This window comes from Candidatus Deferrimicrobiaceae bacterium (assembly GCA_035256765.1).
In the GTDB taxonomy this organism is placed as follows: domain Bacteria; phylum Desulfobacterota; class Deferrimicrobia; order Deferrimicrobiales; family Deferrimicrobiaceae; genus CSP1-8.
Window position 1 is genome coordinate 1 of the sequence record DATEXR010000271.1, and the last position, 46,147, is coordinate 46,147.

A 46,147-nucleotide genomic window follows, 5' to 3' on the forward strand; every position below is an offset into this window, starting at 1 on the left:
CCGGGATTCCTACCGGAGATTGCTGGGGAGGCTGCCGCGAGGGCAGATGGTGTCCCTGCTGATCGACAGGGACGGGGGACAGGTGTATCTGGCGTTTCGCCACCGATAGGGGAGAAGAGGAAAAAACCCGCCAAGGAGGGAGCCATGGGGGTTGTGAAGGATCCTGATGTGGCCCGGCGCATCGCCCGGGCGGTCGTGTCGGACATCGTGCTGTACAACGCAAAGAAAGTGGAAGAGGGGATTTCGAAGGACAACCTGTTCGATCTGCTGAAGAACGAGATCGAGGAGGGGCGCAGCTACTACCATAGCCGCATCGACCCCGAGATCGCGAAGAGGACCAATTTCTTCAACCAGGCCCTGGTCGATCTCATGGTGAAGCCGTGGGGCCGCGTGCCCTCCAAGGCCTGGTAGCGTAAGCATTTGAGGGTCACCTGCCGGCTCACGGTTCCTCCGGAGAAAGCGGGGGAGCGGTTGGACCGTTATCTTTCGGACGCCCTGCCCGGATTGTCCCGTTCCCGCGTCCAGCAGTTGATCGGCGAAGGCCTCGTGTCTCTGGGGGGCGCGAAGGCCCGGCCATCGTCCAGGCTGAAAGAAAGCGAGGAGATCACGGTTTCGATTCCTCCGCCCCGTCCCTTGGATCTCGTTCCGGAGGAACGGGCGATCGCCGTGCTGTTCGAGGACGATCACCTGATGGTCGTGGAGAAGCCGGCGGGCATGGTGGTGCATCCTGCTCCCGGCCACAGCGTTGGGACGCTCGTCCATGCCCTTCTATCCCGCGCCGGCCGCCTCTCGGGGATCGGCGGCGTCGAACGGCCGGGGATCGTCCACCGGCTCGACAGGGACACCTCGGGGATCATCGTGGTGGCGAAGGACGACGCTTCCCACGCGGGGCTCTCGGCTCAGCTTGCCGCCCACCGGATGGATCGGCGCTATCGCGGGATCGTGTGGGGAAAGCCTCCGGGGGCGGAAGGGGTGGTCAGGACGAGGGTCGGCAGGCATCCCGTGCACCGGAAGAAGATGGCGGTCTTTCCCGAGGTTCCCCCGCGTTCCCCGCGCGCAGGAGGGGCGGGGAAGCGCGAAGGCGTCGGCCAGGCCGGCGAAAGGGGCAGGCGGGTCGCGGTCACCCGGTACCGGTGCCTTGAGTCGTTCGGACGATTCTCCCTCCTCGAGTTCCGGCTGGAGACGGGCCGAACGCACCAGGTCCGGCTGCACTGCGCCCACCTCTCCTGTCCGATCGTCGGGGATGACGTGTACGGAAGGCCGCGGAAAATCGCTCTGGGCGGAGGAAAAGAGGCGGAGACCGTGACGGTTTCCCGCTTTCTGCTCCACGCGTTCCATCTCGGGTTTCTCCACCCCCTCACGGGGCAACCGCTGGAGTTCACGGTGCCGGACCCCCCGGAGTTCGGCGAGTTCCGGGAGGCGGTCCTGGCCGCGGAGGGATGATGCCACATCGGGACAAGCCCCCGTTCGGGATGCGGAGAACGGCTCCGCTCCCTCGCGGGGGGGCCGCTCGCTTCGTCGCTCGCCTTGCGATTCACCCGCAAGGCTGCGCTCAACACCTCCCGGAAAGCTCCGCTCGGACCCCCCCGCTGCGTCGGCTCCGCCGCATTGACCCCCCGTACGCGGGGAAAGGACCATCCAGGGGAGGGCGGTACGTGTGATCCTCCCCACTTTCGTCCAGTCCCCCCTGCTCCGTTCCGTGCCCGGGATCTACCACGCCTTCCCGGGTGTCGACCCCAAGTCCGGGAGGAAAGACGCGGAGAGATTGCGGACCGTGTTCTCCATTCCGCCATCCGTGATCGGCACTCTGAAACAGGTCCACTCCGCGAACGTTCTGGAGTGGGAAGAGGCGGACGCGGTCCGGGGGAGGGGAGGACAGAGGGAGGGGGACGCCTTGTGGACCGCAATCCCGGGGACGGGAGTCGGGGTCCGGACGGCCGACTGCGTCCCGGTCCTGATCGCCGATCCCGGGGTGCCTGTGTGCGCCGCCGTCCATGTCGGATGGCGGGGGTTTGCCGCCGGGATCATCGAAAAGACCGTTCGCCGGCTCGCCCTGCGGTTCGGCCCCGCTTCGACGCGGAGACTCGTCGCGGTTGCCGGGCCTTCGGCCCGAGGGTGCTGCTACGAGATCGGGGAGGAGGTGGCCGACCTTCTTCGGCCGCTTCCCGGGGGAGGGCGCTTTCTCTTCCCGGGGAGGACCGCCGGGAAGTGGACGGCGGACCTCTCGTCCCTCGCCCTGGAGGGGCTGGCCGCCGCAGGGGTGCCAAGGACGAACCTTGCCGCCACCGGACCCTGCACGGTCTGCTCGCCCTCCTTCCATTCGTACCGCCGTGAAAAGTCCTGGACCGGCCGACAGCTAAGTTTTATCTATATCATTGATTCCTTTCCTCCGGAGATTTTCCCGAAACGACAGGAGACCGAATGAGAGGCGACAACACCCGGCTTCGCATCGAAAACGAGATGTTCGGTCGGAGGGAGAAGAAATATTCGGAAGAGGAGCTGGCGAACTACCTGATGAGCCTTCTCATGGACAACGATCCCCTCCTTTCCGCCGTGACGATCGCGATGGATCCCGAGGGAGAGAGGTTTTCCGTCTTCGCTCACCGTGGCCTGTCGGGGAAATTCATCAAGGAGATGAACGCCTCCCCGGTCGGCGTGACCGAGTATCCGAAGGACGGGGAAACGGAGCGGGTGCTGATCCCCCACACCGAGGCGATGGTCCACGAGTCGCTGCGGAAAGGCGGGAATGCCGTCACCGTCTACCGGGATTAGGCGACGGGCACCGACCGGCGATTTTCCTTGACATTCGGAAACCCCGGGGCAGACAATAAATTATAATTGTTAGACGGGAAACCTGCCGGAGTCTTTTCACCCATCACTAGGACAAGACGAATCAGGAAATCCGACCAAACCCATGATTTCAGGGGGACGTGCATGAATCTGAAAGACCTGAAAGCGATGCGGATCGGGGATCTCACCGAGATCGCGAAGAACCTCCACGTCGATGGCGCGGCGGGGCTCAAGAAACAGGAGCTCATTTTCGCCATCCTGCAGGCGCAGACCGACCAGGAAGTCATCGTGTCCGGCGAGGGAGTGCTCGAGGTGCTCCCCGACGGGTATGGCTTCCTGCGGTCCCCCGATTCGAACTACCTGCCGGGGCCCGACGACATCTACGTCTCTCCCTCCCAGATCCGCAGGTTCGGTCTCCGCACCGGCGACACGGTGACGGGGCAGATCCGGGCGCCCAAGGGGGACGAACGGTATTTCGCCCTCCTCAAGGTGGAGAAGATCAACACCGAGGACCCGGAGATCGCCAAGGACAAGATCATCTTCGACAACCTGACGCCGCTCTATCCGCAGGAGAAGTTCCTGATGGAGTACGTCCACGACAACTACTCGACGCGCATCATCGACCTCATCGCCCCCATCGGGAAGGGGCAGAGGGCGCTGATCACCTCCCCTCCGCGGGCCGGGAAGACGATCATCCTCCAAAACATTGCGAACGGCCTCACGAAAAACCACCCGGAAGTCGTCCTCATCGTCCTGCTCATCGACGAGCGGCCCGAGGAGGTGACCGATATGCAGCGGAGCGTGAAGGGTGAGGTCATCTCCTCCACGTTCGACGAGCCGGCGCAGCGGCACGTGCAGGTGGCCGAGATGGTCCTGGAGAAGGCGAAGCGGCTCGTCGAGCACAAGAAGGACGTGGTCATCCTTCTCGACAGCATCACCCGCCTGGCGCGGGCCTATAACGCGGTGGTCCCGCCCTCGGGGAAGGTGCTCTCCGGCGGCGTGGACGCGAACGCGCTCCAGAAGCCGAAGCGGTTCTTCGGCGCCGCCCGGAACATCGAGGAGGGAGGGTCGCTCACCATCATCGCGACGGCGCTGATCGAGACGGGAAGCCGGATGGACGAGGTCATCTTCGAAGAGTTCAAGGGAACGGGGAATATGGAGCTCGTCCTCGACCGGAAGATCTCGGAGAAGAGGATCTTCCCGGCCATCGACATCAACAAGTCCGGGACGAGGAAGGAGGAGCTCCTTCTCGAGAAGCCCGTTCTCCAGCGGATCTGGGTCCTGCGGAAATTCCTCTCCCCGTTGTCCCCCGCGGAGAGCATGGAATTTCTCCTCGACAAGATTTCCAAGACGAAGACCAACCAGGAATTTCTCGACTCGATGAATTCGTGACCACGGAGGGAGCGACAACCCGATGAAACCGGACATCCACCCGAAATATCGGCCGTCGAAGGTCAAGTGCGCATGCGGGAACACCATCGAGACCATGTCCACGATCGAGGAGATCAAGGTGGCCATCTGCTCGAACTGCCATCCGTTCTTCACCGGCAGGCAGAAGCTGATCGACACGGCGGGCCGGATCGAGAAGTTCCAGAAGAAGTACGGAAAGTCCCAGTAAGGGGCGCAAAGACGTCCCTCCTTCCGTGAATGTCATCCTCCTCCAGTGCACCCCGGAGCCCGAGCGGCTCGTGGCTCTGGCAGCGCGCCTGTGTTACTCCCCCGTCTCGATCGGGGACCTGCGGGAGGACATCTCCCGGAAGGACGTGCGGACCCTCGTGAGGAAGATCCTCTCGATGGGACACGCCTCGGTGCTGGAGCATGTCACCTTCACCTACGGAGTCGAAGGAATCTCCCGGGCGACCTCGCACCAGCTGGTCCGGCACCGCATCGCCTCCTACTCCCAGCAGAGCCAGCGCTACGTCGCCGCGGACTTCGGCTATGTGACACCGATATCCCTTGGCCGGGGCCGGGGCGCGGAGCGGGGCGGAAAGAACCCTTCCCGGGCCGCGAAGGCCCATCCGCTGTATGATAAGTTCGGGAGTCACATGCGGAACTGTTCGGAGCTCTACGAAGAGATGCTGGCGGCCGGCATCCCGCCGGAGGATGCCCGGTTCGTGCTGCCCAACGCCACCGAGACGAAGATCATGATCAGCATGAACGCCCGGGAGCTCCATCACTTCTTCGCGTTGCGCCTGTGCCGGCGGGCCCAGTGGGAGATCCGGGAGATGGCCGGGGAGATGCTGAAGATCGCGCATGCGAAGGCTCCGCTCCTCTTCGAGAACGCGGGCCCGGGATGCCTGCGGGGACGATGCCCCGAGGGGAAGATGAGCTGCGGGGACGCCGCGGGGGTGAAAAAGGAGTTCGCGGCGATGCGCGGGGGTGCGCGATGAGTTCCCCGGGGCAGCAGGAGTTCGTCCTCGGCGGGCAGGCCGTTATCGAGGGCGTGATGATGAAAGGGAGGGGGACTTACGCCGTGGCGGTCCGGAAACAGAGCGGCGAGATCCGGATACGGGATTTCCCGATCGCGGAGAACCCGGCGAGAAAGCGTCTTTCCAAGATGCCCATTCTCCGGGGAGTGATGACCATGGTGGCGATGCTCGCGATCGGGTACCGGGCGCTCCAATACTCGGCGGACGAGGCGATCGACGACGCGGAAGGCGGGAAAGGGGAACGGGACGCCCCGGTCCGGAAAGAAAGCAAGGGGGGGGGAAGCGACCTCCCCATGGCCGCAAGCCTGGCCCTGGCTCTTCTGCTGGGCGTGGGGCTCTTCTTCTGGCTCCCCCTGGTGCTGACCCGCTGGACCGCCGATCTTTTTCCCGCCCTGTCGGGCCGGCTCCTCTTCAACGTCGTGGACGGCGTGATCCGGATTCTCATCTTCGTCCTGTACATCCTCGCGATCGGGCTGATGGGGGACATCCGCCGGATCTTCCAGTACCATGGCGCCGAGCACAAGGCGGTGCACGCGCACGAGAGGGGAGCGGACTTGGCCCCGGAGAGCGTCGCAGGCTTCCCGAGCCTGCACCCCCGGTGCGGGACGAGTTTTTTGCTCTTCGTGATGGTGATCAGCGTCGGCGTCTTCTCCCTCATCCCGCACGAGAGCTCGCTCCCGGCGAAGGTGCTCTTGCGGGTGTTGCTGCTGCCGGCGGTCGCCGGGATCTCCTACGAGGTCCTCCGCCTGTCGGCGAAGCACGGCCGGTCGGGGTTCTTCCGTGCCCTCGTGGCGCCCGGCCTTCTCCTTCAGCGGCTGACGACGCGGGAGCCCGATCTCGCCCAGATCGAGGTGGCCATCGCATCCCTGCGGCGCGTGGCGCACGGCGACGGACCGGAGGTTGTCCATGTGGGATAAGCTCGAAGGCGTCGCGAAGCGCGCCGAAGAGATCACCCGCCTTCTGGCGGATCCCGGCCTGGCGGGCAACTCCCGGGAGATCCAGAAGCTGAACCGGGAACTGGCCGAGCTTCGGCCCCTGGCCGAGGCCTATGCGCAGGTTCGAAGGATCGGGCAGGAACTGGAGGAGAACCGCAGCCTTGCCCAGTCGGAGAAAGACCCGGAGATGCGGGCGCTCGCCAGGGAGGAGATCGCCAAGCTTACGGCGGAGAATGAGCGTCTCGAGGGGGAGATGCGCCTCCTTCTCCTCCCGAAGGACCCGAATGACGAGAAGAACATCCTGATCGAGATCCGCGCAGGGGCCGGCGGGGAGGAAGCCGCGTTGTTCGCGACCGAGTTGTTCCGCTCCTACTCGATGTACGCCTCGATGAAGGGGTGGAAGGTGGAGATGCTCTCCCACAGCGAGACGGGCCTGGGCGGAACCAAGGAAGTCATCGCGATGATCGAGGGAAGGGGCGCCTACAGCCGGCTGAAGTACGAGAGCGGCGTCCATCGGGTTCAGAGGGTGCCTGCCACGGAGGCGGGGGGGCGGATCCACACCTCCACGGTCACGGTGGCGGTGATTCCGGAGGCCGAGGAGGTCGACGTCCAGATCGGTCCCGACGACCTCCGCATCGACGTGTTCCGTTCCTCGGGCCCCGGCGGCCAGAGCGTGAACACGACGGACTCGGCGGTCCGCATCACCCACATCCCCACGGGGCTGGTCGTATCCTGCCAGGACGAGAAGTCCCAGCTGAAGAACAAATCCAAGGCGTTGAAGATCCTCCGTTCGAGGCTGTACGACCTCGAGATGGAGAAGCAGCGCGCCGAGAGGGCGGACATGCGCCGCTCGCTGGTCGGGACAGGGGACCGCAGCGAACGCATTCGCACGTACAACTTCCCGCAGAGCCGGGTGACCGACCACCGCATCGGCCTGACCGTCCATCAGCTCGCCCAGGTGCTGAACGGGGAAATCGACGTGTTCGCGGACGCCCTGATCGGGCACGCCCGGGCCGAAGCGCTCAAGCACGCCGTCTGAAGCGACTCCCCTCGATGCGTCTCTTCGAACTCCTCGCGCTCTGCCGCCGGGAGATGGAGGGACTGGGTCTTCGCGCCTCGCCCGAGGCGGAAATTCTCGTATCCCACCTTTCGGGGATTCCGCGTTCCCGTCTTCCCCTGGAGGGGGAAAGGGAGGTCGGGGACCTGTCCGGCGCGCTCCGTTCCCTCCTGAGGCGCAGGGGTTCCGGCGAGCCCATCCCGTACCTCCTCGGCTCGTGGGAGTTTTACGGGCGGGAATTCCGTCTGACGCGCGAAACGCTCATCCCGAGGCCCGAGACGGAAGGGTTGGTCGAGGGAGTCGTGGATGCGTGGCGTCGGGAGAACCGGGGGGCGGGGAACATGCTCGATGTCGGAACGGGGTGCGGGGCGATCGCGGTGACGCTGGCGGCGGAGCTTCCCCTGGCGGATGTCCTTGCGGTGGACGTCTCCGCGGGCGCCCTGGCCGTCGCCCGGGAGAACGCGCACACCCTGGGGGTCGCGGATCGGGTGCGGTTCTTTCGCGCGGACGGATATTCCGCCTTGAAAAGAGGGTACCGTTTTGATGTAGTGGTGTCGAACCCCCCATACGTTTCCGAAAAGGAATGGGATTCGCTTCCCCGGGAAGTCCGGGGATTCGAGCCGGCTGGGGCGCTTGTGGCCGGTCCGGACGGATTGGCGATGATCCGTCCTCTCGTGGCGGATGCCGGGTTGTACCTGAAGCCGGGCGGGAGGCTCTGGCTGGAGATCGGGGAGTCCCAGGGAGAAGCCGTGCGCAGGCTCCCCTGCGGGCCCCTGCGGTTCCTCGGCGTCGAGAAGGACCTGGCCGGACGGGACCGCGTCGCCCGCTGGTTCATGACCGCGGGGGAAGACCGGCGCGGGGAGAAGGATCGGTAGGGAGGGGCTTCTGGACACGTTTCACATCAGGGGGGGCAAGCCGCTTTCGGGCACCGTTCGGGTGTCGGGGGCGAAGAACGCCGTCCTTCCGATCATGGCGTCGTCGCTGCTCGCGGAGGGGCCCGTGGAGATCGGGAACGCCCCCCGCCTTCGGGACATCGACACGTTCGGGGAGCTGCTGAGGCGGATGGGAGCGTCGGTGGAGCGGGGGGAGGACGGGAAGGGGATTCTCCGGATCGACACCCGTGGGGTACGGAAGCCGGAAGCCCCCTACGAAATGGTCAAGACGATGCGGGCGTCCGTGCTCGTGCTCGGACCTCTCCTCGCCCGGCACGGGAGAGCGAGGATTTCCCTCCCCGGCGGGTGCGCCATCGGGGCTCGTCCGATCGACCAGCACCTCAAGGGGCTTTCCCTCCTCGGGGCGGAGACGTCGCTCTCGGAGGGGTATATCGAGGCGAAGGCGAAGAAACTCACTGGGGCCACGGTCTACTTCGATATGAAAACGGTCACCGGGACCGAGAACCTGATGATGGCGGCCACGCTGGCCCGGGGGACGACCGTCCTGAAAAATGCCGCCCAGGAACCCGAGGTGGAGAGCTTCGCCCGGGCTCTCCGCGACATGGGAGCCGACATCGAGGGGGAGGGGACGGACGAGATCGTCGTTCGGGGAGTTCCCTCTCTCTCCGGATTCCGGCACGAGGTGATCCCCGACAGGATCGAGGCGGCGACGCTGCTCCTGGCGGGGGCGATCACCGGAGGCGACGTGACGGCGGAGGGGGCCGACGCCCGGGCGATGGACGCCGTCCTCGAGAAGCTTTCCGAGAGCGGCGCCGACGTAATCCCCTTGACGGGAGGGGTGCGGGTGCGAAGGAACGGACCGATCCGCTCGGTCAATATCAAGACCTCTCCCTACCCCGGCTTCCCGACCGACGTGCAGGCGCAGTTCATGGCCTACCTGTGTCTGGGCGACGGGTTCAGCATCATCCGGGAGACGATCTTCGAGAATCGGTTCATGCACGTGGCGGAGTTGCGCCGGATGGGGGCGGAGATCGATATCTCCGGGAACACCGCCGCCGTCAAGGGGGTTGCCCGACTCTCCGGCGCCCCGTGCATGGCGACCGACCTCCGGGCGTCCGCCTCCCTCGTGCTGGCCGGGCTGGCCGGGACCGGGATCACCGAGATCCTCCGCATCTATCACCTGGACCGGGGGTACGAGGAGCTCGAAAAAAAACTGTCCTCCCTGGGCGCGGACATCGCCCGGGTGCAGGAGTAGGGGGGGCAGTGCGCTGGGTGAAGTCGGGGACCGGGGCGTTTCGTAAGGCGCTGGCAGACGGGGAGCGACGCGGCGAGACCGATTCGGCGAAGGTTGGGGCCGTGGTGGCCGAGGTGCTGGCCCGGGTGCGGAAGGAGGGCGATGCCGCGCTGGCCGAGTATACCCGGCGGTTCGACCGGTTCGATCTGCGAAAGCGCGGCGCCGCGGTCTCCCGCCGGGAGATCGACGCGGCGTGGCGGCGCACCCCGAAAGCGGTCCGCGATTCCCTGACGCTTGCGGCGGCGCGCATCGAGTCGTTCCACCGCCATCAGACGGAGACCGGCTTCACCGAGGAGACGGCGGGCGCCCTCTGCGGGCAACGCGTGCTGCCGGTCGTCCGCGCCGGCGTCTACGTCCCCGGGGGGAAGGCGGCTTACCCGTCCACCCTGCTCATGAACGCGATTCCGGCGAAGGTGGCCGGCGTCCGGGAGGTGTACGCCGCCTGCTCGGCTCCGGGGGGAGGGGTGCCGGACGTGGTTCTGGCGGCCGCGAGGATCGCGGGCGTCACGGAGGTTTTCCGCATCGGGGGCGCGCAGGCGATCGCGGCGTTCGCCTACGGGACCGGGTCGGTCCCCCGGGTGGACGTGATCGCAGGCCCGGGAAACGCCTACGTCACGGAAGCGAAGCGACAGGTGTACGGCACGGTAGGGATCGACATGCTGGCCGGACCGAGCGAGCTGGTCGTATGGGCCGACGACACGGCGAGAGCCCGTTTCGTGGCTGCGGATCTCCTCTCCCAGGCCGAGCACGACGAGGACGCCTTCGTCGCCCTGGTGACCGACTCCCTTCGCCTGGCGGGGAAGGTGGACACCGAGCTCGCCCGGCAAAGGAAGAAGCTCCCCCGGAAAAAGATCCTGGCCGTATCTCTCTCCCGGGCCGTCGGGTTCCTCGTCAGGGGGCGAGACGAGGGGGTCGGCGTGATCAACCGGCTGGCGCCGGAGCATCTGTCGCTCATGGTCGAGGATCCGTGGGAGGCGCTCGGGCGGATCCGGAACGCGGGGACGGCGTTCGTGGGGCACCACAGCCCCGTCGCGGTGGGGGATTACCTCGCCGGGATCAATCATACGCTGCCCACGGGCGGGGCCGCGCGGTTTTCCTCCCCCCTGGGCGTCGCCACCTTTCTCAAGAGGATGAACGTGGTATCATATCAATTCCGGGCACTTGCGGGCGATGCGCCGCACGTCGTGCGGCTTGCCGGGAAGGAAGGGCTGTTCGCCCATGCCCAGGCCGTCCGGGTACGGACCGGGAAAGGGGGCCCATAGAAAAATGGGAAGGGAAGCGCAGGTCGTCCGCACGACGAAAGAGACCGACGTACGGGTGTCGCTCCGGCTGGAAGGAACCGGGGACGGGAAAATTTCCACCACCGTTCCGTTTTTCGACCACATGCTCACCCTGTTCAGCCGGCACGGGTTCTTCGACCTGACCATCACGGCGAAAGGGGATACCGACGTCGATTACCACCACGTCGTGGAGGACGTGGGAATCTGCCTCGGGGAGGCGTTCCGGAAAAGCCTCGGGACGATGGGGGGGATCGCGCGGTACGCCCACGCGAGCATTCCGATGATCGAGGCGCTGGCCCAGGTCACCGTCGACGTCTCCGCTCGCCCCCACCTGGTGTTCCACTGCCCGCTTCCGGGCGAGAAGGTCGGGTCGTTCGACCTCGAGCTCGTCTCGGAGTTTCTCCGCGCATTCTCCCAGTCCTCCGGGGCGTGCATCCACGTCAACGTCCCGTACGGGTCGAACGCCCACCATACCGTGGAGGCGATCTTCAAGGGGCTGGGGAGGGCCATGTCGGAGGCGGTGCGCATCGATCCGCGCGTGAAGGGAGTGCACTCGTCGAAAGGCGTGCTGGGATGACGGGAGCGGAGGCCATCGGGGTCGTCGACTACGGCATGGGAAACCTGCGCAGCGTGAGCAAGGCGCTCGAGTCGCTCGGGTTTCCGACGGTCGTGAGCGGGCGGCCCGGTGAGCTTTCCCGTTGCGCCGGGATCGTCCTGCCCGGGGTGGGCGCCTTCCGCGACTGCATGAAGAACCTTCGCCGGCAGGGGCTCCTTCCGTTCCTTTCCGACGTTCTCGGCGAGGATCGGCCGTTCCTGGGGATCTGCCTCGGCCTGCAGGTGCTCTTCACCGAGAGCGAGGAATTTGGACGGCACGAGGGGATCGGGTATTTCCGCGGCAAGGTGGTGCGGTTCCCCGCCGGCCTTCAGGGGCCGGGACCGAACGGAGGGACCGTTCCGCTCAAGGTGCCGCACATGGGGTGGAACCGGGTCGACCTCACCATGGATCACCCCGTGTTCCGCGGCATCCCGTCCGGGTCGTATTTCTACTTCGTCCACTCCTATTACGTGGAGCCGGAGGATCCGTCCATCGTCGCCTGCCGGACGCCGTACGGCGTCCTGTTCGCCGCCGCTGCGGGAAAAGGGAACCGGATGGCGGTCCAGTTCCACCCCGAAAAGAGCCAGGGGGCCGGACTCGCCGTCCTGTCCAACTTCGGCTCGCTCTGCCGCGGGGCGAAGGTTCCCTCCCGCGGCCCGGGCGGCTGAGCGGGGGGAGGAGATGGCGTTCCAGGTGATTCCCGCGATCGACATCCAGGGGGGGAAGGCGGTCCGCCTCCGCCAGGGGCGGCAGGACGACTCCACGGTCTTCTCCGACTCCCCGCTCGAGGTGGCGCGGCGGTTCGCGGCCGACGGGGCGACGAGGATCCACGTGGTGGACCTGGACGGCGCCTTCACCGGCAGGCCGGTGAATTTCGACATCATCCGCCGCATCGCGAACGCGGTGGAGGTGCCGGTCCAGGCGGGAGGAGGGGTGCGCAACTACGAGATCGCCGCCCGGTATCTCGGGGCGGGCGTCTCCCGGATCATCCTCGGGACCACGATTGTCCGGAATCCCGAGGAGGTGCTTCGGATCACGAAGGCGTACCCCGGGATGGTGGCCGCCGGAATCGACGCCAAGGAGGGGTTTGTTGCCATACGGGGCTGGGTGGAGGTCACGGGGGTCACGGCCGTCGATCTCGCTCGCCAGATGGAGAAGAGCGGGATCTCCTGCTTCATCTACACGGACATCTCCCGGGACGGCATGCTGACGGGGCCCAACTTCCGGAGCATCCGCGAGTTCGCCAAAGGGCTTGCGGCCCCCGTCATCGCCTCCGGCGGCGTCAGCGCGATGGGGGATCTTGCGGCGCTCAAGGATATGGAAGCCGACGGGGTATGCGGGGTGGTGATCGGTCGTGCGATCTACGACGGCTCCATCTCGCTTGCCGACGCCCTGAAGATGGAAAAGCAGTAACCCCTCGAAAATGCTTGCTAAGCGGATCATACCGTGCCTGGACGTGAAGGACGGCCGCGTGGTGAAGGGCGTCCGGTTCGTCTCCTTGCGGGACGCGGGCGACCCCGTGGAGATCGCCCGCAGGTACGACGAGGAGGAGGCCGACGAACTCACTTTTCTCGACATCACCGCATCCCACGAGAAACGCGACATCCTCATGGATGTGGTGCGCCGCACCGCCGAGCAGGTGTTCATGCCGCTTACGGTCGGCGGCGGCGTCCGGACGATCGACGACATCCGGAACCTGCTTTCCGCCGGGGCCGACAAGGTTTCGATCAACACGGCCGCGGTGGCCGACCCCGAGTTCGTGAAAGGGGCTGCGGAGCGGTTCGGAAGCCAGTGCACGGTGGTGGCGATCGACGCCCGGGCGGTCCCGGGCCGGCCGGGGGAGTGGGAGGTGTACACCCACGGAGGGCGCACCCCGACGGGGATCGACGCCGTGGAGTGGGCGGCCCGGATGGAGCGATACGGGGCGGGGGAGGTCCTGCTCACCAGCATGGACCGGGACGGAACGCGCGACGGGTACGACATCCGGTTGACCCGCACCATTGCGGACCGGGTGGGGATTCCGGTGATCGCCTCGGGAGGGGTCGGGACGCTCGACCACCTGTACGAGGGGCTCACGGCGGGAGGAGCGGACGCGGTGCTTGCGGCGTCCATCTTCCACTACCGGGAATTCACGGTGGCGGAAGCGAAGGAGTACCTGCGGCGGCGGGGCGTTCCGGTTCGCCCCGCGTTCCTGCCGGCCGGCCGGTCCTTCCTTCCCTCGACGGAGGAGGGCGAAGAGCGGGGAAACAACGATCCGGAACGGGCCGTCGGGAGAAAAAAGCGATGATGGCGGACGAGTTTGTCGCCCTGGTGAAGTTCGACGGGAGGGGCCTTGTGCCCGTGGTCACCCAGGACGTTTCCGACAACGCGGTGCTGATGGTGGCCTGGGCCAACGGGGATGCGCTTCGCAACACGTTTGCGACCGGGAGGGCTTCCTACTGGAGCCGCTCCCGGAAATCCCTGTGGGTCAAGGGGGAGACGTCGGGGAACGTCCAGGAAGTGGAGGAGGTGCTCTACGATTGCGACGCGGACACCGTCCTCTACCGGGTGCGGCAGAGCGGGGCGGCCTGCCACACGGGAGAAAGAACCTGTTTCTATCGGAGCGCCTACCGGCGCGAAGGGGGATGACGATGGCGAACGAATGTGTTTTCTGCAGGATCATCCGCAAGGAGGTGCCGTCGCAGCCGATCCATGAGGACCACGATCTGATCGCCTTCCCGGACATCCATCCCGTGGCCCCGGTTCACGTGCTGGTCGTCCCCAAGGAGCACATGGTCAATCTGAACGAGGCGGGAGTCAAGGACGTGACGGTCCTGGGCAAGATGCTCCGGCTTGCGGCCAAGATCGCCAACGAGATGGGGGTGGCGGAATCCGGATACCGGGTGATCATCAACAACGGGGACGACGGCGGGCAGGTCGTACCCCATCTCCACCTGCACCTGATCGGGGGGAAATCCCTCGGGCACAAACTGGGGTGAGCCGGCGGTCTTCCGGCGGCGGGCTGCGTGCGGCCCCCGCGGCGAGGGAGGGGAAAAGGGAGCCCGGCCGGTGAATCGGACGGGATGCCTTGGAGGGGTGGATTTCCTTGACTTACGGGGAAAAATCTGTAAAATACTAAAGTTTACGGCACCAAGTTGGCGGGGGAAGGGGTGATTGCACTATGCCGGGCGTCCGCGTGAAGGAAGAGGAGCCCTTCGAGAGCGTCCTGAAACGGTTCAAGAAGCAGTGCGAGAAAGCGGGAATCCTTTCCGAAATCCGCAAGCGGGAGCATTACGAGAAGCCGAGCGTGAAGCGGAAGAAAAAAGCCCTCGCGGCCAGGAAGCGGGCATTGAAGAAAATGAAGAAAATGAGCCAGTGACCGATGGGGCTCAAGGAACGGATACAGGCGGACATGCAGAAGGCGGCCAAGGAGAGAAACTCCTTGGCCCTTTCTGCTTTGCGGATGGCATTGGCCGCGATCAAGAACAAGGAGATCGAGGAGCGGGGGGAGATCGGGGAAGACTCGATCCTCAAGGTGCTCGCCACGATGGTGAAGCAACGGAAGGAGTCGATCGACCTCTTCCGGCGGGGGGGCAGGGAGGACCTCGCCGGGAAAGAGGCGGCGGAGATCGTCGTCCTGGAGGCGTATTTGCCGAAGGCGCTCTCGGACGCCGAGATCGAAACCCTCGCACGCGAGGCGGTCGGGGCAACCGGGGCGAAGTCCCCGGGGGACATGGGCCGCGTCATGAAGGAACTGATGCCGAAGGTGGCGGGACGCGCCGACGGAAAGACCGTCAACGAGATCGTTCGGCGCCTGCTTGCCGGGTAGCCGGCACGGGAAGAAGGTTGTTCCCTGGCGGTTGCCGCGCCGGGGATTTTTTTCCGACCAGGAAGAGCGAGGGCGGGCCGTACCTTGGGAGGTCGTATCTCGGAGAGCACGCTGCGCGAGATACGGGACAGAACGGACATCGTCGAGGTGGTTTCCGAGACCGTTCGTCTCGCGCGGAGCGGGGCAAGCTTCCGGGGCCTTTGCCCGTTCCACCGGGAGAAGACCCCCTCTTTCTTCGTCCATCCGGCCAAACAGATCTTTCATTGCTTCGGGTGCGGGGAGGGGGGATCGGCTTTCCATTTTCTCATGAAGGTCCGCAACCTGTCGTTTACCGAGGCGGTCGAGCATCTCGGCGAGCGATACGGGGTTCCGATCCGGTACGAGAAGGGGCCGGCTCCGGAGCGTCCGCAGGAGGACCTCTACCGCATCCTCCAGGCCGCCTCCGAAATCTTCCGCGAACTGCTGAGATCGTCCCCCGCCGGCGAGGGCGCCCGGGAATTCCTCCGGCGGAGGGGGCTCCTCCCGGAGGCCGAACAGGAGTTCTTCCTCGGATACGGGGGGAGGGGGAAGGACCTCCTCGAGGCGATCGCGCGCGAGGGGATCGATCCGGCCCGGGCGGAGGCGGCGGGCCTCCTGGTTTCCCGGGAGGGCGGCGGGTACCGGGAACGGTTCCGGGGCAGGGTGATCTTTCCCATTGCGGACGCGAGGGGGCGGATCTGCGGGTTCGGTGCCCGCGCGATCGACGATTCGGTCCCCAAGTACCTCAACTCCCCGGAGTCCCAGATGTACCGCAAGAGTTCCGTCCTGTACGGACTTCATCAGGCGCTTCCGTCGATCCGCAGGGACCGGAAGGTGGTGGTGGTCGAGGGGTATATGGACCTGATCGGGCTGTGGCAAAAAGGGGTGAAAAACGTCGTGGCGACGTGCGGAACCTCGCTCACCGAGAGCCATGCCCGCGCGCTGAAGCGTATGACGGAGGACGTCATCTTACTCTTTGACGGGGATCTGCCCGGGAAGCGTTCGGCGGTGCGGTCCGGAGGTCCCCTGTACGCGGCGGGGGTGAGCCCCCTCGTCCTCTTTCCTCCCAAGGGAATGGACCCGGACGACTGGGCAAAGGAATCCAGCGGGGAGGAGCTTTCCGACAGGATCGGCCGGGCGATCCCGCTGATGGAGTACATCGAGAGGGCGGCGGCGCGCAAATACGATCTTTCCCAGATTGCCGGAAAGCTGTCGTACCTCCAGCTGATGGGAAAGTATCTGCCCTGGATTACCGACCCCGCCGAGGAGAGGTTGTATATCCAGCGGGTGGCGAAGGCGGCCGGGCTGCCCGAAGAAACGGTGATCTCCCGGCTCCATGGGAAAAAGGCCCCTGCCGGGACCGACGCGCCCGGCATCCCGCCCCGGGTCTCCTCCACCCGGCCGGAGGAAGACCTTCTGCTGGGGTTGCTGTCCCGGGATCCCTCCCTGATCGAGGACATCCGACGGGACGGGGTGGAGGGTCTGCTGGAAGGGGAAGCCGCGCGCGACGCGGTGGCAAGGCTCGCGGGGTCGGACGACATGCCCGACCTCCTGTCGGTCCTGAACGAGGCGGTCGGGGAGGATGTGCGGAGGGGGCTTTCGGAGCAGATCTTCCGGGCGGAGATGACGCCCGGGGAAGCGAGGCGGATCTACCCCGAGGTGGTTCTGGGCCTGCAGATCCGGAAGGCGCGACGGGAGCTCGCCCGTCTCCGGGGCGAGATCGGCTCCTCGCCGGGGGAAACGGCGGAGGCGCTGTTCTCGAAGATGCTGGACGTGAGGAACGAGCTGGAGAAGCTGGAACAGCTGAGAAGAACCCGCAGATGAGGGGATGGGGAAATGAACCGAAAGGGAAAACTGGACGGCATCGACGAATTGCTCGAGAAGGGGCGCGCACAGGGGTTCGTGACCTACGACGAGCTGAACAGCGCGCTTCCCCCCGACATTCTCACGGGGGATCAGATCGATGACGTGATGGAGATATTCGGGGAGAACGCGATCGAGGTCGTCGACGCGTTCCAGAAGGTTCCCCTCGCCGGCGGGAATATGCTCATCGGGGAGGAGGCGCAGGAGGAGGAAGCCCCCGAGGAGGAAGAGGAGGAGGTCGAGTACATCGGCGGTGTCAAGGCGAACGACCCGGTGCGGCTCTACCTCAAGGAGATGGGTTCCATCCCGCTCCTGAACCGGGAGGGGGAGGTGAATCTGGCCAAACGGATCGAGGACGGGGAGCGCGAGATCATGGCCGCGGTGAAGAGCTGCTCCATCGCCCTCGACGAGCTGTTTCAGATCGGGGAGAAGCTCCGATCGGGGGAACTGCATATCCGCGACGTGATCAAGGACCTCGACGAGGACTCCAGCGACGAGGAGGAGGTGCAGGCCCAGGAAAAGGTTCTCCGCGTCGTGGCGCGGATCCGGAAGTCGATGCAGTCCGCCCGCGAGCTCGAGCTGCGGCTGAAGAAGGGACGGCTCCCCGAGAAGGAACGGGCGCAGAGGAAGAAGAAGATCGCCACCTTCTCCGGAAGGGTGGAGGAGGCGATCCGGGAGATCCACCTGAAGGAGCGGCAGATCGAGGTCATCGGCGACAAGATCCGCCGGTACGCGGACACGATCGAGCAGGCGGAAGGGCGGATCCGGGAGTGCGTGGAAAGGACCAGGCTCCCCGAGAAAGAGCTGATCGCTCTCATCCGGAAGGTCAGGGGGAGAAAGGACAAGCTGGCGAAGGCCGCCATGAGACACCACGTGGGCAAGGATCGCCTTCTCGCCATGGAGGGGATCATCCAGGAGGCGCGCAAGCAGATCCGCGCCGTGGAGAGGGAGGCGGGCCTGAAGGCCGGCAATCTCACCGAGACGCTCCGGGTGATGGAGCAGGGGGAGCGCAAGGTCCGGGAGGCGAAGCGCGAACTGGTGGAGGCGAACCTTCGCCTGGTGGTGTCGATCGCGAAGAAGTACACGAACCGGGGGCTGCAGTTCCTCGACCTCATCCAGGAGGGGAACATCGGCCTCATGAAAGCGGTCGACAAGTTCGAGTACCGGAGAGGATACAAGTTCTCGACCTACGCCACCTGGTGGATCCGGCAGGCGATCACGAGAGCGATCGCCGACCAGGCGAGGACGATCCGTATTCCGGTGCACATGATCGAGACGATCAACAAGCTGATCCGGACCTCCCGCTATCTGGTCCAGGAGCTCGGGCGGGAGCCCACCCCCGAGGAGATCGCGGAGAGAATGGACATCCCCCTCGAGAAGGTCCGCAAGGTGCTCAAGATCGCGAAGGAGCCCATCTCCCTGGAAACCCCGATCGGGGAGGAGGAGGATAGCCACCTCGGGGATTTCATCGAGGACAAGAACACCGCCTCCCCGGTGGACAGCGCGATCAACATCGATCTCGCCGAGCAGGTGAAGAAAGTCCTGGGGACCCTGACGCCGCGGGAGGAACGGGTCTTGCGGATGCGGTTCGGCGTCGGCGAGAAGTCGGACCACACCCTCGAGGAGGTGGGGCAGGACTTCGAGGTGACCCGGGAGCGCATCCGCCAGATCGAGGCCAAGGCGCTCCGGAAACTGCGCCACCCCAGCCGCAGCAAGCGGCTCCGGACGTTCATCGAGTAGGAAGAGGGAGGTCGTCCCCGGAGATGCCGAGAACCGGATTGACAAGGGCCGAGATGCGCGGGGAGAATGATGATTTGGGGTTTCGCAAAGGAATACGGGCCCATAGCTCAGTTGGTCAGAGCCACCGGCTCATAACCGGTCGGTCCCTGGTTCGAGGCCAGGTGGGCCCACCAGATACTAGCCATGCGGTGTGAACGCGCATTCTGCCGTGTTCCGGGTTCCTCCCATCCCCCCGCTCCCGGTGCGCATTTCGTTTGCCGTTCCGGGGGGAAAGCGTGAAACGGACCGTCCCCGTGGGCTCCTCCTCCGTCACGGTCCGTGACGTCTGGGAAGCGCTCGATGCCGATTTCCCGTTCGCCCACCGGGCCGACTGGGACAACGTGGGGATCCTTCTGGGGGACCCGGCGGCGCGGGCGAGAAGGGTGGTGATCGCGCTGGACGCCACGCCGGCGGCCGTGGCGGCGTGCAGACGCCACAGGGCCGATCTTCTCGTCACGCACCACCCGGTGATCCATTCCCCGCTGAAGTCGATCCGGGTCGACCAGGCCGCCTCCGCGCCCGTATACGAGCTTATCCGGATGGGGGTGGCGGTCATCTCCGCCCACACGAATGCCGACGTCGCGCCGGGAGGGGTGTCCCACGCCCTCGCGCGCAGGATCGGCCTGCGCGGCATCCGTCCGCTCATCCCGGGTGAGCCGTCCGACGCGTGCAAGGTCGCGGTCTTCGTCCCTCCCGACCGCGCCGATGCGGTCCTTACCGCCCTGGCGAAGGCGGGCGGCGGCCGGATCGGGGCCTACACCCGGTGCTCGTTCCGGGTTGCCGGGACGGGGACATTTCTTCCCGCGAAGGGGGCGAAGCCGTTCCTGGGAAGACCCGGAAGCGAGGAGAGGGCGGAGGAGGTCCGCCTGGAATCGGTCGTGGCGGGGAGCCTCCTGCAGGAGGTCCTGCGGGTGGTTCGGGACGCCCACCCGTACGAGGAGCCGGCGATCGACGTCTACCCGCTCAAGGGCGGGGCGCTCGGGGGGGGGATCGGAGCCGTGGGGGACAGGGAGCGGGAGGCCCCCCTCGAAGTGGTCCTCGAAGAGGTATACCGGGCCTTGCGGACATCGTGGATCAAGCTGGCGGGGCCGCGGAAGAGGCGTGTCCGCAGGATCGCGGTGGTGGGCGGGAGCGGTTCGGAGTTCGCGGGCGCGGCAAGGGCGGCGGGGGCCGACCTGTTCCTCACGGCGGACATCAAGTACCACCAGGCGCTCGAGGCGGCCGTCGGCGACATGGCGGTCGCGGATATCGGGCACGGATCGGGGGAGAAGTGGATCCTCCCGGAATTCCGTCGGGTGATCGCCGGGCGGTTCGGCAGAAGGATGGCCGTCCGTGTGGTCATGGAGAACGAGCCATTGCGGCCGTTTCGGCCGAAGCAGACAGGAGGGATGAGGCGTTGATGAAGAACGTGAAGATCCTGCTCGACCTGCAGGAGATCATGAGCCGGTCATGGATCGTGGAACGGGAGAAGCAGAGAGTCCCGCTCGAGGTGGCGGACCTCAAGAGCCTTTTCGAGGAAAGGGAAGCGAAATTCCTCGCCACCCAGCAGGAGTTCGAGCAACTCCAGAAGGAGAAGAGGGGGAAGGAACGGGAGATCGAGGAGGAGCGGGACAAAGTCGAGAGAGCCAAGGCGAAGCTGATGTCGATCAAGACGAACAAGGAATACTACGCCATGCTCAAGGAGATCGAGGCGACGAAGCGGTCCAATACCACCCGCGAGGACGAACTCCTCTCGATCCTTTCGCGATACGAGGAGGTGGAGAAGCGCCTCGCGGAGTTTTCGGGGGAGGTGAAGGAGCTGGGCGCCCGCTACCGGGAGCGCATGGTGGACATCGAGGCGAGAATGGCGAAGTTCGACCGGGACATCTCCCAGCTCCAGGCGAAGAAGAAGGAAGTCGCGATGGGCCTCGACGCGGGGCTTGCCCGGCGGTTCGAGATGATCTTCGACCGGCGCGACGGGATCGCCATCGTGCCCGCGAGGAACCAGTCGTGTACGGGATGCCACATGAACATCTCCCCGCAGCTTTTCAATCTCCTCCAGCGGGACGACAGGATCTACTCCTGCCCCAACTGCAACCGGATCATCTACTTCGAGGGAGACGCGGCGGAGCAGGCCAGCGGATGAGGGGCAAGCCGGTCACCGTCCGGACCGACGGCGCCAGTCGGGGGAACCCCGGGCCGTCCGGGATCGGCGTCGTGCTCGAGGTGGAAGGAGCATCCCTCCGGATCGAACGGTTCGAGTACATCGGGGAGGCCACCAACAACGTGGCCGAATACCGCGCCCTCCTGCTGGCGCTTGCGGAAGCCGAAAAGATTTCCCCTTCTTCCCTGACGATCCTGTCCGACTCGGAATTGATCGTCCGGCAGCTTGCCGGCGAATATCGCGTCAAATCGGATCTCCTGCGGCCGCTGTACCGGGAGGCCTGCCGTCGTTTGCGCGGATTCCCCGGAGTGCGTATACTGCACGTAGAGCGCGGGGAAAACCAGGACGCCGATCGGCTGGCGAACCGCGCGATCGACGATCATTTCCAGAAGGCTTGAGGAGGCCAGTCGGCCGCCGGCTCCCCGAAGCCCTTGGCTTTGGGGGGCGGGAGGAAAGTCCGGGCTCCGCAGGGCAGGGTGCCGGGTAATCCCCGGTGGGGGCGACCCCGAGGACAGTGCCACAGAAAAGACACCGCCTTCCGGCCGGAAAGGCCGGGCGGCAAGGGTGAAATGGTGAGGTAAGAGCTCACCGCGCGCCGGGCGACCGTCGCGGCATGGCAAACCCCACCCGGAGCAAGACCGAATAGGAGGGCAACCCCGCGGGACAACCGCGGGGGAAGGGCGGCCCGCCCGGAGCCCTCGGGTCAAGGTCGCTGGAGGCGGGCGGAAACGTCCGTCGTAGAGAAATGGCCGTCACGCGGCGACAAACGCCGCGCACAGAACCCGGCTTACGGCCTCCTCAAGCTTTTTCCCTGCCAAACCGGAATTTTTCCCCCCGGTAAAACGATTTTTTGCTTTTTTTCCCCCTGCCTGGCATTTCCATAAAAATGCTTGACACCACAGGAATGAATTATAGAATGGCCGCTAGTGGGGAATTGTGGGGAAAGGTGGGTTAGGCGGCCAATATGATCTTCCGCGGACGTTTCGAATATACCATCGATCCCAAGGGAAGGGTGAACATCCCTGCCCGCTTCCGCGAGCAACTCTCCGAGACAGGCACGGAATCCGTCGTGGTGACCAACTTCGAGAACTGCATCTACGCCTATCCAACGGTGGAATGGGACAGGATCGAGGAGAAACTCGCCGCCAAGGTGTCCAGCGTACACCGGAAAAAAAACGCCTTCGTGCGGTTCTTCGTCGGCGGAGCCGTCGAGGTCATGCCCGACAAACAGGGCCGGATCCTGATCCCTCCCTCGCTTCGCTCCTACGCAAAACTCGATCGGGAGGTTGTCATCATCGGGATGCCGAACCGGTTCGAGATCTGGGACCGCCAGAGATGGGATGCGGAAATCAGCCGGTTCGAGAAGGAAGGATTCGAGGATCCCGAGCTGGCCCGGGAGATTGACTCCCTGGGGATCTAAGGGGTGGCGAACGGCCACGTCCCCGTTCTTTTACAGGAGATTCTGGGACTGCTGATCCCCGCCTCCGGCGAGGTGTTCCTCGACGGGACGGTGGGCGCGGGCGGGCACGCGGAAGAGATCGCGGCGGCGGTAGGACCGGCCGGCCTGCTCGTCTGCGGCGACTCCGACCCCGCGATGCTTGCAACGGCGTCGGAGCGCCTCCGCCGGTTTCCCTGGGTCCGGATGGTTCATTCCGACTACTCCGACCTCGAGACGCTCCGGGAGGCGGCGGGCGGGAGGATGTTCGACGGGATGCTGCTCGATCTGGGGCTCTCTTCCGTGCAGCTTTCCGATCCCTCCCGGGGGTTCTCGTTCCGCGAGGACGGCCCTCTGGACATGCGGCGCGACCCCGGGGCGGGGGGAGTCGACGCGCGGGAGATCCTAAAGGCGTCGAGCGAGCGGAATCTGGCGGACCTCTTTTTCCGTTTCGGGGAAGAGAGGTTTTCGCGGCGGATCGCGCGGGCGATCGTTGCGCGGAGGCGGAATGAACCGATCGAACGCACCACCCGGCTTGCCGAGCTGGTCCAATCGGCCATCCCCCGGAAGGCGTGGCCGCGGTCGATCCACCCCGCCACCCGGGTGTTCCAGGCGCTCCGGATCGCCGTGAACCGGGAGCTCGATTCGCTCGCCGCCTTTCTCGACCGTTTCGCATCGCATCTGGCCCCGGGGGGAAGGGTGGCGGTGATCAGTTTTCATTCGCTGGAGGATCGGTTGGTGAAGGTCGCATTTCGAACGATGGCGACGGGAAGCACGGCTTCCCTGTGCCTGCTCACGCGCAAGCCGGTGACCCCCGGAACGAGGGAAATCGCCGAAAACCCAAGGGCCGCAAGCGCAAAGATGCGAGCGGCGAAGAGGAAACGCACAGGAGGGAAAGGATGAGAAGAATACTGGTCGGAAACACCCTCGGGATGATCACCGAGATCCGGCGGGAGGCTCCCGTGTTCCCGGTGGGCCCCCGGAGACGCGGGATCATGATGCTGGCCATTCTGTTTCTCGCCGTGGCCCTGTTCAGCGTCTGGCTGTCGGGGAAGTACTACCGGGTCGGCTACGCGGTGTCGGCCGCCCTCGAAGAGAAGCAGGCCCTCCAGAAGGAACAGGCGCTCCTGAAGACGGAGATCCTGACGCTGCGCAGCCCCGCGCGCATCGAGGCGATCGCCCGGGGTCAGCTCGGCCTGGTGGATCCGAAGACGGAAAAGATCATCCGGGTGAAATGAACCCCCGCGCCCGGATCATTCTCGGTGTCCTGGCGGGGGTCTATTTTCTCATTGTCTTCCGGGCGTTCCATATCCAGGTGTTCGGCGTCAAGGGAATCCGCGATCGGGGGGCCAGGCAGTACAGCGTAAAGATCCCGCTCCTCCCGAAGCGGGGGGTGATCCTCGACAGGACCGGGAACGAGTTTGCCGTATCCCTTTCCACGAAGTCGATCTTCGTCCAGCCGTCCAAGCTTCCGTCGCCGGATGTCGCCGCGAACCTGCTCGCCCGCCGCCTTGCCCGCCCCGCCGCCGAACTGAGGAAGGAGTTCGCGTCGGACAGGAATTTCCTCTGGGTGAAGCGGCAGATGCCTTCCTCGATGGCCGAGGAGATCGTCCGGGAGGTCCGGGAAGCCGTCGCCCGGGGAAAGGGCGCAGCGGGAGCGGACGGCATCGGCACGGTCGAGGAGCCGAAACGCTTCTACCCGAACCGCGAACTCGCCTCGTCGGTCATCGGGTTCACCGATGTGGACAGCGCCGGGATCGAGGGGATCGAACTGTCGTTCGACAAATACCTGCGGGGAGAAAGCGCCTATCTCGTGGGCGAGCGGGATGCCCGGGGGCGCGTCATCGTCCCGGCGGACGCGCCGATCGAGGTGAATTCGCAGGGGCACTCCGTGACTCTCACGATCGACCGGAACATCCAGCATGTGGCCCAGACCGAGCTCATGGAGGCGGTGAAGAAGTACCGGGCGCGCGGGGGGATGTCCCTCGTCATGCAGCCCAAGACGGGGGAGATCCTCGCGATGGCGAGTCTGCCCACCTTCAACCCGAACAGCCTCTCCGCGGCCCTGCCGGAGGCGAGGAAGAACCGGGTGATCACCGACTGCATCGAGCCGGGGTCCACCTTCAAGGTGTTCACGATGGCCTCCGCGCTGGAGCTGGGTGCGATCGACATCCGCGAACGGATCTTCTGCGAGAACGGGAAGTACCGGTACGCCGGGCGGACGATCCACGACACCCACAAATATGGCTTGCTCACCGTCCCCGAGGTGATCAAATTCTCGAGCAATATCGGGATGATCAAGGTCAGCGAGAAGATGGCCCCCGAGCGGTTCCACGACATGATCCAGGCCTTCGGGTTCGGGACGAGGACGGGGGTGGAACTGAACGGGGAATCGGGCGGCCTGCTTTCTCCCCGGGAGAAGTTCAGCCGGATCCGCCGCGCCACCGTCTCCTTCGGGCAGGGGATCGCCGTGACGCCCCTCCAGCTCGCCTCCGCGATGGCTTCCGTCGTGAACGGCGGGAAGATCATGAAGCCGTACATCGTGAAGGAGATCACGGATCCGCAGGGGAGGATGGTCTACCGCGGAGAGCCGAAGGAACTCCGCAGGGTGATCTCCCCGAAAACGTCGGCGCAGATGCGGGAAATCCTGGGGAAAGTGGTCCAGGAGGATGGAACCGGCACCCAGGCCCGGATCAAGGGCTTTCTCGTCGGCGGGAAAACGGGGACGGCGCAGAAGGTCGAGACGGGGACCGGCCGGTACTCCTCGGACAAGAGGATCGCCTCCTTCGTCGGATTCCTCCCCCTGCAGGACCCCGAGCTTCTCATCCTCGTCGTCATCGACGAACCGAAGGGCGAGGTGTACGGGGGCGTGGTCGCGGCCCCCGCCTTCAACCAGATCGCGGTAAAGACGGCCTACTACCTGGGGATCATGCCCACGGAGCAGGCCGGGGGAGACGTGGCCAAGGCGATCCGGGAGGAGACGAAACCGGCGGGCGTCGGGATGACCCGCGTGGCCATGGGCTCCGGAGGGGGTGCGCTCGTCATGCCGGACCTCCGGGGATTGAGCATGGGAAGGGTGGTCGATCTCATGGGGCGGTACTCGGTGAGGATGCAGATGGCGGGTTCCGGATTGGCCCGGGCCCAGTCCCCCGCCCCCGGGGCGGTTCTGGTCCCCGGGATGGAAGTCAACGTGAACTTCGGGACCGAGTCAGGCAGAAGATGAGATTGGCGAATGTCCTCGCGGGGATCACACCGGTTGAGAATTCTCTCGGATCGCTCGAGATAGGCGGCATTTCCATCGACTCCCGCATGACCCGCCCCGGGGACCTGTTCGTTGCCCTCCCCGGCCATCATGCGGACGGCCATTCCTTTCTCGCCGCGGCGGTTCGGGCGGGCGCGGCGACCGCCCTCGTGGAACAGGAGGTTTCTCACCCCCCGCTGCCCTGCGTGCGGGTCGCGTCGACGTCGGCGGCCCTCCCCGTCGTGGCGGTCCGCTTTTTCGGCGATCCGTCGGCAGCGCTCACGGTGATCGGCGTGACGGGGACCAACGGGAAGACGACCGTCACCTACCTTCTCGAATCGATCCTCGATGCCGCGGGGAAAAAGACGGCCGTGATCGGGTCGATCAATTACCGCCTGGCCGGGAAGGTTCTCCGGTCGGGGCTGACCACGCCCTTTCCCCACGAGCTCCAGGAGGTGATGGCGGGGGCGCTGTCCGGGGGGGCAAGCCACCTCGTGATGGAAGTGTCGTCTCACAGCACGGCGCAGGGAAGGATCGAGGGGGTGCGGTTCGACGCGGGGCTGTTCACGAATCTGTCGCACGACCACCTCGACTTCCACGGGGACATGGAGTCGTACTTCCATGCCAAGGCCCGGTTTTTCCGCTATTTTCTCCCGGCGGGGGGGAAGATGGGGGGAATGGCGTTCAACACGGACGACCCGTACGGGGCGAGGCTGGCGCGGGAGTTTCCGGCCGCCCTGACCTTCGGCTTTTCCCGGGAGCGGGCGGTGTATCCCCTCTCGGTGGAGATGGGATGGGAGGGGACCTCCCTCTCCCTTTCCACCCCCGTGGGGCCTCTCGATCTCCGGGCGAGGATCATCGGAGACTACAACGCATCGAACATCATGGCAGCCGTCTGCGGGGCGATTCTGCTCGGCGTCCCTCCCGGGGCGATCCGCGAAGGGGTGGAGAAACTGCCGGCGATCCCCGGGAGGATCGAGACGATTCCCAACGACCGCGGCCTCCACGTGTTCGTGGATTACGCCCACACTCCCGACGGCCTCGACCGCCTTCTCACCGCCCTCGGGGGGCTTGCCGAGGCCAGGCTGATCACCGTTTTCGGTTGCGGAGGGGACCGGGACCGGGCGAAACGGCCCCGGATGGGAAGGATTGCGGCACTTCGGTCCCACGTGGTGATCGTCACCTCCGACAACCCCCGGAGCGAGGACCCCGGGGCGATCCTTGCGGGCATCGTTCCGGGAATCGTCGCGGAAGGGTTTCTCCAGGCCCGGGGGCCCGTCTCATGGGAAGAGGGATATTTCGAGGTTATCCCGGACAGAAAATCGGCCATCGCGCGGGCGCTCGCCATCGCCCGGAGGGGGGACACGGTCGCGATCGCCGGGAAAGGACACGAGAATGTTCAGCTCATCGGGGACCGGCGCCTGCCGTTTGACGACAGGGAAACGGTCAAAACGATCCTGGCCGGTGGGGAGTAGGTTGACGCTTGGGGAGGTGATCGGGGTCCTGCACCCGCTGCGGGGCGGAGGGCAGATTTCCACCCGGGATCCCATCGGTCCCGTGACCACCGACAGCAGGGAAGTTACGCCCGGGGGCGTCTTCGTCGCTCTCCCCGGCGAGCGGGTCGACGGCGCCGACTTCGTGGAGGAGGCGATCCGAAAGGGGGCGCGGGCGGCGATCGTGTCGGAGGAGGGTGCGCGCAAGGTCCCCAGCGAGGTTCTCGCCGGAAAGCCGGTGTTCGTCGTTCGCAACCCCGTCGAGGCGCTGGGGGATCTGGCCAGAGCGCATCGGGAGCGGTTCCGTCACATTCCCCTCGTGGGGATCTCGGGAAGCTCCGGAAAGACATCCACCAAGGAATTGCTCGCGGCGCTGCTTTCCCGGAGCAAAGAGGTCCTGAAAAATCCCGGGAATCGCAACAACCTGATCGGATTGCCGCTCGCATTGCTCACGCTCTCCGGGGATCACGACGTCGCGGTGCTGGAGATGGCGACGAACCAGCCCGGGGAGATCGCCCGGCTTGCGTCGATCGCCGCTCCCGACGTGGCGGTCCTCACCAACATCGCGCCCGCCCACCTGAAGGGGCTCGGAAGCCTCGAGGGGGTGGCCCGGGAGAAGGGGGATCTGTACCGGTCCCTGCCCGAATCGGGGACGGCGGTGGTGAATGCGACGGACCTGCGGGTGATGCGGGAGGCCGGGCGCTGCCGGGCAGCGAAGATCCACTACGGCGTCGCGCTCAACGAAATCTCGGGGCGGGTGGTGTTCATGGACGACGAGGGGATGCGGATCGCGGTCCGGACCCCTTCCGGGGAGTTCGCCTCCTCCCTCCGCCTCACGGGCGAGCACAACCTCATGAACGCGTTGGCCGCCGTTGCCGCCGCGTACGCCCTGGGCTTGCGCCCGGCGGATATGGAGGAGGGGTTCCGTTCCGTGGCGCCCGGCCGCGGGAGATTCCGCCCCGTCCCCCTGCGGGGAGGGGGGCTGCTCCTGGACGACACCTACAACGCGAACCCCGCCTCCGTGGAGGCGGCCCTGCGGAACCTGGTGGCTCTCCGGCGGGGGCGGCGATGCATCGTGGTCCTGGCGGACATGCTCGAACTGGGAGAGGCGTCCGGCTCCTCCCATTTCCGGATCGGGCATATGGTGGGGGGGATCAAGCCGGACCTCCTGTTCACCCACGGAACCGAGGCGGCGGCGATCGCCGGCGGCGCGAGGGAGGGCGGGCTGGACCCCGGCCGGATCATGCACGTCGGGGAACGGGATGCGCTGCGCGGGGCGGTGACGGCCGCGTTGCGGGAAGGGGACGTCATCCTGGTCAAAGGATCCCGGGGGATGCGGCTCGAGGAGATCGCCGAAGCCGTGGAAAAGGAGTGGGCCTAGTTCGATGCTGTACCATCTTCTCTTCCCGCTGCACGTGGACTATTCGTTTTTCAACGTGTTCCGGTACATCACGTTCCGCACGATCTACGCCGCGATCACGGCGCTGCTTCTGTGCTTCGTCCTCGGGCCGTGGCTCATCCGCGAGCTCGGCTCCCACCAGATCGGGCAGATTATCCGGAGGGACGGGCCGGAGAGGCACCTGGCGAAGGAAGGGACGCCGACGATGGGGGGGCTCCTGATCGTCTTGGCCGTCGTGATCCCGACCCTGCTCTGGGCGAACCTCTCGAACCCCTACATTTGGATCGCGGTATTTGTGACCGTCGGGTACGGGACGATCGGCTTCCTCGACGACTACAAGAAAGTCATCCGGAAGGATGCGAAGGGCCTGAGCGCGAAGGCCAAATTCACCAGCCAGATCCTCCTCGCCGGGATCGCGGCGACGCTGATCTACATGGACATCGGGATCCAGGACAAGGTGAGCATTCCCTTCTTCAAGAAGATCAACCCGAGACTGGGGATCTTCTACATTCCGTTCATCATCCTCGTGATCGTGGGGGCGTCGAACGCCGTCAACCTCACCGACGGTCTCGACGGGCTTGCCGTCGGGCCCTCCATCATCGCCGCCGGGACCTACATGCTGTTCGCCTATCTCACCGGGCACGTGAAGATCGCGAACTACCTGCAGATCCCGTATGTGCCGGGGGCGGGGGAGCTCACCATCTTCTGCGGCGCCATGGCCGGGGCGGGCATCGGGTTTCTCTGGTTCAACACCTATCCCGCCCAGGTGTTCATGGGGGACACCGGCTCGCTGTCCCTGGGCGCCGCGCTGGGCGTCGTAGCCGTGATGGTGAAGCAGGAGATCGTCCTGGTCCTGGTGGGGGGGGTGTTCGTGATGGAAGCCCTCTCGGTGATCTTCCAGGTCTTCTCCTACAAGACCACCCGGAAGCGGATCTTCCGGATGGCGCCGGTGCATCACCATTTCGAACTGAAGGGGTGGGCGGAGCCCAAGATCATCGTCCGGTTCTGGATCATATCGATCATCCTGGCGCTGCTGGCCATCAGCACGCTCAAGATCCGGTGAGATGGAATCCTTCGGCGGGAAGAACGCGTTCGTGATCGGGGCCGGGGTATCGGGGTTTGCCTCGGCCCTCCTCCTCCTGCGCGAAGGTGCCCGGGTCACGCTGCTCGACGAGCGCCCGAAGGAGGACGTGGAGCGGTCTCTCGGGCATCCCGTACCGCCGCAGATCGCTTTCGTCCGCGGCAGGATGACCGAGAAGGAGGCGCCGGGGACGGATCTCGTGATCCTCTCCCCCGGGGTCCCGCGGGAGAAGCTCCCCCTCCCGGAGCTGGCCCGGTCCGGGACCCCCGTGTGGGGGGAACTGGAGCTCGCCTTTCGCCGGTTCCCCGGGAAAGTGGCCGCCGTGACGGGGACGAACGGCAAGTCGACGGTCACAACGCTCCTGGGCGACATGGCGTCGCGGGCCTTCCCCCGGGTCTTCGTCGGGGGGAACCTGGGGACCCCCTTCGCCAGCGCGGCGGACGACCCGTACGACTGGGCCGTGGTGGAGGTGTCCAGCTTCCAGCTGGAGACGATCGACGCCTTCCGGCCCGCCGTGGCCGTTCTGCTGAACATCACGGAGGACCATCGCGACCGGTATCCCGATTTCGCTTCCTATGCCGCCGCGAAGATGGCGATCTTCCGGAACCAGGATCCGGCCGATGCCGCCGTCGTGAATGACGAAGACCGGGAGGTGTCCGCACGGATCGCGCAGGTCCGCTCCGCGAGGATCCCGTTCTCCCTCTCCCGGCCGCTCACGACGGGGGTGTTCCGGGACGGGGAGGAGATGGTCCACCGGGACGGCTCCGTCGAGGAGAGGTACAAGACGTCGCTCCTCCAGGTGCGGGGGCTTCAGAACGTGGAGAACGCCATGGCGGCGATCGGGGCGGCACGCCGCATGGGGATCCCGTCCGACGCCGTCCGGGAGGGCCTTTCGGCCTTCGCCGGGCTTCCGCACCGCGTGGAGTTCGTCCGGGAAGTGCGCGGGGTCTCCTTCTTCAACGACTCGAAAGGGACCAACGTCGGCGCGGTCCTCAAATGCCTGGAGGGGTTTTCCGAGCCCGTGATTCTCATCGCCGGCGGGAAGGACAAGGGGGTGGATTTCCGGCCCCTTCGGGATCCCCTGGGGCGGAAAGCCCGGGCGGCAATCCTCCTGGGGGAGGCGCAGGGAAGAATGAAGCGGGAACTCATGGGGTCGGTGCCCATCCTGCTGGCCGGCTCCCTCGACGAGGCGGTCGGTCAGGCCGCGGAGTGCGCGCGGGAAGGCGATGTCGTGGTGCTCTCCCCGGCCTGTTCGAGCTTCGACATGTTCCGCAATTTCGAGGAGCGCGGCGAGGCGTTCCGGGAGGCGGTGAGGAGGTTGCCGGAATGAACATCGGGAAACGGCACGAGAACCTGATCCTCACTCTCTGCACGCTGATCCTGGTGGGACTGGGAGCCGTGATGGTGTACAGCGCCTCGTCGGTGACCGCGGGAGCGTCCGACCGGCTCGGGCACGACGCCGCGTACTATTTCAAGCGGCAGGTTCTCTTCCTCGCGTTGGGAGCCTCCCTGGCCCTTTTCCTCTCCCGGGTCGACTACGACATCTTTCGTCGGCACATCCTGCTCTTCCTGGGGGGGACCCTCGTGCTCCTCGTCCTCGTTTTCGTTCCCGGGTTCCGGCACACGGTCAACGGCGCGTCCCGGTGGATCAACTTCCGGATCTTCACCTTCCAGCCTTCCGAGCTTGCCAAGTTCTCCCTCCTTGCCTATGCGGCCTACGCCGTCGACCGGAGGGGGGAGAACTTCCGCGAGGGCGGGCGGGCGTTCCTCCCGATGCTTGCGGCGCTTGCGGTCTTCATGGGGCTGATCCTCAAGGAGCCGGACTTCGGCATGGCGGTGGTCATCACCGCGTCGTTCCTGGCGCTGCTGTTCATCGCCGGATTCCCGTGGAAACTGCTTGCGGGATGCGGAGTCCTGGGGGTTGCGGGGGGGATCGTCGCGATCGCCGCGAAACCGTACCGGATGGCGCGCCTTTCGGCCTTCTTCGATCCGTTTTCCCAGGCGCAGGCGGCGGGATACCAGGTGGTGCAGTCCCTGATCGCCTTCTCGAACGGAGGCCTTCTCGGGACGGGAATCGGGGCCGGGAAACAGAAGCTCTTTTATCTCCCGGAGATGCACACGGACTACATCTTCTCCGTCATCGGGGAGGAGCTCGGGTTCGCGGGAGTCGTCGCGGTTGGGGCCTGCTTCATGACGCTCGTCTGGGTCGGGTTCCGGATCGGCCGGCGCGCCCGCGATCCGTTCGGGAAGTACCTCGCGATGGGGGTGTCTACCGTGATCGGCGTGCAGGCCCTCGCGAACATGATGGTGGGCCTGAAGATGCTCCCGCCGAAGGGGATGGTCCTGCCGTTCCTGAGCTACGGGGGATCCTCGCTCATTCTTCATCTGGCGGCGATCGGGGTCCTCACGAACATCTCGATGAAAGGAGCGGAAGGATTTGTCGCTGAACCTGTTGATCGCAGGCGGGGGAACCGGCGGGCACGTGTTCCCGGGGATAGCGCTTGCTGAGGCGTTTCTCGCTCTCTCCCCGGGAGGATCCGTCTCCTTCGTCGGGACGGAGGGAGGGCTCGAGGCGAAGGCGGTGCCGTCCCGGGGGATCGGGATCGATTTCGTCTCCTCGGGGCAGGTCCGGGGCCGCGGGGCGGGGGGGCTTACGGGGGTGGCCAGGATGATCGGCGGGCTTTTCGTCTCCTTCCGGGTATTGCGCCGCAGGCGCCCCGGCCTGGTGTTCGGGGTCGGCGGGTACGCCTCCGTGCCCGTGTCGCTGGCGGCGGCGGCCATGGGGATCCCGCTTTTTCTGCAGGAACAGAACGCCGTCCCCGGCAGATCGAACCGGATGCTCGGGAGGATGGCCAGGCGGGTATACACGGGGTTCGGGGAGGCGGTCCCGTACTTTCCCCCGGGAAGGGCCTCGGTGTCCGGGAACCCCGTCCGCCGGGAGATCGTGGAAGCGGCCGCCGAGTCCCGGAAACGGTTCCCCTCCCCCTCCCCCTTCACCGTTTTCGCGATGGGGGGATCCCAGGGGGCGAGGGCGATCAACGAGCTCGTGCTCGGCCTGGGACGGGAGGTGAAGGGCGGGGGAGGCGAAATGCGGTTCCTCCTCCAGACCGGGGAACGGGAGTTCGCCGCCGTGGAGGGCATCGTCCGGGAGGAGGGACTCCCCATCGAGCCGTTCCCCTTCACGGAGCGGATCGGGGATTGGTTCGCACGCTGCCACGCGGTCCTGATGCGGGCCGGGGCTCTCTCCATCGCCGAAGCCGCCCTCTTCGGCAAACCGTGCGTGCTGGTCCCGTACCCCTTCGCCGCCGATCGCCACCAGGAAAAGAACGCCGAGGAGTTCTGCGCGGGAGGGGGCGGGGTCTGGATGCGGCAGGAGCAGGCGTCCGTGGGGAAGGTGCGGGAGACGCTTTCCCTTTGGGCGGGGGATCCCGCGAGAAGAAAGGCGGCCGAGGAGGGGGCTGCGCGGTTCTCCCGGCCGGACGCGGCCGCGGAGATCATCCGGTCGGCGCTGCGCGAACTGGGGAAAGGAGAGGCCGGGGGTGTATAGGAAAGGACTGCGCATCCACTTCGTCGGGATCGGCGGGATCGGGATGAGCGGGATTGCCGAGCTCCTCCTGAACCTCGGCTACCGCGTCACCGGATCGGACCTTCGGCTCTCGGACACCACGGAGCGGCTTGCCCGTCTCGGAGCGGAGATCCGGGGGGAGCACGCGGCCGCCAACATCCCGGAGGACGGCCACGTGGTGGTGGTCTCCTCGGCCGTCCGTCCGGACAACCCGGAAGTGATCGAGGCGCATCGCAGGAAGATCCCGGTCATCCCCCGGGCGGAGATGCTTGCCGAACTCATGCGGATGAAATACGGGATCGCCATCGCGGGAACGCACGGCAAGACGACCACGACCTCGATGGTGGCCACCCTCCTCGCGACGGCCGGGTGGGACCCGACCGCCGTGGTGGGGGGGAAGCTCAACAGCCTCGGCTCCAACGCGAAGCTCGGGTCCGGGGATTTCCTGGTGGCCGAGGCCGACGAGAGCGACGGGTCGTTCCTGAAACTCTCCCCCACCGTGGCGGTGGTGACCAACATCGATGCCGAGCACCTCGACTACTACTCGGGAATCGGGCAGATCAAGGAGACTTTTCTCCACTTCCTCAACAAGGTTCCCTTCTACGGGTTCGCCGTCCTGTGCGTGGACCACCCGAATGTCCAGGAGCTCATCCCCGCGCTTCAGAAGACGTACGTCACCTACGGCTTTTCCCCGCAGGCGGATTACCGGGCCGACGGGGTCTCGCCCGAGGGGATGGCGAACCGCTTCCGGGTGGTCCGCCGCGGCGAGATCCTCGGCGAGGTCTTGCTTTCCGCACCCGGCCGCCACAACGTGAGCAACGCGCTTGCCGCGGTGGCGGTCGCTTCGGAGCTGGGGATCCCCTTCGACAAGATCCGGGAAGGGCTGGCCGACTACCGGGGAGTGCACAGGAGGTTCCAGATCAAGGGAGAGCGGGAAGGCGTGACGGTCGTGGACGATTACGGGCATCACCCCGCGGAGATCCGCGCGACGCTTTCCGCCGCCCGGGAGGTGTGGCCCTCCCGCCGGATCGTCGTCGGCTTCCAGCCGCACCGGTACTCCCGGACGCACGCCCTTTTCCAGGAGTTCGTCTCCGCGTTCCACGATGCGGACCTGCTCTTCGTTTTCGAGGTCTACCCCGCGGGGGAGGAACCGATCCCGGGGGCCTCGGGCGAGCGGCTCTGCGAGGCGATACGGGACCACGGGCACAAGGCGGTCTTTTTCGCGGGGAAGGCAGGGGAAGCCGCAGGGCGGATTCTCCCCCGGCTGCAACCGGGCGACATATTTCTGACCATGGGGGCCGGAGATGTCTGGAAACTGGCAGAGGGCGTGGTATCCGCCTGAGGGACGGGAGAGGCAAGGCCGGCGGGGAGGGATGATGGGCAAGGTCGAGGAGGTGTTCGGCGCCAGGATGCGGGAGTTCACCACCGTGAGGATCGGAGGGCCGGCCGAGCGGATCGTCTTTCCGCACTCGGGGAAGGAGGTCCAGGAGGTCCTCGCGGCGGAGCGGGGCGCGAACCGGGAGGTGAGGGCGCTGGGAGCGGGCAGCAACCTCCTCGTGTCGGACGGCGGCATTCGCGGCACGGTGATCTGTCTGAAGAAGAACATGGGAAAGGTCCTCTTCGCCCCGGGGGGAGCGGTGGTCGCCGACGCGGGCGTGATGCTTCCGAGGTTCGCGGTCCTGTGCGCCCTGTCCTCCCTCTCCGGCGCCGAAGAGCTGGGGGGGATCCCGGGGACGGTGGGCGGAGCGCTGACGATGAATGCCGGGGCGTACGGACGGTCCATCGGGGAGATCGTCGAGTGGGTGGAGATCGTGGATGACGGGGGGAACCTTCACCGCGTCGCGGCGGGGGAGATCGGTTTCTCCTACCGGACGGCGGAGTACCCCGTCGCGGGGATCATCGTCCGCGCCGGTTTCCGGCTTCGCCCGGGCCATTCCGATGAGGCGTTCGCCCGCATGAAGGGATTCAACGAAAGACGCCGCGCCTGCCAGCCCTGGGGGGAGAGGACGTTCGGCTCCACCTTCCGGAACCCTCCCGGGGGCGAGAGGGCGGCATCCCTGCTGGAGCGGGCGGGGATGAAGGGGGCCCGCGAGGGAGACGCGATGTTTTCGGAGAAGCATGCCAATTTCATGGTCAACCGGGGGCGGGCCGGCGCGTCCGATGTCCTGCGGCTCATCGCGCGGGGGAGGGAGGCGGTGCGGAATCTTGCGAACGTCACGCTGGCGACCGAGGTGAAGATGTGGGGAATCGCGGATGAGTGAGAAGGGCAGGTTCCGGGGGAAGACGGTGGGGGTCTTCCTCGGCGGGGAGTCCTCGGAGCGCGAGGTGTCGCTCCGGACGGGGGGAGCCGCCGCGCAGGCCCTTCGCCGGAGGGGATATGGCGTGTCCGAGATCGACATCCGGGGGGATTGGTTGCGGGCGATCCGGGAAGCGAAGATCGACGTCGCCTTCGTCGCCCTCCACGGCCGGCTGGGGGAGGACGGATGCATCCAGGGAGCCCTGGAGCTTGCCCGCGTGCCGTATACGGGATCGGGCGTCGCCGCCTCCGCCGTCTCGATGAGCAAGGTTCTGGCCAAACGGGTCGTCGCCGCCGCGGGGGTCCCCTGTCCGCAGGACGCCGTTTTCGAGGGGGAGGCGCTTGCCGCCCCCGCCCCGCCGGCGTTCGGCTTCCCTCTGGTGGTGAAGCCGGACCGGGAAGGATCCACGGTGGGGATCAGCGTAGTCCGCGATATCGGCGGATGGGAGGGGGCGATGGCCGAGGCGGGGAAGTACGACCCCCGGGTGCTGGTCGAGGACTACGTGCCGGGGAGGGAGATCACGGTGGGGATCGTGAACGGACGGGTCCTCCCCGCCATCGAGATCGTGCCGAAGTCCGGCTCGGGATTCTACGACTACCATTCCAAGTACACGGTCGGCCAGACGGAGTACGTGATCCCCGTCCCGATGGACCGCGACATCCTCCAGCGGGCGGCGGAGTTCACGCGGATGGCGGCTTCCGCCCTGTCGCTGCGGGGCGCGGCAAGGATCGATTACCGGGTCGACCCCGCGGGGAACCTCTTCTTCCTGGAGGCGAACACGATCCCGGGAATGACGGAAACGAGCCTGTTGCCGAAAGCGGCCCGCTTCGACGGGATTTCCTTCGAGGACCTCGTCGAGGAGATCCTGGACGATGCGGGGTTGTCCAAGTAGATGATCGAGTACAAGGCATACCACAAGAAGTCGCTCGGGAAGCGGAAGCGTCCGCACGCGGCGCGCAGGAAGAAGAAAAAGGGGAAGGAGGAAACCCCCGGCCGGACCCAATTCCGGCGTTCGATCCCGATCATCGCCGCGGTGCTGGCCTTCCTCCTCCTGGGGGCGGCGGGGGCGGCCGCCTACACCTGGCTGGGACGCTCCGCCATCTTCTCGGTGCGGGTCGTCGACATGAACCCGTGCGACCACGTGTCGAAAGACGAGATCTCGGGGATGCTCAAGGGGGTCGCCCGGGGAAACATCTGGTCGCTCTCCAAGGAGGAGATCGGCCGGCGGATCCTGTCCCACCCGTTCGCGCGGGAAGTGGCCGTCCGGAAGGCGTTCCCGGACAAGCTCGTCGTGCACATCGAGGAACGGGAGCCGGTCGCGATGATCAACCTGGACGCTCTCTACTACGTGGATGAGCAGGGATCCATCTTCAAGCGCTTGACCGCGTACGACGCGAAGAACCTTCCGATCCTCACCGGTTTTTCGCGGGGGGACCTGGCGGCGAAGGACCCGGTCACGATCCGGAACCTGAAGAAGACGATCGACCTTCTGCATCACGCGGAAGCGGGCGTCCTGCGCCGGAACATCTCGGAGGTCCACTTCGACGCCCAGGACGGGTACACGCTGGTGACCCGGGACTTCGGGCTCCAGCTGAAGATCGGGACGATGGAATTTTCCAAGGCGATGCAGCGGGTGGAGGAGGCGATGCCGAAGCTGGCGAGCCTGGGCCAATCGAAGGGGGTCGTCGACCTGAAAACAGAGGGCCGCATCTTCGTGCGGCCGGGGGAGTAGATGGAACCTTCGGCGGGGCCGGTGATCGCCGGCCTGGATGTGGGATCGAGCAAGGTCGCAACGGTCGTTGCGAGGAAGACCCCCGGGGGGGTGGAAATCCTCGGCATGGGGATCTGCCCGACGGAGGGGATGCGCAAGGGGTCCGTGGTCAACGTGGACGCGACCGTCAAGTCGATCTCGCAGAGCGTCTCCGAGGCGGAGAAGATGACGGGCCTCCCGGTTGTTTCCGCGCTGGTCGGCGTGTCCGGCCCCCTGATCAAGTCGTTCAACAGCCATGCGGCCGTCTCCGTGCGGAACGAGCGGGAAGTGACCGACACGGACGTGGGGCGGGTCCTCGAGCTGGCCAAGGCGGTGGAGCTTCCGGCGGACCGGGAGATCCTGCATGTCCTGACCCAGGAATTCATCGTCGACGACATGCCCGGGATCAAGGACCCCCGCGGCATGACGGGGATCCGCCTGGATGCGCGGGTGCACGTGGTGACCGACGACCTGCCCAGCACGCGGAACCTCGTTCGGTGCGTCGAGAAGGCCGAGATCAACATCGTCGACATCGTGCTCTCCCCGCTGGCTTCCGCGGAGGCCGTGCTGACCCCGGAGGAGCGCGAGGTGGGCGTGGCGCTCCTGGACTTCGGCGGAGGGACCGTCGACATGGCCATCTTCTATGACGGGGCGCTGCGCCACACCTTCGTCCTTGCGCTGGGAGGCGGGAACATCACCGCCGACGTGGCGGTGGGGCTCCGGATCCCCGCGGCGGACGCCGAATCCCTGAAGATCGCCTCGGGGTGCGCCGCGATCCAGAAGGTGCGGCGGGACGAACTCGTGGAGTTGCCGGGGGTGGGGGGCCGCCAGCCGCGGCCGATCCGGCGGCAATACCTGAGCGAGATCATCGAGCCCCGGGCGGAGGAGATCTTCACTCTTCTCCGGAAGGAGATCCTGCGCTCGGGGTTCGAGGAGATGCTCGGGGCGGGGATCGTCCTGACGGGCGGCGGCTCCCGGCTGGACGGCCTGCCCGAACTGGGGGAACGGGTCTTTCACCTGCCCGTCCGGCGCGGGGTCCCCATCGGGGTCGGCGGGAGGGTGGATCTGGTGAACAGCGGGTCGTTCGCCACGGGGGTGGGGCTTACCCTCTACGGGGCGAAGCTGGCGGAGAGCGGCGTGTCCAAAGCGGGCGAGGAGGACGAGGGCGGATGGATGGCTCGGGTGAAGCGGATCTTATCGGAGTTCTTCTAATACATCAGGCGGGGCGAAAAGGAGGCAGACATGTTCACGATCGTAGAGGAAAACCGGTGCCACGCGGTCATCAAGGTGTTCGGGCTCGGCGGCGGAGGCGGGAACGCGATCAACACGATGATCGAGGAGGGCTTGACGGGCGTGGAGTTCATCGCCGCGAACACGGACGCGCAGGCCCTCTCGAAAAATCTCGCACCCCTGAAGATCCAGCTGGGCGCGAGGCTCACCAAGGGGCTGGGCGCAGGGGCGAACCCCGACGTCGGCCGCCAGGCGGCCCTGGAGGACCGGGACATCCTTCGCGAGGCCCTCTCGGGCGCCGACATGGTGTTCATGACCGCGGGGCTGGGCGGCGGCACGGGCACGGGGGGAGGGCCGGTCATCGCGGAAGTCGCACGGGAGGTGGGGGCGTTGACCGTCGCGGTGGTCACCCGCCCCTTCTCGTTCGAGGGCGCCACCCGGCGCAGGTATGCGGAAATGGGCTTGAAAGAGCTCCGCGGCATCGTGGACACCATCATCGTGATCCCGAACGAGAAGCTTCTTCTCATCGCCGGCAAGGAGATGCGGTTCGTGGAGGCGTTCCGCAAGGTCGACGAAGTCCTTTACCAGGCGGTGCGCGGGATCTCCGAGCTGGTGACCAAGCCCGGGTACATCAACCTCGACTTCGCCGACGTGAAGACGATCATGTCGGGTTCCGGGGTGGCCCTGATGGGCACCGGCGGCGCCTCGGGCCAGAACCGGGCGATGGCCGCCGCGGAGAAGGCGATCTCCAGCCCCCTCCTCGAGGATGTGGCCATCCGGGGCGCGCGCGGGGTCCTCTTCAACATCACGGCCGGTCCCTCCCTCTCCATGAGCGAGGTGCACGAGGCCGCGACGCTCATCCAGGAGGAGGCGGACGAGGAGGCGAACATCATCTTCGGCGCCGTGATCGACGACGAGATGGGGGAGGAGCTGAAGGTCACCGTGATCGCCACCGGGTTCGAGTCGGGCGTGGCCGAGAGCATCTGGAAGGCGCCGCGCCGCGCGATCAAGCTGGTGGGGCGCGAGGACCTGGAGAAGCCGACCTTCCTGCGCGCCGCCCAGACGAGGGAGCCGGAACGGATCGATCCGCTCCCGGTGGCCGAGAGGCCGATCGAGGAGGAGAGCCTCGAGGAGTTCGACATCCCGACGTTCCTCAGGCGGCGGCCGCCGGGCGCATGACGTGGGAGATCCGCAAGCTTCACGAGGAGATCCTGTCGCGCGAGATCGGGGCGGTTCGCAAGGAGTGGGGGGGAAGATTCCGGGTCGCCCTCGTCTACCCGAACCGGTACGAGGCGGCGATGTCGAACCTGGGGTTCCTGACGATTTACGCCCGGATCAACGCCCGGGCGGACGCCGTGTGCGAGAGGACATTCCTGCCGAGGGAGGCGGAAGGAAGAGTCCTACGGCGCGGCGGCAGGCGGCCGATGCCGCGGGGGGAGCCTGCCGGCCGCGGGCTCCCTCTCACCACCCTGGAGAGCAGCCGCACGCTCTCCGATTTTGACGTCGTAGCGTTTTCTCTCTCCTACGAGAACGACCTGCTGAACCTCCCCGCGCTGCTTGCGGCCGGGGGGATTCCCCCCTTTCGGGCCGACCGGGCAACCCGGGGCGCCGGGAAGATTCCCGCGCGCCGGGAACGTCCGCTGGTCCTGGCGGGGGGATTCGCGGCATCCCTGTCCCCCGAGCCGTCGGGGACCCTGGCGGACGCAGTGGTGATCGGGGACGGGGAGAGGGCGGTCGGATCGATCCTCGACCTGGGAGCTCCCCGCCCCGCCGACGACGGGTATCTCAGGGAGCTCGCCGCGATCCCCGGCCTGTTCGTGCCGGCCGGGTACGTTCCCGAGTACGTCCGCCCGGCAGGAAGCGGGCCGGAAACCCCGGGCAGGCTTTGCGGGCTTCGTCCCCTCCCCGGGTTCCCTTCCCGGGTCGTCCGGGAGACCGTTTCCCTCGAGGAGTTTCCCCCGATCCCCCCGGTGCTCGCGGAGGACGCCGAATTGGGGAGAATGACGCTCGTGGAGACGTCGCGCGGCTGCCCGAAGCGTTGCGGCTTCTGCGCCGCCGCGCACGCCTGCCCCGATTTCCGCGAGGTTCCCTTGGCCCATGTGCGCGCGACCGTGGACGCCCTCTGGCCGCATCGAAAGACGGTCGGGCTCGTCGGGGCGGCAGTACTCGACTGGAGCCACTTCCGGAACTATTCGAAAGAGATCCTCTCCCGCGGCGGGGCGGTCTCCCCCGCCTCCGTCCGGGCGGACCTCGTGGACGACGAGATCGCCGGGATCCTTTCGGAAAGCGGCCACAGGACGGTCGCCCTGGCGCCGGAGGCGGGCAGCGAGGAACTTCGGGCGCGGATCGGGAAAGGGGTCGCGGACGGGGTATTCTTCTCCGCCGGGCGGACCCTGGCCCGTGCCGGGATCGTTTCCTTCAAGCTCTATTTCCTCTGCGGGCTTCCCGGTGCCGGGGTCGAGGAGGAGGTGGAGGGAGCGGTCGCCTTCCTCGCTGCCTTCCGCCGGGAGGTGCTGCGCGAGGCGAAATCGCTCGGGCGGATGGGGACGATCACGGCGGTGATGTCCGCCTTCGTGCCCAAGCCCTTCACCCCGCTGCAGTGGGCTCCCATGGCCCGGGAGGAAGATCTTCGTCGCCGCCAGCAGGGAGTCTCCGCGGGGATCCGGTCCCTGTCGAACGTGCGCGTCCGCGCCGATTCCCCCCGATCCTCCCTCCTCCAGGGGTACCTGGGGCTTTCGGACCGGCGCGTCGAGGGGATTCTCCGGCAGGCGGAAACGGGACGGGTCAGGCTTCCCCGCGGGGACGCGCTTTCCGAGGTCGTGTTCCGGGAGAAGGATGCGGACGAGGTGTTTCCCTGGGACGTGATCGCGGGCGGTCTTCCCCGGCGGGCGCTGCGGGCCCGCTACGAGAGGATCATCCGGCGGTGACCCGGAAGAGGACGTTCCGGGTCCTCGGCCCGTCGAACTCGCAGAGGTAGATCGACTGCCACGTGCCGAGAACCAGCTGTCCGGACTCGATGAACACCGTGACGAAGGAGCCGATCAAGCTCGCTTTCGCGTGGGCGTGCGCGTTCCCCTCGGTGTGGAGGTAGCTTCCCTTCGAGGGAACGGCCGTTTCGAGGATGTTGAGGAGGTCCTGCTTCACGTTGGGGTCGGTGTTCTCGTTGATCGTGACCGCGGCCGTCGTGTGCGGGACGAACACCTGGCAGGCCCCCCGGGTGATGCCGCTTTCCCGTACGATCAGCCGCGCGGTGTGGGTGATGTCGATCAGCTGCTGGGGATTTTCCGTGCGGACCGTGATGGTCTTGAGACTCATGAGCTCCTCGGTCGGTACGATGCTTTCTCCTTGTAGCACAGGAAGTTTGGATGGGTCAAGAAATGGGGTTGCCGATATAATGGGGTGGACGTGGCGTCGCCTCCGGCGTTGATACTGGCTTCCTCCTCTCCCCGGCGCAACGCGCTCATGCGCGTGGTGGGGATTCCGTTCCGCGTGGTCCCCTCGCGGGTCGAGGAAGTTCCCGCGCCCGGGGAAGCCCCCCGGCGCTTCGTCAGGCGGGCCGCCCGGGAGAAGGGGGAGGAGGTGGCGGCACGGAACCCGGATTCGTTCGTCCTCGCGGCGGACACGATCGTGGTCGTCTCCGGCAGGATCCTGGGGAAGCCGAAGGATCCGGAAGACGGCGCCCGGATGCTCCGGCTGCTCGCGGGGAGGGAGCACCGGGTGCACACGGCGGTCTGCCTTCTCCGCTTCCGGGACGGCTACTGGGACGAGGCTTGCGAGACGACGCGCGTCCGCTTCCGGGAGCTGTCCCGCCGGGAGATCGCGGCCTATCTCCGGACGGGGGAGGCGGCCGACAAGGCCGGCGCATACGCCGCGCAAGGGACGGGCAACCTGCTGATCGACCGGATCGTCGGGTCGTACACCAACGTCGTCGGGCTTCCCATGACCCGGGTGGCCGGGATGCTCCTCCGGGCGAATCTCATCGCCGTTTCCCGGGAGGGCCCCGGCTGGTACCGATATACGGAGAGGGGATGACCGCCGGGGAATCGATCCGGGAGCGCGCGGCTCGGGTCCGGGACAGGATCGAGGAGGCCGCGCGGAGATCCGGGCGAAAAGGGGAGAATATCCGTCTGGTGGCGGTCGGGAAGACCCAGCCGGCGGAGAGCATCGGAGAGGCCCTCGAGGCCGGGCTCACCGTCTTCGGGGAGAACTACGTCCAGGAGGCGGAAGGAAAGATCCGCGCCTTCCCGGGCGCCGAGTGGCACCTGATCGGGAAACTCCAGAGGAACAAGGGGAAAAAGGCCGTCGCGCTCTTCTCGTGGATCCAGACGGTCGACTCCCTCTCGCTCCTCGGGGAAATATCCCGTCGCGCGACCGAGGCCGGGAAGGTCGTGCCCGTCCTTTTGGAGGTGAACCTCGCGGGGGAGCAAACCAAGGCGGGGCTGATCCCGGAGGAGCTGCCCGCGCTGATCGAGGCCGCCCCGGGGCTTCCCGGGCTCCGCCTGCGGGGGCTGATGGCCATCCCCCCGTGGACGGAGGATCCCGAGGAGAGCAGGCCGTATTTCGACCGACTCCGGGAACTATTGGCGGAATGTGTTTCGCGGGGCGGGGCCGGGCCGGGGATGACGGAGCTGTCGATGGGGATGTCCAACGATTTCGAGGCGGCGATCGAGGAGGGCGCGACGATGGTCCGCGTCGGCACGGCGATCTTCGGGAGCCGGGCGAGGAGAGAGGGATGAAGGGACTGGGATTCATCGGGGCGGGGAACATGGGGGAGGCGATGATCCGGGGGATCCTTGCGGCGAAGCTCGTCCCTCCCCGGGAAGTGGTCGTCCTGGAGATCCGCCCGGAGCGGGGAAAGGAGCTTAGGCATAGGTTCGGCGTTTCCGTCGCGAAAGGGATGGCGGACCTCTTGCGGAAGTGCGACACGATCGTCTTCGCGGTGAAGCCGCAAGGCGTGGGAGAGGTGCTCCGCCAGATCCGCGCGGGTGAAACGAAGGGCAAGCTCTTCGTCACGATCGCCGCGGGGGTTCCGACCCGGACTTTCCTGTCTGCCCTGGGGGAGGGCGCCCGCGTCGTCCGCGCGATGCCGAACACTCCGGCTCAGGTGGGGATGGGGAGCACCGGCCTGTTCTTCGTCCGGGGGGTTCCGCGGGAAGAGAAGGAGTGGGCCCGGAAGATCTTCTCCTCCTTCGGGGAGGTGGCCGAGTTCCCCCGCGAGGAATTGCTCGACGTCGTCACGGCGCTCTCCGGTTCCGGTCCCGCCTACGTCTTCCTCTTCATCGAGGCGTTGGCCGACGGTGCGGTCCGCGCCGGCATGGGGCGCGAGGAGGCGGTCCGCCTCGCCGCGGCGACCGTGGAGGGGGCGGCCCGGATGGTGCGGACGACGGGGAAGCACCCCGGGGAGCTCAAGGACATGGTCACTTCTCCCGGCGGGACGACGGCCGCGGGGATCGCGGCGCTCGAGATGGGGGCGTTCCGGGGGACGGTGCTGTCGGCGGTCTTCGCCGCCTGGCAGAGATGCCGCGAACTTTCCACGTAAGGAGACCACGATGTTTGTAGCGAAGAACCTCCTGTTCGCCGTAGCGAAAATCCTGGACATCGCCCTGTCCGCCTACATGTGGATCCTCATCATCCGGGCGGTCCTTTCCTGGGTGAACCCCGACCCGTACAACCCCATCGTCCGGGCGCTCTACTCGATCACGGAGCCGGTCCTCTCCTGGCTCCGGCGCAGGTTCCCCCTGATGGCGGGAAGCATCGATTTCTCCCCCATGGTCGCGATCCTCGCCATCCTGTTCCTGCAGTACTTCCTCGTGAGGACCCTGTTCGACCTGGCGATGAGGATGCCGTGAGCGGAAGGACCGTCCGGGAGGCCGGCCGGGGGGAGGAGTTTTCGACGGTCACGGTCCACGTGCTGCCGCGCGCCTCGCGGGAAGGGGTGGCGGGGCTGTTCGGGGACGCGGTCCGCGTCCGTCTCACCGCGCCTCCCCTGGAGAACCGGGCCAACGAGGCGCTCGTCCGGTTCCTCTCCGCGTCGCTTGGTGTTCCCCGGTCCCGCGTGGAGATCGTCTCCGGCCGGCGGGGCCGAAAGAAAGTCGTGCGCGTCGCCGGGATCTCGCGGAAAGACCTGTTTCTCCGCCTCGGCCTACAGCAACCCCCGGATTAGCCCCCCGTCGACCTGGATCGTCGCCCCGGTGATGTAGGACGCCTGCTCCGACGCGAGGAACGCGACGAGCGCGGCCACTTCCCCGGGGGTCCCGAATCTCCCCGCAGGGATCTCGGCGATCCCCGCGGCCATCGCCTCCTCCACGGAGACCTGGCTCTCCGCGGCCCGCCTCTCGATCAGCGACTTGAGGCGCTCGGTCAGCACGTATCCCGGGCAGAGGTTGTTCACGGTCACGTTGTGTTCGGCGACCTCCCGGGAGAGCGTCTTCGCCATGCCGACCACGGCGCTGCGGATCGCGCTGGACTGGATCAGGTTGTCGATCGGCTGCTTGACGGAGAACGAGGTGAGGTTGACGATGCGCCCGAACTTCTGGGCGGTCATCCAGGGGAGGCAATGCCTTATGCACCGGGCCGCGCTCAGGAAATTCAGGTGGAAGCTTCTCGTCCAGTCCTCGTCCGACGCCCCGAGAAACCCGGAGGCGGGCGGGCGCCCGGCGTTGTTCACGAGGATGTGCACCGTGCCGAAGCCGTCGAAGATCCGGGCGAAGAGCGCGTCGATCTCCTCGCCCCGGGTCAGGTCCGCCCGGACGGCAAGCACCGGGCTCCCGGTCTTCGCGGAGATCTCCGCCGCCGCGCGGGAGAGGGTCTCCTCGTCGCGCGCGCAGACCGCCACGCGGGCTCCTTCGGCGGAGAGGGTCTCGGCGCACGCCCGCCCGATCCCCCTGCTCCCCGCGCACACGAGCGCCGCCTTTCCCCGTATCCCGAAATCCATCGCGCACCTCCCGGCTTGAACTGGGCCTCGACCCCGGGAAACGGCGGGGCTACTCCACCCGGCGCACCCACCCGTACCGGTCCTCGATCTCTCCGTACTGGATCCCGGTGATCTCGTCGAAGAACCTTCGGGAAATCTCCCCGGGCGCCCCCCCGTTGACCACCAGCTCCTCCCCCCGGTAGCGAAGCGCGCCGACGGGGGACACCACCGCAGCGGTCCCGGTCCCGAACACCTCGCGCAGGGTGCCGTCCGCCGCCGCACGCCGGATCTCCTCCATGCCGATCCGCCGCTCGGACACGGGCAGCCCCCACCCCTGCGCGATCCGCAGGACGGAGTCGCGAGTCACCCCCGGGAGAATGGAGCCGGACAGGGGGGGCGTGACGATCTCGTCCCCGATCACGAAGAAGATGTTCATCGTGCCGACCTCCTCCACCTCCCCGCGTCCGTCGGCGGAAAGCCAGAGCACCTGGTCGTACCCGCTCTCCCTGGCGTTTCTGGCCGCCAGGAGGCTGGCGGCGTAGTTGGCCCCGGCCTTCGCCTCCCCCAGCCCTCCCTTCGCCGCCCGCACGTACGTCTCTTCCACCAGGATGCGGACCGGCTCAAGCCCCCGCGCGTAATAGCTCCCGACGGGACCGGTGATGATGAAGAAGAGATACTCCGCGGAAGGCCGGACCCCCAGGCCGGGCTCGGTGGCGATCATCGTCGGGCGGATGTACAGCGACGTGCCGCGCGAGACGGGGATCCACCCCCGGTCCACGGAAAGGAGGGCGGTGACCGCCGCGAGGGCGTCCTGCACGGGGATCTGGGGCATGCAGAGGCGGCGCGCCGACAGGTTCAT

The 46,147-nt window shown here is 66.7% G+C and carries 50 protein-coding genes, 1 tRNA gene and 1 other RNA gene; 49 read left to right on the forward strand and 3 right to left on the reverse strand.

Features of this window, described 5'->3' with window-relative positions; genetic code table 11:
- The first annotated feature begins 144 nt into the window (after positions 1–144).
- The 44 genes from VJ307_09100 to VJ307_09315 all read left to right on the forward strand — a co-directional run bounded on the left by VJ307_09100 (position 145) and on the right by VJ307_09315 (position 41,302).
- Positions 145–411, forward strand: coding sequence for a hypothetical protein (locus VJ307_09100; protein HJX74299.1), 267 nt, complete (start codon positions 145–147; stop codon positions 409–411).
- Positions 412–471: 60 nt separating this feature from the next.
- Positions 472–1,443 (forward strand): RluA family pseudouridine synthase, encoded by a 972-nt coding sequence (locus VJ307_09105; GenBank protein HJX74300.1) that lies wholly within the window; start codon positions 472–474, stop codon positions 1,441–1,443.
- Between the two features lie 214 nt (positions 1,444–1,657).
- Positions 1,658–2,425 carry a polyphenol oxidase family protein gene (locus VJ307_09110; protein ID HJX74301.1) on the forward strand — a complete coding sequence of 256 codons (768 nt, stop codon included), beginning with the start codon at positions 1,658–1,660 and terminating at the stop codon, positions 2,423–2,425.
- The gene (locus VJ307_09115) at positions 2,422–2,772 is read left to right on the forward strand and encodes a hypothetical protein (protein HJX74302.1); all 351 of its coding nucleotides are present in this window, start codon (positions 2,422–2,424) and stop codon (positions 2,770–2,772) included. Before VJ307_09110 ends, VJ307_09115 begins: the two co-directional genes overlap by 4 nt.
- Before the next feature lie 162 nt (positions 2,773–2,934).
- The gene (gene rho, locus VJ307_09120; protein HJX74303.1) at positions 2,935–4,182 is read left to right on the forward strand and encodes a transcription termination factor Rho; all 1,248 of its coding nucleotides are present in this window, start codon (positions 2,935–2,937) and stop codon (positions 4,180–4,182) included.
- 22 nt (positions 4,183–4,204) lie between these two features.
- On the forward strand, positions 4,205–4,408 hold the full coding sequence (gene rpmE / locus VJ307_09125; protein ID HJX74304.1) for a 50S ribosomal protein L31: 204 nt from the start codon (positions 4,205–4,207) through the stop codon (positions 4,406–4,408).
- Positions 4,409–4,433: 25 nt separating this feature from the next.
- Positions 4,434–5,180 (forward strand): FAD-dependent thymidylate synthase, encoded by a 747-nt coding sequence (gene thyX / locus VJ307_09130; GenBank protein ID HJX74305.1) that lies wholly within the window; start codon positions 4,434–4,436, stop codon positions 5,178–5,180.
- Positions 5,177–6,136 carry a DUF1385 domain-containing protein gene (locus tag VJ307_09135; GenBank protein ID HJX74306.1) on the forward strand — a complete coding sequence of 320 codons (960 nt, stop codon included), beginning with the start codon at positions 5,177–5,179 and terminating at the stop codon, positions 6,134–6,136. The genes thyX and VJ307_09135 overlap by 4 nt, the downstream gene beginning before the upstream one ends.
- A complete protein-coding gene (gene prfA / locus VJ307_09140) occupies positions 6,126–7,193 on the forward strand; it encodes a peptide chain release factor 1 (protein ID HJX74307.1) in 1,068 nt (355 codons plus the stop codon). The genes VJ307_09135 and prfA overlap by 11 nt, the downstream gene beginning before the upstream one ends.
- A 14-nt stretch (positions 7,194–7,207) precedes the next feature.
- A complete protein-coding gene (gene prmC / locus VJ307_09145; protein HJX74308.1) occupies positions 7,208–8,086 on the forward strand; it encodes a peptide chain release factor N(5)-glutamine methyltransferase in 879 nt (292 codons plus the stop codon).
- A 25-nt stretch (positions 8,087–8,111) separates the two neighbouring features.
- A complete protein-coding gene (gene murA, locus VJ307_09150) occupies positions 8,112–9,359 on the forward strand; it encodes a UDP-N-acetylglucosamine 1-carboxyvinyltransferase (GenBank protein ID HJX74309.1) in 1,248 nt (415 codons plus the stop codon).
- 8 nt (positions 9,360–9,367) lie between these two features.
- Positions 9,368–10,660, forward strand: a complete 1,293-nt coding sequence (hisD, locus tag VJ307_09155; protein ID HJX74310.1) for a histidinol dehydrogenase — start codon at positions 9,368–9,370, stop codon at positions 10,658–10,660.
- Positions 10,661–10,664: 4 nt separating this feature from the next.
- On the forward strand, positions 10,665–11,255 hold the full coding sequence (hisB, locus tag VJ307_09160; protein HJX74311.1) for an imidazoleglycerol-phosphate dehydratase HisB: 591 nt from the start codon (positions 10,665–10,667) through the stop codon (positions 11,253–11,255).
- Positions 11,252–11,941, forward strand: a complete 690-nt coding sequence (gene hisH, locus VJ307_09165) for an imidazole glycerol phosphate synthase subunit HisH (protein HJX74312.1) — start codon at positions 11,252–11,254, stop codon at positions 11,939–11,941. Before hisB ends, hisH begins: the two co-directional genes overlap by 4 nt.
- 13 nt (positions 11,942–11,954) lie before the next feature.
- Positions 11,955–12,686, forward strand: a complete 732-nt coding sequence (hisA, locus tag VJ307_09170; GenBank protein HJX74313.1) for a 1-(5-phosphoribosyl)-5-[(5-phosphoribosylamino)methylideneamino]imidazole-4-carboxamide isomerase — start codon at positions 11,955–11,957, stop codon at positions 12,684–12,686.
- 10 nt (positions 12,687–12,696) lie between these two features.
- Entirely contained in the window at positions 12,697–13,560 is an 864-nt protein-coding gene (gene hisF / locus VJ307_09175) for an imidazole glycerol phosphate synthase subunit HisF (protein ID HJX74314.1), read from the forward strand.
- Positions 13,557–13,901 (forward strand): phosphoribosyl-AMP cyclohydrolase, encoded by a 345-nt coding sequence (hisI, locus tag VJ307_09180; protein HJX74315.1) that lies wholly within the window; start codon positions 13,557–13,559, stop codon positions 13,899–13,901. The genes hisF and hisI overlap by 4 nt, the downstream gene beginning before the upstream one ends.
- Before the next feature lie 2 nt (positions 13,902–13,903).
- Complete coding sequence (locus tag VJ307_09185) at positions 13,904–14,251, forward strand: histidine triad nucleotide-binding protein (GenBank protein ID HJX74316.1); 348 nt, start codon at positions 13,904–13,906, stop codon at positions 14,249–14,251.
- A gap of 197 nt (positions 14,252–14,448) precedes the next feature.
- Complete coding sequence (gene rpsU, locus VJ307_09190; GenBank protein ID HJX74317.1) at positions 14,449–14,631, forward strand: 30S ribosomal protein S21; 183 nt, start codon at positions 14,449–14,451, stop codon at positions 14,629–14,631.
- Between the two features lie 3 nt (positions 14,632–14,634).
- Complete coding sequence (locus VJ307_09195; protein ID HJX74318.1) at positions 14,635–15,081, forward strand: GatB/YqeY domain-containing protein; 447 nt, start codon at positions 14,635–14,637, stop codon at positions 15,079–15,081.
- 84 nt (positions 15,082–15,165) lie between these two features.
- Positions 15,166–16,923, forward strand: coding sequence for a DNA primase (dnaG, locus tag VJ307_09200; protein HJX74319.1), 1,758 nt, complete (start codon positions 15,166–15,168; stop codon positions 16,921–16,923).
- A 12-nt stretch (positions 16,924–16,935) separates the two neighbouring features.
- The gene (gene rpoD, locus VJ307_09205) at positions 16,936–18,702 is read left to right on the forward strand and encodes an RNA polymerase sigma factor RpoD (GenBank protein HJX74320.1); all 1,767 of its coding nucleotides are present in this window, start codon (positions 16,936–16,938) and stop codon (positions 18,700–18,702) included.
- 96 nt (positions 18,703–18,798) lie between these two features.
- Positions 18,799–18,875 (forward strand) — tRNA-Ile (locus tag VJ307_09210).
- 102 nt (positions 18,876–18,977) lie between these two features.
- Complete coding sequence (locus VJ307_09215) at positions 18,978–20,141, forward strand: Nif3-like dinuclear metal center hexameric protein (GenBank protein HJX74321.1); 1,164 nt, start codon at positions 18,978–18,980, stop codon at positions 20,139–20,141.
- Positions 20,141–20,866 (forward strand): C4-type zinc ribbon domain-containing protein, encoded by a 726-nt coding sequence (locus tag VJ307_09220; protein ID HJX74322.1) that lies wholly within the window; start codon positions 20,141–20,143, stop codon positions 20,864–20,866. The genes VJ307_09215 and VJ307_09220 overlap by 1 nt, the downstream gene beginning before the upstream one ends.
- The gene (locus VJ307_09225; GenBank protein ID HJX74323.1) at positions 20,863–21,282 is read left to right on the forward strand and encodes a ribonuclease HI family protein; all 420 of its coding nucleotides are present in this window, start codon (positions 20,863–20,865) and stop codon (positions 21,280–21,282) included. The genes VJ307_09220 and VJ307_09225 overlap by 4 nt, the downstream gene beginning before the upstream one ends.
- An RNA gene (rnpB, locus tag VJ307_09230) (RNase P RNA component class A) lies at positions 21,280–21,689 on the forward strand. Before VJ307_09225 ends, rnpB begins: the two co-directional genes overlap by 3 nt.
- Before the next feature lie 159 nt (positions 21,690–21,848).
- Positions 21,849–22,304 carry a division/cell wall cluster transcriptional repressor MraZ gene (gene mraZ, locus VJ307_09235; protein ID HJX74324.1) on the forward strand — a complete coding sequence of 152 codons (456 nt, stop codon included), beginning with the start codon at positions 21,849–21,851 and terminating at the stop codon, positions 22,302–22,304.
- 3 nt (positions 22,305–22,307) lie between these two features.
- Entirely contained in the window at positions 22,308–23,222 is a 915-nt protein-coding gene (rsmH, locus tag VJ307_09240; GenBank protein ID HJX74325.1) for a 16S rRNA (cytosine(1402)-N(4))-methyltransferase RsmH, read from the forward strand.
- Positions 23,219–23,557, forward strand: coding sequence for a cell division protein FtsL (locus VJ307_09245; GenBank protein HJX74326.1), 339 nt, complete (start codon positions 23,219–23,221; stop codon positions 23,555–23,557). The genes rsmH and VJ307_09245 overlap by 4 nt, the downstream gene beginning before the upstream one ends.
- On the forward strand, positions 23,554–25,542 hold the full coding sequence (locus VJ307_09250; GenBank protein ID HJX74327.1) for a penicillin-binding protein: 1,989 nt from the start codon (positions 23,554–23,556) through the stop codon (positions 25,540–25,542). Before VJ307_09245 ends, VJ307_09250 begins: the two co-directional genes overlap by 4 nt.
- A 2-nt stretch (positions 25,543–25,544) precedes the next feature.
- The gene (locus tag VJ307_09255) at positions 25,545–27,035 is read left to right on the forward strand and encodes a UDP-N-acetylmuramoyl-L-alanyl-D-glutamate--2,6-diaminopimelate ligase (GenBank protein HJX74328.1); all 1,491 of its coding nucleotides are present in this window, start codon (positions 25,545–25,547) and stop codon (positions 27,033–27,035) included.
- Position 27,036: 1 nt separating this feature from the next.
- On the forward strand, positions 27,037–28,434 hold the full coding sequence (murF, locus tag VJ307_09260) for a UDP-N-acetylmuramoyl-tripeptide--D-alanyl-D-alanine ligase (protein HJX74329.1): 1,398 nt from the start codon (positions 27,037–27,039) through the stop codon (positions 28,432–28,434).
- A 4-nt stretch (positions 28,435–28,438) separates the two neighbouring features.
- The gene (gene mraY / locus VJ307_09265; protein ID HJX74330.1) at positions 28,439–29,515 is read left to right on the forward strand and encodes a phospho-N-acetylmuramoyl-pentapeptide-transferase; all 1,077 of its coding nucleotides are present in this window, start codon (positions 28,439–28,441) and stop codon (positions 29,513–29,515) included.
- Between the two features lies 1 nt (position 29,516).
- Positions 29,517–30,863, forward strand: a complete 1,347-nt coding sequence (murD, locus tag VJ307_09270; GenBank protein ID HJX74331.1) for a UDP-N-acetylmuramoyl-L-alanine--D-glutamate ligase — start codon at positions 29,517–29,519, stop codon at positions 30,861–30,863.
- On the forward strand, positions 30,860–32,041 hold the full coding sequence (ftsW, locus tag VJ307_09275; protein ID HJX74332.1) for a putative lipid II flippase FtsW: 1,182 nt from the start codon (positions 30,860–30,862) through the stop codon (positions 32,039–32,041). The genes murD and ftsW overlap by 4 nt, the downstream gene beginning before the upstream one ends.
- Positions 32,016–33,080, forward strand: coding sequence for a UDP-N-acetylglucosamine--N-acetylmuramyl-(pentapeptide) pyrophosphoryl-undecaprenol N-acetylglucosamine transferase (locus VJ307_09280; GenBank protein HJX74333.1), 1,065 nt, complete (start codon positions 32,016–32,018; stop codon positions 33,078–33,080). Before ftsW ends, VJ307_09280 begins: the two co-directional genes overlap by 26 nt.
- On the forward strand, positions 33,073–34,440 hold the full coding sequence (gene murC, locus VJ307_09285; protein HJX74334.1) for a UDP-N-acetylmuramate--L-alanine ligase: 1,368 nt from the start codon (positions 33,073–33,075) through the stop codon (positions 34,438–34,440). The genes VJ307_09280 and murC overlap by 8 nt, the downstream gene beginning before the upstream one ends.
- Before the next feature lie 31 nt (positions 34,441–34,471).
- A complete protein-coding gene (murB, locus tag VJ307_09290; protein HJX74335.1) occupies positions 34,472–35,359 on the forward strand; it encodes a UDP-N-acetylmuramate dehydrogenase in 888 nt (295 codons plus the stop codon).
- On the forward strand, positions 35,352–36,287 hold the full coding sequence (locus tag VJ307_09295; protein HJX74336.1) for a D-alanine--D-alanine ligase: 936 nt from the start codon (positions 35,352–35,354) through the stop codon (positions 36,285–36,287). The genes murB and VJ307_09295 overlap by 8 nt, the downstream gene beginning before the upstream one ends.
- Positions 36,288–37,127: a cell division protein FtsQ/DivIB gene (locus VJ307_09300; GenBank protein HJX74337.1), complete on the forward strand. Its 840-nt coding sequence runs from the start codon at positions 36,288–36,290 to the stop codon at positions 37,125–37,127.
- Positions 37,128–38,357 carry a cell division protein FtsA gene (ftsA, locus tag VJ307_09305; GenBank protein ID HJX74338.1) on the forward strand — a complete coding sequence of 410 codons (1,230 nt, stop codon included), beginning with the start codon at positions 37,128–37,130 and terminating at the stop codon, positions 38,355–38,357.
- A gap of 30 nt (positions 38,358–38,387) precedes the next feature.
- Positions 38,388–39,554, forward strand: coding sequence for a cell division protein FtsZ (ftsZ, locus tag VJ307_09310; protein ID HJX74339.1), 1,167 nt, complete (start codon positions 38,388–38,390; stop codon positions 39,552–39,554).
- Positions 39,551–41,302 carry a radical SAM protein gene (locus VJ307_09315; GenBank protein HJX74340.1) on the forward strand — a complete coding sequence of 584 codons (1,752 nt, stop codon included), beginning with the start codon at positions 39,551–39,553 and terminating at the stop codon, positions 41,300–41,302. The genes ftsZ and VJ307_09315 overlap by 4 nt, the downstream gene beginning before the upstream one ends.
- Here the strand turns inward: VJ307_09315 and VJ307_09320 are convergent.
- Positions 41,289–41,690 carry a secondary thiamine-phosphate synthase enzyme YjbQ gene (locus VJ307_09320; GenBank protein HJX74341.1) on the reverse strand — a complete coding sequence of 134 codons (402 nt, stop codon included), beginning with the start codon at positions 41,688–41,690 and terminating at the stop codon, positions 41,289–41,291. The two genes, VJ307_09315 and VJ307_09320, sit on opposite strands and share 14 nt — an antisense overlap.
- Before the next feature lie 90 nt (positions 41,691–41,780).
- Between VJ307_09320 and VJ307_09325 the strand changes: the two genes are divergently transcribed.
- Genes VJ307_09325 through VJ307_09345 form a run of 5 tightly spaced genes read left to right on the forward strand, consistent with a single transcriptional unit; the run spans position 41,781 to position 44,538 of the window.
- A complete protein-coding gene (locus tag VJ307_09325; GenBank protein HJX74342.1) occupies positions 41,781–42,407 on the forward strand; it encodes a nucleoside triphosphate pyrophosphatase in 627 nt (208 codons plus the stop codon).
- The gene (locus tag VJ307_09330) at positions 42,404–43,111 is read left to right on the forward strand and encodes a YggS family pyridoxal phosphate-dependent enzyme (protein HJX74343.1); all 708 of its coding nucleotides are present in this window, start codon (positions 42,404–42,406) and stop codon (positions 43,109–43,111) included. Before VJ307_09325 ends, VJ307_09330 begins: the two co-directional genes overlap by 4 nt.
- Positions 43,108–43,914 (forward strand): pyrroline-5-carboxylate reductase, encoded by an 807-nt coding sequence (proC, locus tag VJ307_09335; GenBank protein HJX74344.1) that lies wholly within the window; start codon positions 43,108–43,110, stop codon positions 43,912–43,914. The genes VJ307_09330 and proC overlap by 4 nt, the downstream gene beginning before the upstream one ends.
- Positions 43,915–43,924: 10 nt before the next feature.
- On the forward strand, positions 43,925–44,224 hold the full coding sequence (locus VJ307_09340) for a YggT family protein (protein HJX74345.1): 300 nt from the start codon (positions 43,925–43,927) through the stop codon (positions 44,222–44,224).
- On the forward strand, positions 44,221–44,538 hold the full coding sequence (locus VJ307_09345) for a DUF167 domain-containing protein (protein HJX74346.1): 318 nt from the start codon (positions 44,221–44,223) through the stop codon (positions 44,536–44,538). Before VJ307_09340 ends, VJ307_09345 begins: the two co-directional genes overlap by 4 nt.
- On the opposite strand, the gene VJ307_09350 is transcribed toward VJ307_09345, so the two are convergent.
- Both VJ307_09350 and VJ307_09355 read right to left on the reverse strand, forming a co-directional pair.
- Positions 44,518–45,309 carry an SDR family oxidoreductase gene (locus tag VJ307_09350; protein ID HJX74347.1) on the reverse strand — a complete coding sequence of 264 codons (792 nt, stop codon included), beginning with the start codon at positions 45,307–45,309 and terminating at the stop codon, positions 44,518–44,520. The genes VJ307_09345 and VJ307_09350 overlap by 21 nt on opposite strands.
- Before the next feature lie 49 nt (positions 45,310–45,358).
- Positions 45,359–46,147, reverse strand: a 789-nt coding sequence (locus VJ307_09355; GenBank protein ID HJX74348.1) for a branched-chain amino acid aminotransferase, incomplete at its 5' end; no start/stop codon positions are given.

Bases quoted from the DNA above. Each gene is read 5' to 3' on its own strand.
- VJ307_09100 (HJX74299.1), top strand. From the start codon at position 145: ATGGGGGTTGTGAAGGATCCTGATGTGGCCCGGCGCATCGCCCGGGCG.
- VJ307_09115 (HJX74302.1), top strand. From the start codon at position 2,422: ATGAGAGGCGACAACACCCGGCTTCGCATCGAAAACGAGATGTTCGGT.
- rho (HJX74303.1), top strand. From the start codon at position 2,935: ATGAATCTGAAAGACCTGAAAGCGATGCGGATCGGGGATCTCACCGAG.
- rpmE (HJX74304.1), top strand. From the start codon at position 4,205: ATGAAACCGGACATCCACCCGAAATATCGGCCGTCGAAGGTCAAGTGC.
- VJ307_09135 (HJX74306.1), top strand. From the start codon at position 5,177: ATGAGTTCCCCGGGGCAGCAGGAGTTCGTCCTCGGCGGGCAGGCCGTT.
- prfA (HJX74307.1), top strand. From the start codon at position 6,126: ATGTGGGATAAGCTCGAAGGCGTCGCGAAGCGCGCCGAAGAGATCACC.
- prmC (HJX74308.1), top strand. From the start codon at position 7,208: ATGCGTCTCTTCGAACTCCTCGCGCTCTGCCGCCGGGAGATGGAGGGA.
- hisB (HJX74311.1), top strand. From the start codon at position 10,665: ATGGGAAGGGAAGCGCAGGTCGTCCGCACGACGAAAGAGACCGACGTA.
- hisH (HJX74312.1), top strand. From the start codon at position 11,252: ATGACGGGAGCGGAGGCCATCGGGGTCGTCGACTACGGCATGGGAAAC.
- hisA (HJX74313.1), top strand. From the start codon at position 11,955: ATGGCGTTCCAGGTGATTCCCGCGATCGACATCCAGGGGGGGAAGGCG.
- hisF (HJX74314.1), top strand. From the start codon at position 12,697: ATGCTTGCTAAGCGGATCATACCGTGCCTGGACGTGAAGGACGGCCGC.
- hisI (HJX74315.1), top strand. From the start codon at position 13,557: ATGATGGCGGACGAGTTTGTCGCCCTGGTGAAGTTCGACGGGAGGGGC.
- VJ307_09185 (HJX74316.1), top strand. From the start codon at position 13,904: ATGGCGAACGAATGTGTTTTCTGCAGGATCATCCGCAAGGAGGTGCCG.
- VJ307_09195 (HJX74318.1), top strand. From the start codon at position 14,635: ATGGGGCTCAAGGAACGGATACAGGCGGACATGCAGAAGGCGGCCAAG.
- rpoD (HJX74320.1), top strand. From the start codon at position 16,936: ATGAACCGAAAGGGAAAACTGGACGGCATCGACGAATTGCTCGAGAAG.
- VJ307_09220 (HJX74322.1), top strand. From the start codon at position 20,141: ATGAAGAACGTGAAGATCCTGCTCGACCTGCAGGAGATCATGAGCCGG.
- VJ307_09225 (HJX74323.1), top strand. From the start codon at position 20,863: ATGAGGGGCAAGCCGGTCACCGTCCGGACCGACGGCGCCAGTCGGGGG.
- mraZ (HJX74324.1), top strand. From the start codon at position 21,849: ATGATCTTCCGCGGACGTTTCGAATATACCATCGATCCCAAGGGAAGG.
- VJ307_09245 (HJX74326.1), top strand. From the start codon at position 23,219: ATGAGAAGAATACTGGTCGGAAACACCCTCGGGATGATCACCGAGATC.
- VJ307_09250 (HJX74327.1), top strand. From the start codon at position 23,554: ATGAACCCCCGCGCCCGGATCATTCTCGGTGTCCTGGCGGGGGTCTAT.
- mraY (HJX74330.1), top strand. From the start codon at position 28,439: ATGCTGTACCATCTTCTCTTCCCGCTGCACGTGGACTATTCGTTTTTC.
- murD (HJX74331.1), top strand. From the start codon at position 29,517: ATGGAATCCTTCGGCGGGAAGAACGCGTTCGTGATCGGGGCCGGGGTA.
- ftsW (HJX74332.1), top strand. From the start codon at position 30,860: ATGAACATCGGGAAACGGCACGAGAACCTGATCCTCACTCTCTGCACG.
- murB (HJX74335.1), top strand. From the start codon at position 34,472: ATGATGGGCAAGGTCGAGGAGGTGTTCGGCGCCAGGATGCGGGAGTTC.
- VJ307_09295 (HJX74336.1), top strand. From the start codon at position 35,352: ATGAGTGAGAAGGGCAGGTTCCGGGGGAAGACGGTGGGGGTCTTCCTC.
- VJ307_09300 (HJX74337.1), top strand. From the start codon at position 36,288: ATGATCGAGTACAAGGCATACCACAAGAAGTCGCTCGGGAAGCGGAAG.
- ftsA (HJX74338.1), top strand. From the start codon at position 37,128: ATGGAACCTTCGGCGGGGCCGGTGATCGCCGGCCTGGATGTGGGATCG.
- ftsZ (HJX74339.1), top strand. From the start codon at position 38,388: ATGTTCACGATCGTAGAGGAAAACCGGTGCCACGCGGTCATCAAGGTG.
- VJ307_09315 (HJX74340.1), top strand. From the start codon at position 39,551: ATGACGTGGGAGATCCGCAAGCTTCACGAGGAGATCCTGTCGCGCGAG.
- VJ307_09320 (HJX74341.1), bottom strand. From the start codon at position 41,690: ATGAGTCTCAAGACCATCACGGTCCGCACGGAAAATCCCCAGCAGCTG.
- VJ307_09330 (HJX74343.1), top strand. From the start codon at position 42,404: ATGACCGCCGGGGAATCGATCCGGGAGCGCGCGGCTCGGGTCCGGGAC.
- proC (HJX74344.1), top strand. From the start codon at position 43,108: ATGAAGGGACTGGGATTCATCGGGGCGGGGAACATGGGGGAGGCGATG.
- VJ307_09340 (HJX74345.1), top strand. From the start codon at position 43,925: ATGTTTGTAGCGAAGAACCTCCTGTTCGCCGTAGCGAAAATCCTGGAC.
- VJ307_09350 (HJX74347.1), bottom strand. From the start codon at position 45,309: ATGGATTTCGGGATACGGGGAAAGGCGGCGCTCGTGTGCGCGGGGAGC.